49 protein-coding genes (1 of these 49 running past the window's edge) are annotated in these 57,671 nt (G+C 72.3%); 25 read left to right on the plus strand and 24 right to left on the minus strand.

Annotated features, from left to right (window positions below; genetic code table 11):
• Window positions 1–244: 244 nt before the first annotated feature.
• The 3 genes from ABT123_RS31110 to ABT123_RS31120 form a co-directional block, all read right to left on the minus strand.
• A complete protein-coding gene (locus tag ABT123_RS31110) occupies window positions 245–1,810 on the minus strand; it encodes a hypothetical protein (RefSeq protein WP_351320750.1) in 1,566 nt (521 codons plus the stop codon).
• The gene (pelF, locus tag ABT123_RS31115; RefSeq protein ID WP_351320752.1) at window positions 1,807–3,348 is read right to left on the minus strand and encodes a GT4 family glycosyltransferase PelF; all 1,542 of its coding nucleotides are present in this window, start codon (window positions 3,346–3,348) and stop codon (window positions 1,807–1,809) included. Before pelF ends, ABT123_RS31110 begins: the two co-directional genes overlap by 4 nt.
• Window positions 3,349–3,448: 100 nt before the next feature.
• Window positions 3,449–5,485, minus strand: coding sequence for a hypothetical protein (locus ABT123_RS31120; protein WP_351320754.1), 2,037 nt, complete (start codon window positions 5,483–5,485; stop codon window positions 3,449–3,451).
• Between the two features lie 359 nt (window positions 5,486–5,844).
• Between ABT123_RS31120 and ABT123_RS31125 the strand changes: the two genes are divergently transcribed.
• The 8 genes from ABT123_RS31125 (at window position 5,845) to ABT123_RS31160 (ending at window position 21,764) form a co-directional block, all read left to right on the plus strand.
• Window positions 5,845–7,374 carry a leucyl aminopeptidase gene (locus tag ABT123_RS31125; protein ID WP_351320756.1) on the plus strand — a complete coding sequence of 510 codons (1,530 nt, stop codon included), beginning with the start codon at window positions 5,845–5,847 and terminating at the stop codon, window positions 7,372–7,374.
• A 184-nt stretch (window positions 7,375–7,558) separates the two neighbouring features.
• Window positions 7,559–8,947 (plus strand): dihydrolipoyl dehydrogenase, encoded by a 1,389-nt coding sequence (gene lpdA / locus ABT123_RS31130; RefSeq protein ID WP_150210209.1) that lies wholly within the window; start codon window positions 7,559–7,561, stop codon window positions 8,945–8,947.
• A 53-nt stretch (window positions 8,948–9,000) separates the two neighbouring features.
• Window positions 9,001–10,788 carry a 2-oxoglutarate dehydrogenase, E2 component, dihydrolipoamide succinyltransferase gene (sucB, locus tag ABT123_RS31135; RefSeq protein WP_351320758.1) on the plus strand — a complete coding sequence of 596 codons (1,788 nt, stop codon included), beginning with the start codon at window positions 9,001–9,003 and terminating at the stop codon, window positions 10,786–10,788.
• Window positions 10,789–10,922: 134 nt separating this feature from the next.
• Entirely contained in the window at window positions 10,923–12,317 is a 1,395-nt protein-coding gene (locus tag ABT123_RS31140; protein ID WP_351320760.1) for an esterase/lipase family protein, read from the plus strand.
• Complete coding sequence (locus ABT123_RS31145) at window positions 12,310–17,412, plus strand: tetratricopeptide repeat protein (protein ID WP_351320762.1); 5,103 nt, start codon at window positions 12,310–12,312, stop codon at window positions 17,410–17,412. Before ABT123_RS31140 ends, ABT123_RS31145 begins: the two co-directional genes overlap by 8 nt.
• A 129-nt stretch (window positions 17,413–17,541) precedes the next feature.
• Window positions 17,542–18,165, plus strand: coding sequence for a GntR family transcriptional regulator (locus ABT123_RS31150; protein ID WP_351320841.1), 624 nt, complete (start codon window positions 17,542–17,544; stop codon window positions 18,163–18,165).
• Window positions 18,166–18,420: 255 nt separating this feature from the next.
• The gene (gene aceE / locus ABT123_RS31155; protein WP_351320764.1) at window positions 18,421–21,102 is read left to right on the plus strand and encodes a pyruvate dehydrogenase (acetyl-transferring), homodimeric type; all 2,682 of its coding nucleotides are present in this window, start codon (window positions 18,421–18,423) and stop codon (window positions 21,100–21,102) included.
• Window positions 21,103–21,245: 143 nt separating this feature from the next.
• Window positions 21,246–21,764 (plus strand): DUF4240 domain-containing protein, encoded by a 519-nt coding sequence (locus tag ABT123_RS31160; protein ID WP_351320766.1) that lies wholly within the window; start codon window positions 21,246–21,248, stop codon window positions 21,762–21,764.
• A 3-nt stretch (window positions 21,765–21,767) separates the two neighbouring features.
• Here ABT123_RS31160 and ABT123_RS31165 read toward each other — a convergent pair whose 3' ends face one another.
• On the minus strand, window positions 21,768–22,541 hold the full coding sequence (locus ABT123_RS31165; protein WP_351320768.1) for an SDR family NAD(P)-dependent oxidoreductase: 774 nt from the start codon (window positions 22,539–22,541) through the stop codon (window positions 21,768–21,770).
• 89 nt (window positions 22,542–22,630) lie between these two features.
• On the opposite strand from ABT123_RS31165, the gene ABT123_RS31170 reads away from it, so the two are divergent.
• Window positions 22,631–23,284: a TetR/AcrR family transcriptional regulator gene (locus ABT123_RS31170; RefSeq protein ID WP_351320770.1), complete on the plus strand. Its 654-nt coding sequence runs from the start codon at window positions 22,631–22,633 to the stop codon at window positions 23,282–23,284.
• On the opposite strand, the gene ABT123_RS31175 is transcribed toward ABT123_RS31170, so the two are convergent.
• Window positions 23,281–27,186: a wHTH domain-containing protein gene (locus ABT123_RS31175; RefSeq protein WP_351320772.1), complete on the minus strand. Its 3,906-nt coding sequence runs from the start codon at window positions 27,184–27,186 to the stop codon at window positions 23,281–23,283. The two genes, ABT123_RS31170 and ABT123_RS31175, sit on opposite strands and share 4 nt — an antisense overlap.
• Window positions 27,187–27,285: 99 nt before the next feature.
• On the minus strand, window positions 27,286–28,695 hold the full coding sequence (gene glnA / locus ABT123_RS31180) for a type I glutamate--ammonia ligase (protein WP_351320774.1): 1,410 nt from the start codon (window positions 28,693–28,695) through the stop codon (window positions 27,286–27,288).
• A gap of 184 nt (window positions 28,696–28,879) precedes the next feature.
• Between glnA and ABT123_RS31185 the strand changes: the two genes are divergently transcribed.
• Window positions 28,880–29,347, plus strand: coding sequence for an RDD family protein (locus ABT123_RS31185; RefSeq protein ID WP_351320776.1), 468 nt, complete (start codon window positions 28,880–28,882; stop codon window positions 29,345–29,347).
• A gap of 93 nt (window positions 29,348–29,440) precedes the next feature.
• On the opposite strand, the gene ABT123_RS31190 is transcribed toward ABT123_RS31185, so the two are convergent.
• The 5 genes from ABT123_RS31190 to ABT123_RS31210 form a co-directional block, all read right to left on the minus strand.
• Complete coding sequence (locus ABT123_RS31190; RefSeq protein WP_351320778.1) at window positions 29,441–30,139, minus strand: DUF4191 domain-containing protein; 699 nt, start codon at window positions 30,137–30,139, stop codon at window positions 29,441–29,443.
• A 10-nt stretch (window positions 30,140–30,149) separates the two neighbouring features.
• Window positions 30,150–30,347 (minus strand): SCO2195 family GlnR-regulated protein, encoded by a 198-nt coding sequence (locus ABT123_RS31195; RefSeq protein WP_351320779.1) that lies wholly within the window; start codon window positions 30,345–30,347, stop codon window positions 30,150–30,152.
• A 202-nt stretch (window positions 30,348–30,549) separates the two neighbouring features.
• Entirely contained in the window at window positions 30,550–31,500 is a 951-nt protein-coding gene (gene lipA / locus ABT123_RS31200) for a lipoyl synthase (RefSeq protein ID WP_351320780.1), read from the minus strand.
• A 110-nt stretch (window positions 31,501–31,610) separates the two neighbouring features.
• Entirely contained in the window at window positions 31,611–32,411 is an 801-nt protein-coding gene (gene lipB / locus ABT123_RS31205; protein ID WP_351320782.1) for a lipoyl(octanoyl) transferase LipB, read from the minus strand.
• Window positions 32,412–32,467: 56 nt separating this feature from the next.
• Window positions 32,468–32,734 (minus strand): hypothetical protein, encoded by a 267-nt coding sequence (locus ABT123_RS31210; RefSeq protein WP_351320783.1) that lies wholly within the window; start codon window positions 32,732–32,734, stop codon window positions 32,468–32,470.
• 174 nt (window positions 32,735–32,908) lie between these two features.
• On the opposite strand from ABT123_RS31210, the gene ABT123_RS31215 reads away from it, so the two are divergent.
• Complete coding sequence (locus ABT123_RS31215; RefSeq protein ID WP_351320784.1) at window positions 32,909–34,354, plus strand: NsdA family TPR-like regulatory protein; 1,446 nt, start codon at window positions 32,909–32,911, stop codon at window positions 34,352–34,354.
• Window positions 34,355–34,391: 37 nt separating this feature from the next.
• On the opposite strand, the gene ABT123_RS31220 is transcribed toward ABT123_RS31215, so the two are convergent.
• From ABT123_RS31220 to ABT123_RS31230, 3 genes are all read right to left on the minus strand, one after another.
• On the minus strand, window positions 34,392–35,636 hold the full coding sequence (locus ABT123_RS31220; RefSeq protein ID WP_351320786.1) for an FAD-dependent oxidoreductase: 1,245 nt from the start codon (window positions 35,634–35,636) through the stop codon (window positions 34,392–34,394).
• A 476-nt stretch (window positions 35,637–36,112) separates the two neighbouring features.
• Window positions 36,113–37,015 (minus strand): TIGR01777 family oxidoreductase, encoded by a 903-nt coding sequence (locus ABT123_RS31225; protein WP_351320788.1) that lies wholly within the window; start codon window positions 37,013–37,015, stop codon window positions 36,113–36,115.
• Between the two features lie 47 nt (window positions 37,016–37,062).
• Window positions 37,063–37,761 carry a VIT1/CCC1 transporter family protein gene (locus tag ABT123_RS31230; protein WP_351320790.1) on the minus strand — a complete coding sequence of 233 codons (699 nt, stop codon included), beginning with the start codon at window positions 37,759–37,761 and terminating at the stop codon, window positions 37,063–37,065.
• A gap of 107 nt (window positions 37,762–37,868) precedes the next feature.
• On the opposite strand from ABT123_RS31230, the gene ABT123_RS31235 reads away from it, so the two are divergent.
• Window positions 37,869–38,939: a PP2C family protein-serine/threonine phosphatase gene (locus ABT123_RS31235; RefSeq protein WP_351320792.1), complete on the plus strand. Its 1,071-nt coding sequence runs from the start codon at window positions 37,869–37,871 to the stop codon at window positions 38,937–38,939.
• A gap of 44 nt (window positions 38,940–38,983) precedes the next feature.
• On the opposite strand, the gene ABT123_RS31240 is transcribed toward ABT123_RS31235, so the two are convergent.
• Complete coding sequence (locus tag ABT123_RS31240; protein WP_351320794.1) at window positions 38,984–39,238, minus strand: hypothetical protein; 255 nt, start codon at window positions 39,236–39,238, stop codon at window positions 38,984–38,986.
• 107 nt (window positions 39,239–39,345) lie between these two features.
• Here ABT123_RS31240 and ABT123_RS31245 point away from each other — a divergent pair, with 107 nt between their 5' ends.
• The gene (locus ABT123_RS31245) at window positions 39,346–39,717 is read left to right on the plus strand and encodes an ArsC/Spx/MgsR family protein (RefSeq protein WP_351320796.1); all 372 of its coding nucleotides are present in this window, start codon (window positions 39,346–39,348) and stop codon (window positions 39,715–39,717) included.
• Window positions 39,718–39,756: 39 nt separating this feature from the next.
• On the opposite strand, the gene ABT123_RS36800 is transcribed toward ABT123_RS31245, so the two are convergent.
• The 4 genes from ABT123_RS36800 to ABT123_RS31260 form a co-directional block, all read right to left on the minus strand.
• Window positions 39,757–39,981 carry a DUF7848 domain-containing protein gene (locus tag ABT123_RS36800; protein ID WP_502971107.1) on the minus strand — a complete coding sequence of 75 codons (225 nt, stop codon included), beginning with the start codon at window positions 39,979–39,981 and terminating at the stop codon, window positions 39,757–39,759.
• Window positions 39,978–40,421, minus strand: coding sequence for an ATP-binding protein (locus ABT123_RS31250; protein ID WP_351320798.1), 444 nt, complete (start codon window positions 40,419–40,421; stop codon window positions 39,978–39,980). The genes ABT123_RS36800 and ABT123_RS31250 overlap by 4 nt, the downstream gene beginning before the upstream one ends.
• 99 nt (window positions 40,422–40,520) lie before the next feature.
• On the minus strand, window positions 40,521–40,907 hold the full coding sequence (locus ABT123_RS31255) for a hypothetical protein (RefSeq protein WP_351320800.1): 387 nt from the start codon (window positions 40,905–40,907) through the stop codon (window positions 40,521–40,523).
• 198 nt (window positions 40,908–41,105) lie between these two features.
• The gene (locus tag ABT123_RS31260) at window positions 41,106–41,243 is read right to left on the minus strand and encodes a hypothetical protein (protein WP_351320802.1); all 138 of its coding nucleotides are present in this window, start codon (window positions 41,241–41,243) and stop codon (window positions 41,106–41,108) included.
• A 135-nt stretch (window positions 41,244–41,378) separates the two neighbouring features.
• On the opposite strand from ABT123_RS31260, the gene ABT123_RS31265 reads away from it, so the two are divergent.
• The 3 genes from ABT123_RS31265 to ABT123_RS31275 all read left to right on the plus strand — a co-directional run bounded on the left by ABT123_RS31265 (window position 41,379) and on the right by ABT123_RS31275 (window position 42,924).
• Complete coding sequence (locus tag ABT123_RS31265) at window positions 41,379–42,206, plus strand: helix-turn-helix domain-containing protein (RefSeq protein WP_351320804.1); 828 nt, start codon at window positions 41,379–41,381, stop codon at window positions 42,204–42,206.
• Complete coding sequence (locus tag ABT123_RS31270) at window positions 42,203–42,397, plus strand: DUF397 domain-containing protein (RefSeq protein ID WP_351320806.1); 195 nt, start codon at window positions 42,203–42,205, stop codon at window positions 42,395–42,397. The genes ABT123_RS31265 and ABT123_RS31270 overlap by 4 nt, the downstream gene beginning before the upstream one ends.
• Window positions 42,398–42,723: 326 nt before the next feature.
• On the plus strand, window positions 42,724–42,924 hold the full coding sequence (locus ABT123_RS31275) for a DUF397 domain-containing protein (RefSeq protein WP_351320808.1): 201 nt from the start codon (window positions 42,724–42,726) through the stop codon (window positions 42,922–42,924).
• 1,114 nt (window positions 42,925–44,038) lie between these two features.
• Here the strand turns inward: ABT123_RS31275 and ABT123_RS31280 are convergent.
• Window positions 44,039–44,761, minus strand: a complete 723-nt coding sequence (locus tag ABT123_RS31280; RefSeq protein WP_351320809.1) for an SDR family oxidoreductase — start codon at window positions 44,759–44,761, stop codon at window positions 44,039–44,041.
• Window positions 44,762–44,934: 173 nt separating this feature from the next.
• On the opposite strand from ABT123_RS31280, the gene ABT123_RS31285 reads away from it, so the two are divergent.
• Window positions 44,935–45,816 (plus strand): helix-turn-helix domain-containing protein, encoded by an 882-nt coding sequence (locus ABT123_RS31285; protein ID WP_351320811.1) that lies wholly within the window; start codon window positions 44,935–44,937, stop codon window positions 45,814–45,816.
• 86 nt (window positions 45,817–45,902) lie between these two features.
• Window positions 45,903–46,511, plus strand: coding sequence for a hypothetical protein (locus ABT123_RS31290; RefSeq protein ID WP_351320813.1), 609 nt, complete (start codon window positions 45,903–45,905; stop codon window positions 46,509–46,511).
• Here ABT123_RS31290 and ABT123_RS31295 read toward each other — a convergent pair.
• Window positions 46,504–47,475 (minus strand): Gfo/Idh/MocA family protein, encoded by a 972-nt coding sequence (locus tag ABT123_RS31295; RefSeq protein ID WP_351320815.1) that lies wholly within the window; start codon window positions 47,473–47,475, stop codon window positions 46,504–46,506. The genes ABT123_RS31290 and ABT123_RS31295 overlap by 8 nt on opposite strands.
• A 184-nt stretch (window positions 47,476–47,659) precedes the next feature.
• On the opposite strand from ABT123_RS31295, the gene glnII reads away from it, so the two are divergent.
• The gene (glnII, locus tag ABT123_RS31300; RefSeq protein ID WP_351320817.1) at window positions 47,660–48,679 is read left to right on the plus strand and encodes a glutamine synthetase; all 1,020 of its coding nucleotides are present in this window, start codon (window positions 47,660–47,662) and stop codon (window positions 48,677–48,679) included.
• 454 nt (window positions 48,680–49,133) lie between these two features.
• Window positions 49,134–49,772 (plus strand): winged helix-turn-helix domain-containing protein, encoded by a 639-nt coding sequence (locus ABT123_RS31305; protein WP_351320819.1) that lies wholly within the window; start codon window positions 49,134–49,136, stop codon window positions 49,770–49,772.
• A gap of 76 nt (window positions 49,773–49,848) precedes the next feature.
• Here the strand turns inward: ABT123_RS31305 and ABT123_RS31310 are convergent, their stop codons facing one another.
• Both ABT123_RS31310 and ABT123_RS31315 read right to left on the minus strand, forming a co-directional pair.
• Complete coding sequence (locus ABT123_RS31310) at window positions 49,849–51,306, minus strand: PepSY-associated TM helix domain-containing protein (protein ID WP_351320821.1); 1,458 nt, start codon at window positions 51,304–51,306, stop codon at window positions 49,849–49,851.
• A gap of 62 nt (window positions 51,307–51,368) precedes the next feature.
• Complete coding sequence (locus tag ABT123_RS31315) at window positions 51,369–52,115, minus strand: hypothetical protein (protein ID WP_351320823.1); 747 nt, start codon at window positions 52,113–52,115, stop codon at window positions 51,369–51,371.
• Window positions 52,116–52,212: 97 nt separating this feature from the next.
• Here ABT123_RS31315 and ABT123_RS31320 point away from each other — a divergent pair, with 97 nt between their 5' ends.
• The gene (locus ABT123_RS31320; protein ID WP_351320825.1) at window positions 52,213–52,803 is read left to right on the plus strand and encodes a rhomboid-like protein; all 591 of its coding nucleotides are present in this window, start codon (window positions 52,213–52,215) and stop codon (window positions 52,801–52,803) included.
• A gap of 49 nt (window positions 52,804–52,852) precedes the next feature.
• Window positions 52,853–53,653, plus strand: a complete 801-nt coding sequence (locus ABT123_RS31325; protein WP_351320827.1) for a tyrosine-protein phosphatase — start codon at window positions 52,853–52,855, stop codon at window positions 53,651–53,653.
• Between the two features lie 45 nt (window positions 53,654–53,698).
• On the opposite strand, the gene ABT123_RS31330 is transcribed toward ABT123_RS31325, so the two are convergent.
• A complete protein-coding gene (locus ABT123_RS31330) occupies window positions 53,699–54,094 on the minus strand; it encodes a VOC family protein (protein WP_351320829.1) in 396 nt (131 codons plus the stop codon).
• Between the two features lie 182 nt (window positions 54,095–54,276).
• Here ABT123_RS31330 and ABT123_RS31335 point away from each other — a divergent pair, with 182 nt between their 5' ends.
• The 3 genes from ABT123_RS31335 to ABT123_RS31345 all read left to right on the plus strand — a co-directional run.
• Window positions 54,277–56,256, plus strand: coding sequence for a hypothetical protein (locus ABT123_RS31335; RefSeq protein WP_351320831.1), 1,980 nt, complete (start codon window positions 54,277–54,279; stop codon window positions 56,254–56,256).
• A 93-nt stretch (window positions 56,257–56,349) separates the two neighbouring features.
• Complete coding sequence (locus ABT123_RS31340; RefSeq protein WP_351320833.1) at window positions 56,350–57,246, plus strand: metal-dependent hydrolase; 897 nt, start codon at window positions 56,350–56,352, stop codon at window positions 57,244–57,246.
• A protein-coding gene (locus tag ABT123_RS31345) for a PDR/VanB family oxidoreductase (RefSeq protein WP_351320835.1) crosses the window boundary here: on the plus strand, window positions 57,243–57,671 show its 5' end (the start). It continues 618 nt past the right edge of the window; only the first 429 of its 1,047 coding nucleotides appear in the window; the start codon lies at window positions 57,243–57,245; its stop codon lies beyond the right edge, outside the window. Before ABT123_RS31340 ends, ABT123_RS31345 begins: the two co-directional genes overlap by 4 nt.

A 57,671-nucleotide genomic window follows, 5' to 3' on the forward strand; every position in this document is an offset into this window, starting at 1 on the left:
CGGCTTGCTGCCGAACTTCACCGCGGTGGTGCCGGAGAGGTTCAGGGGTGTGGGGCGCAGCCCCACGGGCGGGGTCCGGGGCGGAGCCCCGAATCAGGGTGCGGGCGGAGCCCGTGCACCCCGACGGGGTCCGGGGCGGAGCCCCGGTTTCGGGGAGGGGCGGGGTGGGGGAAGGCTCCGCGCAGCGGACGGCGGGGGCAGCGGTGGAAGGTGGCGCGGCGGCTCCGCGCAGCGGGGCGCGGGGTCAGCGGTGGGAGGTGGCGCGGCCCAGGAGGGTGCAGACCAGGGTGGCCAGGGCCGCAGCCGCAGCCCCGGCCACCACGAGCTGCACCACCCGCGGCTGCCCCAGCCCGAACAGCAGCGCCGCACTCTGCACCACCGCCGCAGCCGCGCACACCGCCGCCGCGATCCGGATCGCCCCGAAGGACTGCAGCAGCAGACCCGTCCACATCACCGTGCCGAGCAGCAGCAGCGTGCCGACCCGGACCCCGTTCAGGCCCGGCGCGCCGGGCCACAGCATGGTGCCCACCACGCCCAGGGCGAGCAGCACCGACAGGTACGCGGCCAGGCAGTGGCCCAGGGTCAGCGCCATGGCCCGCCGGAACGCCCGCGGGGAGCGGGCCGCCCGCAGCCCGGCCAGGCTGCCGCTGCGGAACCGGTGGAGCAGCCATTCGGCCGGGCCCATGCTGAGGGTGAGGGCCACCGCGGACGGTGCGGCCACCGCCTCGGCCGGGCCGCCCGCCAGGACCTCGCCCAGCGCGGCGTACAGCACCAGCAGACCGGTGCCCAGCCCGAACACCCCGAACGGCACCGAGTCCGCGAGCCGCGGCCCGCGCGGGGCGAAGTCGTCCTCGCCGCCCCGCAGCACCCGCCACCGCACCGGGCCCTCGCCGGGCCGCCGGGCCAGCAGGCCCCGGACCCGGCGCACGGCCCTCCGTACGCCCTCGGCCAGCGGGAGTTCCCGGACGGCGAGGGTGCACGCGGCGAGCAGGGACACCAGCAGCAGGCCGATCCGCAGCGGCACCGGGAGGCCGACCGCCAGGGCTGCCGCCGCGCCCGCCGCCATCGGGGCGAGGGCGAAGAACAGCAGCCGCTCCCGGCCGAGGACCAACAGGACGGTGGCGGCGCCGACGTACAGCGCCTGCCCGGCGGCGAAGGCGTAGCTGAAGGGCGGCCCGCCGGGGACGGCGCAGGCGGTGGCGGTTCCCAGCAGGGCGCCGGCCGGGGCGCCCACCAGCAGGGTGCGGCCGGCCGCCGCCCGGTCGCCCAGCCCCAGCCAGGAGTACGCCCGGTGGGACAGGGTCTGGTCCCACACCCAGCCGATCAGCGCGCCCGCGAGCAGGGTCAGGGTCCCGGCGGGCAGGCCGAGCCGGTCCGGCGGGCCTTCCAGCAGGGGCGCGCCCAGCAGGTAGGCGAGCCCGGGCAGGGCGAAGATCACCCCGCGGAGCAGGCAGGCGGTGAGCGAGACCCGCCAGGGGTCGGGGGCGGCGGCCGGTTCCGGGAAGGCCCGCGGGATCCGGGTGTACAGGTCCTCGGCGAGGCCGAAGGAGTCCTGGCGGCCGTAGGTGAGCCGGATGTGTTCGTCCGTCATCCCGTCGGACTCCAGGAGGGCGGCGATCTCGTCCGGGTGAACGGCGGCGGCGACCAACGGGTCGAGGCGGAGGGCCAGTTCCTCCATCGGGTCGGCGGCAACGGGGCCTTCCCGGCGCGGCCGGGGGATGGCCGGCAGGGTGTCCCGGCCGGAGCCTGAGCCGGGGCCACCGCCGCCACCGGGGGCGCCGGGCGGCTTGAGCCAGAGGGATCCGCTCACCACACGCTCCCGTCCGCCGCGAGCTCCTTGTACCAGGGGTCGGCGAGCCGCTGGGTCCAGCTGTCGCCGGGGTGGACGGGCAGCACCGGCTGGCCGGCCAGTTCGCGGTAGATGTGCCGGAAGCCGTCCACCGACTGGTGCAGGGTGAACTTCTCCACCACCCGCTCCCGGGACAGCCGGCCGAGCTCGGCGCGGCGGGCGTCGTCGCGCAGCAGCGCCAGGGTGGCCCTGGCCATCAGTTCGGGTTCGCGGGGCGGGACCACCAGTCCGGTGTCGCCGACGGCCTCGCGGACCCCGCCCACATCGGTGGAGACGGTGGTCCGGCCGCAGGACATGGCCTCGATGATGCTGAAGGGGAAGCCTTCGCTGATGCTGGAGAGCATCACCACGCTGCCCGCCGCGTAGGCCTTCGCCACGTCGTCGATCCGGCCCTCGTACGTGATGCCGTCCGCGACCCCCAGTTCGGCGGCGAGTTTCTCCAGCCGGACACGGTAGTCCTCGCAGCCGGCCGGGACCGGTCCGAACAGGCGCAGCCGCAGCACCGGGAGCTCCCGGCGCATGAACGCATAGGCGCGGATCAGGGTTTCCAGGTCCTTGATCGGGTCGATCCGGCCGCACCAGCTGAGGGTCGGCACCTCGGGTTCGGGACCGGCCTCGGGGAAGCGGAGCGGGTCGACGCCGTTGTAGACGGTGCGGATCCGGTCGGCGGGCGCGCCGCCGCGCTCCTCCCACCGGCGGTTGTACTTGTTGCACGGGGTGATCAGGTCGGCCTGCCGGTAGCCCTCCGAGTTGAGTTCCCGGTAGAAGCCGAGCATCAGGGCCTTGACCGGCCAGCGCTGTTCGGCACTGCGGTAGCCGAGGTAGCGCTCGCGCAGGTAGATGCCGTGCTCGGTGAGGAGGAACGGCACCCCGTCCAGGTAGGCGGCGGCGAGGGCGGGCAGAGTGGCCAGGCCGCTGCTGACGGCGTGCGCGACGCTGTCCGGCGGGATGCGGACGGCGAGCGGGCGCAGCGCGTGTTCCAGCAGGTCGGTGGCGGTGAGCGCGTCGTGGATGGTGGGTGCGGCGCCGGCCGTGGCCAGGCCGGGGCGGGTCCAGACCCGCATCAGGGTGCGCAGGACCGATTCGGAGCGCAGGGCCGGGGCGAGCCGCCCGGACCGGGCGAGCCGGGCGAGGGTGCGCAGGGCTTCGCCGAAGCCGCCGTGGGTGGGGGTACCCCCAGCGGTAGCTGGGGGAGGATCGAGGAGCGAGAGCAGGAAGTGCTCGTAGGTCTCGGTGAAGCGGCGGTGGTCGCGGCCCCGCAGGACGGCGCGCCGGCTGCGGCCGGGCGGCGGACCCCAGAGCGGTACGGCGGTGTGCCGGTAGACATTGCGCGGCAGCTCCCAGGCGACCGGTTCGCGACCGCTGCCGGTCAGCGCTATGACCTGGAAGTCGACCTCCGGCATGCCCCTGACGAGCTGGTCGCACCAGGTGCTGACGCCCCCGTGGACGTGTGGATAGGTGCCTTCGGTGAGCATGGTGACGTGACGCCCATGGCTCATTGCGGTGTGTCCCCCCGGACTGGATGTGTGGGCGTGTGTGCGCAGGACTGCGGCCGAGCGGGGACCAGAGGCCCCGCTCGGCCGCGGAAAGGCGGTTCGGTCAGCTGGGCAGCTTGAGCGTGATGGCCGACTGGAGGACCTCGGGCCCGGTCCAGGCCGAGCGGGTTCCGGCGTAGGCGGCGCCGTACACCGCGGTGCCGAGGAGGAGCTGCTTGCGGGTGCCCTCGGGTGCGGTGAGCGGGGCGAGGACCCCGGTGGGTGCCTTGACGGTGACCGTGGTGCCGATGCGGTAGGCGGTGACCTTGCCCTCGGCCAACGCCTTGTCCCAGGCGGCACGGCGCTGGAGCTCGGTGCCGGTGTCCTTCTGGCTCTGGTTCACGACCGGGGTGTTGGCCGCGTAGAGGGTGCGGTAGGTGTCGAGGACCTGGTCGAGGACGGGGTAGAGGGTGCGGTCCTCGGCCAGATTGGACTGGTGGACGTAGTGCGGGCGGGGGTCGTTGGCCAGGACGTGCCGGAGGGCGGTGCGGGCCTCCTGCGGGACGATGTACGTCAGGTAGCCGGTGGCCGGGTCGAGGGGCTCGGGCAGACAGGTGGAGGTGCCCGGGTTGTCCTCGCAGATCCCGCTGCCGCCGTCGGCCCGGCTGGCGTAGATCCAGTTGTACTCGTCGGCCATCTCGGCGTTGGTGCCGGTGTTGTAGTAGACGTTCATCGGGTGCCGCGGCACGGTGAGTGCGGTGCCGACCCCGCGCTGGGCGGGCTCGCGCGAGTTGTCGCTGGCGATCCAGCGGACCCCGTTGTCGGCGAGGGCACCGGCCAGGTTGGGGTTGTCCTGCGGCTGCTGCGGCAGGGTCTTCAGGCCCGAGTGCTCGCCGGTGACCAGTTCGGTGCGGTCCAGCGAAATGCCCTTGCGGACCGCCCAGTTGTGGTTGTCGCGGATCTGCGCCGCGATCTCGGCGCGGCTCATCCACTGGGTGGCGCCCTGGGTGTTCTTCGCACAGCTCCAGGGGGCGGTGGCGGTGTTCTGGACGCAGCCGAGGAAGGGGTGCTTATAGGTGTGGTTGATCCAGCGGTACTTGGCCCGGTCGGCCAGCAGCTGGGCGGTCATGGCGTCGGTGCCGCCGTTCTCGGTCTTCCACTCCTCCCCCGCGCCGGCGTTGAAGACCATGTCCAGCTTGAAGCCCTTGGCCTGCTGCCACTGGGCGGCGTACTGGGCGTCGGCCGCGGTCATCCGGATGGTGCTCTCCTTGCCCTCGCCGCCCGCGCAGGCGTAGTCGCCCGGGGTGCAGTTGAGCTCGGAGTTCCAGCGGGCGTCGGGCGCGAAGACGTCGTCCACGTGCACGGCGAAGTAGTTGCGGCCCTGGCCGAGGTGGACGCCCTGGGTGAGCCAGTCCACGATGCCGCGGGCCAGCAGCCGGTACTGCCGCTGGTACTGGTTGTAGCCGAAGGTGACGACCAGCTCGCTGCGCCCGTCGTGGACGTACTCGCCGAGCAGCGAGGCCCGGCCGGCGCCGACCGGGGCGTCGAGGTAGCTGGTGTAGCCGGGGCGCGGCTGTCCCATGAAGCCGAAGCTCTCCGGGATCAGGGCGGAGTTGTCCTCGAAGGTGACCTCGCCGCCGAGGTAGCCGAAGGGGCCGGCCTTGCCCGCCGGGGTGATCGCGGCGCGGGTGCCGTCGAGCTGGCCGGCGTATCCGCCGTTGTCGGTGTATTCGAGTCCGACCCCGGGGTGGGCCCAGGTGTAGGCGTCGACCTGGCGGATTCCGTACGCGGTCTCGTACGCGGCCAGCGCGGCCATTTCGGCGGAGCCCTCGCCGAACGGGTTCTCGCTGGGCAGTACCACCCCCTGGAACTTCGCCCGCGGCCGTCCGTCGACGGTGTCGCTGAGGAACCCCGCGTTGATCACCGGGCGGTTGCCGCTGCCCAGTTCGATGCGGGTGTACGGAACCCCGGTGTCCCGGAGTTCGGCGGTGATTGCATCGATCGAGCTGCCGCCGTCGTCGACGACGAGCACCTTCAGGTCGATGCGCGGTACCGCGGCCGTCTCGGCGGCTGCGGCAGCCGAGGCGGGAACCGCCACGGACACCAGCGCTGCCACGGCCCATGCGGCGGCAGCCCTGTTCATCCGATTCTTGTTGACCATTTCGGCCTTTCCCCCCGCAGGCATCCCTCGGCAACGGCCCTTGGCGGTTGTGCCGGGCCGGGGAGGCTCTGTGGAAATCATGCAAAGGAACCCCGCGTCCCCTTGCGAGAGTGGCTCGAGTCTGTCGGACCCCGTCAGGCCTAAAAGGCAAACGTTGAACAGTCGCCACAGATGGGTGAACCTGAAGGTCTGTTGATCGAACAACCTGCCAAACCTTCGAGTGCCGTACGGACGACAGCGTGCGCGTACGCTCATTTCTGGCGGCTGCCCAGCCGGAATACGATCGCTGCGGACGGCCGGCGATCCCGGCATGGGCCACGTGCCCCACATCACACATACGGAAGCGAGACCTCACCACCGTGACTGCTCTGACTCTCAGCACTGCCGGCGCGGCGACGCTGCGCGCCGACGCCCTCGTGGTCGGCGTGGCGAAGGGCCCCAAGGGCCCCGTCGTGGCCGCCGGCGCCGAGGCCGTGGACAAGGCGTTCGACGGAAAGCTCGCCACCGTGCTCGACGCCCTCGGTGCCTCGGGCGCCGAAGGCGAGATCACCAAGCTGCCGGCTCCGGACGGCCTGAAGGCCCCGGTCGTGCTGGCGGTCGGACTCGGCTCCGTCCCGGAGAAGGACGAGTCCTACGACGAGGAGGCGCTGCGCCGTGCCGCCGGTGCCGCCTCCCGTGCGCTGACCGGCACCAAGAAGGCCGCGTTCGCGCTGCCGCTGGAGGACGCCTCGGCCGTGACCGCGGTCGCCGAGGGCGCGCTGCTCGGCGCGTACGCCTTCACCGCCTACCAGGGCGGCGAGAAGAAGAACGGCAAGGGCGACGCCCCGAAGGGCCCGCTCACCGAGGTGACCCTGCTGGGTGCCAAGCCGCGGGACAAGGACCACAAGGCCGCCGCCGAGCGCGCGAAGATCGTCGCGAGCGAGGTCAACATCGCTCGCGACCTGGTCAACACCCCGCCGAACGACCTCACCCCCGAGGCCTTCGCCGCCGTGGCCCAGACCACCGCGAAGGAACTCGGCATCAAGGTCCAGGTGCTGGACGAGAAGGCGCTGGTCAAGGGCGGCTTCGGCGGCATCATGGGTGTCGGCAAGGGCTCCGAGAACCCGCCGCGGCTGGTCAAGATCGCCTACACCCACGCCAAGGCGGCGAAGACCCTCGCCTTCGTCGGCAAGGGCATCACCTACGACTCGGGCGGCATCTCCCTCAAGCCGGCCGGCCACAACGAGACGATGAAGTGCGACATGTCCGGCGCCGCCGCCGTGTTCGCCGCCGTCGTGGCCATCGCCAAGCTGGGCCTGGAGGTCAACGTCACCGGCTGGCTGGCGCTCGCCGAGAACATGCCCTCCGGCTCCGCCACCCGCCCCGGCGACGTGCTCCGCATGTACAGCGGCAAGACCGTCGAGGTGCTGAACACCGACGCCGAGGGCCGGCTGGTCCTGGGTGACGCGCTGACCCGCGCCTCCGAGGAGAACCCGGACGCGATCATCGACGTCGCGACCCTGACCGGCGCCATGGTGATGGCCCTGGGCGACCGCACCTTCGGCATCATGGCCAACGACGACGCCTTCCGCACCTCCATCCACGAGATCGCGGAGGAGGTCGGCGAGGCCTCCTGGCCGATGCCGCTCCCGGCGGACCTGCGCAAGTCCATGGACTCCCCCACCGCCGACATCGCCAACATGGGTGTCCGGATGGGCGGCGGCCTGGTGGCCGGCCTGTTCCTGCAGGAGTTCGTGGGCGAGGGCATCACCTGGGCCCACCTGGACATCGCCGGCCCGGCCTTCCACGAGGGTGCCCCGTACGGCTACACCCCCAAGGGCGGCACCGGCTCCGCGGTCCGCACCCTGGTCCGGCTGGCCGAGCGTACGGCCACCGGCGACCTGGGGTAGTCACCCGGTCACCGCGGCCCCGGGCTGGGAAGCCCGGGGCCGCGCTGTTTGTTCGGTCATGCGAAGATGGGTCCTCGGCAGGACAGGGCCCCCACCACAGGGCCGAAAGACAAGCGGCCGATTACCAGCCGCCGCCCGGTCACCCAAGGACCGGTGCCCGGCGCACATGCATGGAGGACGTGACGTGGCGAACGACGCCAGCACCGTTTTCGACCTAGTGATCCTCGGCGGTGGCAGTGGCGGTTACGCCGCGGCGCTGCGCGCTTCCCAGCTGGGTCTGGACGTTGCCCTGATCGAGAAGAACAAGCTCGGTGGCACCTGCCTGCACAACGGCTGCATTCCCACTAAGGCTCTGCTGCACGCGGGTGAGGTCGCGGACCAGGCTCGCGAAGCCGCCCAGTTCGGTGTCAAGGCCGCCTTCGAGGGCATCGACATCGCCGGCGTGCACAAGTACAAGGACGAGGTCATCTCGGGCCTGTACAAGGGCCTGCAGGGCCTGGTCGCCTCCCGCAAGGTGACCTACATCGAGGGTGAGGGCCGCCTCTCCTCGCCGACGTCCGTCGACGTCAACGGGCAGCGCATCCAGGGCCGCCACGTCCTGCTGGCGACCGGCTCGGTGCCGAAGTCCCTGCCGGGTCTGACCATCGACGGCAACCGCATCATCTCCTCGGACCACGCGCTGGTCCTGGACCGCGTCCCGCAGTCCGCGATCGTCCTGGGCGGCGGCGTCATCGGCGTCGAGTTCGCCTCGGCGTGGAAGTCCTTCGGCTCCGACGTCACCGTCATCGAGGGCCTCAAGCACCTCGTCCCGGTCGAGGACGAGAACAGCTCGAAGCTGCTGGAGCGCGCGTTCCGCAAGCGCGGCATCAAGTTCAACCTGGGCACCTTCTTCGACAAGGCCGAGTACACCGAGAACGGTGTGCGCGTGACCCTGGCCGACGGGAAGACCTTCGAGGCCGAGGTGCTGCTGGTCGCCGTCGGCCGCGGCCCCGTCTCCCAGGGCCTGGGCTACGAGGAGCAGGGCGTCGCGATGGACCGCGGCTACGTCCTGGTCGACGAGTACATGCAGACCAACGTGCCGACCATCTCGGCCGTCGGCGACCTCGTCCCGACCCTGCAGCTGGCGCACGTCGGCTTCGCCGAGGGCATCCTCGTCGCGGAGCGCCTGGCCGGCCTCAAGCCCGTCCCGATCGACTACGACGGTGTGCCGCGCGTGACGTACTGCCACCCCGAGGTCGCCTCCGTCGGTATCACCGAGGCCAAGGCCAAGGAGATCTACGGTGCGGACAAGGTCGTCGCCCTCAAGTACAACCTGGCGGGCAACGGCAAGAGCAAGATCCTGAAGACCGCGGGCGAGATCAAGCTCGTCCAGGTCAAGGACGGTGCCGTGGTCGGCGTCCACATGGTCGGTGACCGGATGGGCGAGCAGGTCGGCGAAGCCCAGCTGATCTACAACTGGGAAGCCCTGCCGGCCGAGGTCGCGCAGCTCATCCACGCGCACCCGACCCAGAACGAGGCTCTCGGCGAGGCCCACCTGGCCCTGGCCGGCAAGCCGCTGCACTCCCACGACTAGCAGTCACGGGCGCGACGACCACTTCCGCACTTTCGTAAGGAGCAACTGAAACCATGGCGGTTTCCGTAACCCTTCCGGCGCTCGGTGAGAGCGTCACAGAGGGCACTGTCACCCGATGGCTGAAGGCCGAGGGCGAGCGCGTCGAGGCCGACGAGCCGCTGCTCGAGGTCTCGACCGACAAGGTCGACACCGAGATCCCCTCGCCCGTGTCCGGCATTCTGGCCTCCATCAAGGTCGCCGAGGACGAGACCGTCGAGGTCGGCGCCGAGCTGGCCGTCATCGACGACGGCTCCGGCGCCCCGGTCCCGGCCGCGGCTCCGGCCGTCGAGACGGTCGTTGCCGAGGTCCCCGCGGCCCCGGTCGCCGAGGCCCCGGCCGCTCCGGCCCCGGTCGCCGAGGCTCCCGCCGCGGCTGCTGCAACTGCCGGGGGCCATGCTGCCTCCGGCACCGATGTCGTACTCCCCGCCCTGGGCGAGTCCGTCACCGAGGGCACCGTCACCCGCTGGCTGAAGTCGGTCGGCGAGACGGTCGAGGCCGACGAGCCGCTGCTCGAGGTCTCCACCGACAAGGTCGACACCGAGATCCCGGCGCCGGTCTCCGGCACCCTGCTGGAGATCGTGGTGGGCGAGGACGAGACCGCCGAGGTCGGCGCCCGTCTCGCCGTGATCGGTGTTGCCGGTGCGGCTCCCGCCGCGCCTGCCGCCCCGGCCGCTCCGGCTCCGGCCGCCGCTCCGGCTCCGGCCCCCGTGGCCGCGCCGGTCGCCCCGGCCGCGCCCGCCCCGGCTCCGGCTCCGGCCGCTCCGGCCGCTCCGGTCGCGGCTCCCGCCGTCCCGGCCGCTCCGGCCCCGGCTCCCGCTCCGGCCGCTCCGGTCGCCGCCCCGGCTCCGGTCACCCCGGCCGTCTCGGGCGACGAGGGCGCGTACGTGACCCCGCTGGTGCGCAAGCTCGCCTCGGAGTCCGGCGTCAACCTGAGCACCGTCACGGGCTCCGGCGTCGGTGGCCGTATCCGCAAGCAGGACGTCCTGGCCGCCGCCGAGGCCGCCAAGGCCGCCGCCGCTGCCCCGGCTCCGGCCGCCGCTGCCGCTCCCGCCGCCAAGGCTCCGGCCGCCGCGGTGTCCGAGCTGCGCGGTCAGACGGTCAAGATGACCCGCATGCGCAAGGTCATCGGCGACAACATGATGAAGGCCCTGCACTCGCAGGCGCAGCTCAGCTCCGTGGTCGAGGTGGACGTCACCAAGATCATGAAGCTGCGCGAGAAGGCCAAGGCCGGCTTCCTCGCCCGCGAGGGCGTCAAGCTGTCCCCGATGCCGTTCTTCGTCAAGGCCGCGGCCCAGGCGCTGAAGGCCCACGCGGTCGTCAACGCCCGGATCAACGAGGACGAGGGCACCATCACCTACTTCGACTCGGAGAACATCGGCATCGCCGTGGACTCCGAGAAGGGCCTGATGACCCCGGTCATCAAGGGTGCCGGTGACCTCAACCTGGCGGGCATCTCCAAGGCGACCGCCGACCTGGCCGCCAAGGTCCGCGGCAACAAGATCACTCCGGACGAGCTGTCCGGCGCGACCTTCACCATCAGCAACACCGGCTCGCGCGGTGCGCTGTTCGACACGGTCATCGTGCCCCCGAACCAGGTCGCCATCCTGGGCATCGGTGCCACGGTCAAGCGCCCGGTGGTCATGGAGACCGCCGAGGGCACCGTCATCGGCGCCCGCGACATGACGTACCTGACGCTGTCCTACGACCACCGTCTGGTGGACGGCGCGGACGCCGCCCGGTACCTCTCGGCCGTCAAGGCGATCCTGGAAGCCGGCGAGTTCGAGGTCGAGCTCGGCCTGTAAGGCCCCCCGCCCAAGGCACACCGCCCCAGGGCTCGTACGGCGCCCCCGCCCGGATTTCCTCCGGACGGGGGCGCCGTCGTCGTACCGGCCCTACTGTGGTGCTCCGCACAACGGACAGAGCACTGGGGGGCGTTGTGGAGGACCTGGTCGTCGTCGTGCCCGGCATCATGGGCAGCCGGCTCGCGGACGCGCAGGGACGGCCGGTCTGGGACCTGTCGGGCGGCACGCTCCTGCGGGCCGTCCGCACCCTGGGCGGCTCCCTCAAGAACCTCCGGCTGCCGGCCGGCACCGGCGACGACCATCCCGGGGACGGCGTCCGGCCCGTCGGGCTGATGCCGGACCTGCACGTGGTCCCCGGCCTGTGGGAGCCCATCGACGGCTACACCGGCCTGATGTCCTGGCTGTCCCGGACCTTCGGGCTGACCCCGGGCGACAACCTGCTGGACTTCCCGTACGACTGGCGGCTGTCCTGCCGCTACAACGCCGGGCTGCTGAAGCGGCGGGTGGAGGAGGCCCTGGAACGCCGGCGCGCCGCCCGCCCCGGGCAGGCCGGTGCCCGTGTGGTGTTCATCTGCCACTCCATGGGCGGACTGGTCGCCCGCCATTACGTCGAATGCCTCGGCGGCCACGCGGTCACCCGGCGCGTGATCACCCTGGGCACCCCGCACCGCGGCTCCCTGGATGCGCTCGGCCACCTGGTCAACGGGCTGCACAAGGGCTGGGGCCCGCTCGGCCTGGACCTCACCGCCTTCGCCCGGAGCCTTCCCTCGCTGCACCAGCTGGCCCCCGACTACGCCTGTCTGGCGGGCCCGGACGGCGGCCTGGAGTACGCCCGTGACCTGCCGGGGCTGCCCGGGGTCGATCCGGAGCTGCTGGCGGACGCGGCCCGGTTCCATGCCGCGCTGCGCTCCGCCGCGGACCGGCAGGACCGTACGGAGCTGCACGCCGTCGTCGGAGTCCACCAGCCGACCGCCACCACCGCCCGGTACGCCGAGGCCGAGGGCCGGCTGGTGCTGCTGGAGACCATCGGGGGCACGGACGAGGGCGGCGACGGCACGGTGCCCCGCCTCGCCGCCCGCCCGGCCAACGCCGACCGCACCGGGCACCTGGTGGCCGAGTCCCACACCGCCTGCGAACAGCACGGCTCGCTCCAGAACAACCCGGGCGTACGGGACACCCTGATCCGCCTGCTGGGTCAGGAGCCGCCGTTCCACCGGGGCGGGGAGGGGGCCGGCCCGCCACTGGGCGTCCACGCCCCCGGCCTGCTGGAGCCGGGCGACCCGTACGAGGTCACGGTGACCGTCCCGGTGGCGGCCGACGGCCACGACAGGCTCGCCCTGACGGCGGAACTGCATCCGGCCGCGGGCGGCCGGCCCGTCCTGCGCTCCCTGCGCAACCTCGGCGGCGGCCGGTACGCGGCGACGTACCCGGCGCCGGCTCCGGGCGGGTACCGGCTGGTGGTGCGGCCGGACCGGACCGACGAGGGCGCGGTGACGGCCCTGACCCTGGTGGGTGGCCCCGATGACTGAGCAGGGCATGTCCTCGGTGCCGGCCGCAGCGGGCGGACAGGGGACGCCGGACACAGTCCACAGCACAGCCCAGGGCACCGTCCGTGGCACCGCCTTGGGTGTGGTGGTCGAGAACTACGCGGACCCCCGCGCCTTCCCGGCCCTGACCGGTGCCGCCGAGCAGATGCGCGCGCTGTGCACCCTGCTGGAGGGCTACGGCTACACCCCGACCGTCCTCGCCGACCCCGGCCGCGACACCCTCAAGGCCCGGGTCCGGGACTGGCGGACGCACTGGGCGGCGGAGGGCGGGAACGGACCGGCCGTCGTCCTGTGGTCCGGGCACGGCCTGCTCGGGGCCGACGCCGAGCTCCGCCTGATCGTGGGCGATACGCGGGACCCGGAGGACGAGGAGGAGACGTACGCCGCCCGCCTGCTGACGGCCGCCGCCCTGGCCGGCCGGGCCGATCAGGTGCTGATGCTGATCGACACCTGCTACGCGGGTGCCGGGGTGATGGAGGCGCTGAACAAGGCGCTGGGCAGTCTGTCGGGCGGCAGCCTGCCGCCCGACCGGGCGGCCTGGCTCGGAGTGATCGCGAGCTGCCGGCCCCGGGAGCAGGCCGAGGGCCGGGGGGTGCTGCTGGACACCGTGGCCGAGGTGCTGCGCGAGGGGCCGCGGGCGACGGAGTACCGCCACCAGTGGAGCCGCCGCAACGCCCGGGTCAGCGGGGCGGCGGTGATCCAGGCCGTGGGGGCCCAGTGGCCCGGGGAGACGGGCCAGCGGCCGGTCATCGCCACCCTGGGCGAGGAGCGGGCGATGTTCGCCAACCCGCGCTGGCAGGGCGCCCGGGCCGGCCGGGAGCCGGAGCTGGTGGAGCATCTGGTGCGGGCCGCACGGGGGGCCGACCGGGTCGACGAGGGCTGGTTCTTCAGCGGCCGGCGGCGGGTGCTCGGCGAGATCGTGGGCTGGCTGCAGGCGGGCGAGCCGGGGCTGTTCCTGGTCACGGGCAGCGCGGGCTGCGGCAAATCGGCCGTACTGGGGCGGATCTCGACCCTGTCCAGTGCTCCGCACCGGGCGGACATCCGGGCGCACGACGCCCTTGCCCCCGAGGACCCGGACCCGGGTGAGGGCTCCGTGGATGTGTCCCTGCACTTGCGCGGGTCGACGGTGCAGCAGCTCGCCGAGGCTCTGGCGGAGGCCCTGCGGCTGCCGGTGCCGGCGACCCCGGCGGCGTTGATCGCCGAGGTCGAGCAGGAGTGGCCGGAGTCGGCCGGCCGGCGCCCGGTGCTGGTCCTGGACGGCCTCGACGAGGCGGCCCCGGACCAGGCGGGCCGGATCGTCGAACAGCTGCTGGCCCCGCTGAGCCGGCTGACCTGCGTCCTGCTCGGCTCCCGCGACCGGCCGTTCAACCCCGGGTCGGCGCCGGGCGAGCCGCTGGACCGGGCGGTGAGCCGGCTGCTGGACACCCGGGCGCGGGCGGCGAGCCTGGACGAGGAGACGGACACCGCGGCGGACATCGAGGAGTACGGCCGACGCCGGCTGACCGGCTCGGGCGGCCTCCCGGCCGAGGGCGCCGCGGCGGCGGCCCGGCTGATCGCGGGCCGGGCATCGGTGGGGCACGGGGGGTTCCTGTTCGCCCGGATGGCGACGGACTCGGTGATCCGACGGTTCCGGTCGGCCGACGCGGAGGACGGGGGTGCGACGAACTGGGAGCGCTTCCTCCCGGCCTCCATCAGCGCCGCGTTCACCGAGGACCTGGCGGAGGGCCCGCAGCGGTACCGGAACGGCGAGCTGCTGCCGGGCGCGGCCGGGGATCTGCTCACCGCGCTGGCGTGGAGTGCCGGAGGCGGCATGCCGGCCTCGGGTGTCTGGGAGGCGGCGGCGTCCGCGCTCGGCCCGGAGGGTACGGAGTACACCGCGGCGGACGTGGACTGGCTGCTCAACACGTACGGCCGGTACGTGGTGGAGGACGACGACGGCACGCAGGCGGTGTACCGGCTCTACCACCGGGAGTTCGCCGAGCACCTGCTGGCGGACGGCTCGCCCGAGGCGGCGTACCGGATCATGCGGGCGATGGTGGGGCTGCTGGGGCCGCTGGCGGAGGCGGAGGAATCCGCCGCGTTGGCGCTCACGAACCCGTACGTCCCCCGGTCCCTCGCCCATCACGCCGTGATGGCGGAAGCCGAGGGCATCGCGCTGATCCGCGAGCTGGCCGACCTCCGACCCGGGCTGTTCCTCCCGCATCTCGCGCTGGCTCTCGACGACCTCGCCTACGCACGGAACCAGCGCGGCAAGCGGGCCGAGGTCGTGCCACTGGCCCTGGAGGCCGCCGCCATCCACCGCTCCCTGGCCGAGGCCGACCCCGTCGGCCGCACCCCCCTCCTGGCCTCCTCGCTCAACAACCTGGCCGTGTTCCAGTCGGCCATCGGCGACCGGCCGAGCGCCGTGACCACGAGCGCCGAGGCCGCCCGGATCCACTGGAAGCTAGCCGAAGCGGATCCGGCCGCCTACCTGCCCCAGCTCGCCAGTTCGCTCAACAACCTAGGCAAATTCCGGAACGAAAGCGGAGACCGGCACGGGGCGCTCGTCACTCTCACCGAAGCCACCCGGATTGACCGGTCCCTCGCCGAGGTCAACCCCGCCGCCTACCTCCGCAGCCTCGCCGGCTCACTGCACAATCTCGCCACCGCCCAGCGTGAGAACGGCGATCGGGAAGGCGGCCTGGCCACGGCCCTCGAAGCCACCGACCTGTACCGGACCCTGGCCGAGGCCGATCCCGCCGCTCATCTTCCCAACCTCGCCCTGGTCCTCAACACCCTCGCCACCCTCCAGGGCGAGAACGGCGACCGAGCCCGTGCGTTGGCCACCGGCATCGAAGCCACCCGGCTCCACCAGGCCCTCGCGCAGGTGAACCCGTCTCTTTACCTGTCCGACTTCGCGATGGCCCTCAACAACCTGGCCATGGTCCAGGGGGACAACGGCGACCGGCAGGAGGCGCTCGTCACCATCACCAAAGCCACCCGGCTCCACCGGACCCTCGCCGGGGACGATCCCGCCGTGCACATCCCCAGCCTTGCGGCCTCGCTCAACAACCTGGCCACGATCCAGGGAGACAACGGCGACTGGCAGGGGGCGCTCGTCACCATCGCCGAAGCCACCCGGATCAACCGGTCCCTCGCCGAGGTCAACCCCGCCGCCTACCTCCGCAGCCTCGCCGGCTCACTGCACAATCTCGCCACCGCCCGGCATGAGAACGGCGATCGGGAGGGCGGACTGGCGGCGGCCATCGAAGTGACCGGGCTGTACCGGACCCTGGCCGAGGCCGATCCCGCTGCTCATCTACCCGACCTCGCCCGGGCCCTCAACAACCTGTCCAGTCACCAGCCCTTGACCGGAGACACGGAGAACGATCTCGCCGCCATCACAGAAGCGGTCGCCATCCGCCGCACGCTCGCCCTGGCCAACCCTGCCGCCCACACCCCCGACCTGGCCGCGTCGCTCATCAACCTCGCCACCCGCCAACGCGAAAGCGAGGACTGGCCGGGCTCGCTGGTCACGAGCACCGAGGCCACTGGCATCTACCGGGTCCTCGTCCGGGCCAATCCCGCCGCTCACACCGCCCAGCTGGCGAGTTCACTCGGCACGCTGGCCTGCGCCCAGCTCGAGACCGGGGACAGGCCGGGGGCGCTGGCCACCGGCACCGAAGCCGTTGCGCTCTACCGGGCCCTCGTCGAGGACAATCCCGCAGCCCATCTGCCCGGCCTGGCCGCACTCCTCAACAATTTCTCGTCCGTCTTCCGTAAGACCGGGGACCGGCCGGGGGCGCTGGCCCTCATCACCGAGGCCACCGGGCTCTACCGGACGCTCGCCGAGGACAATCCCGCAGCCCACCTGCCCGACCTCGCCCTGGCCCTCGGCAACCTGGCAGCCATCCGGCACGACAGCGGTGACGGGCCGGAGGCATGCGCCGCCGCCACCGAATCCGTCGCGCTGTACCGGGCCCTGGCCCAGGCCGCCCCCGTCCGCTACTCCTCGGGCCTCCTCACAGCCCTCAACACCCTTGCTCTCCTGGCCCCGGCAGAGCAGGCCCTCGCCGCGTTCGAGGAGGCCGAGCGGTCCCTGGCCGCGCATCCGGAGGCAGCCCGCGAGCTGGCGGTCGGCCGCGCGGTCCACCAGCTGACTCTGCCGGACGCCGGGCCCGGTGTACGCACCCTGATCGAGCTCGCCACCTCACCGCCCGCGGGCACCGCCGCCGTACTGGCCAGGATTCGGCTCCGCGCTTACAGCCAGTCCGACAGCACGTGTACGGACCGGGTGACGGCGATGTGGCGGGAGCAGACCGGGAGTGAGCCCCCTGCTTGGTTGGCCGTGCCCGAGGCCATGATCCATCTGTCGCTTGAATGGATCCGATGTCCCGGCTGGGCTGCCGCGCGAACGTTCTGGGAGGAACACCAGGAGGAGCTCAGTTCGGCCGATGCAATGACGGCGCTGGAGGAAATCGCGCTGACCAGCCGGCTGGGCCGACAGCTGCTCGCCATCGCGCGTGCGGCATCGACAGTCGGTCCGGAGGCTGCCTTCCGCCCGTACATCACCGCCGACCTCCTCCACGCGTGGATGGCCACCCTCGACTGGGAGGAATCGCAGCACCATCTCGCCGAGCACGCGGAGGTCCTCCTCTCGGACCTGGCACTCCAGCTGCTGGCCTCCGGGTCCCACACCCCCGTGCGAGCCGTGCACGTCGCCCTGGTGTCCCTCGCCCACACCGACGGGATCCCGGCTGCCTATGCGTACATCGGCGACCGTGCGGCCCTGCAGGACCGGCTGCGGGAGCTGTTTGCCGCACCACAGCCCCCCTCCGCTGCGATCGCAGCCGCGGTCACGCTCGAACTCATCGTCCACAAAGAGGAGTTCACCGCTCGCATCCACTCCGCCCTCGCCTCGGCCCTGGACGTCACCCACTCCTTGGACGGCCTCGCCGCCGAGGACTGGCCCCCCGCCACCCCTGCCGAACGCGACCGCGCGCTCGACGAGATCGCCGGCCTGATCGGCCGGCACCCGCAGCACGCGGCGGCCCTGGGCGCGCTCATGCAGCGCGTCCTGGCCGCGGCGGTCCTGTAACCAGCCTCACCCGCGGTACCTGCTCGCGGACGCTTCGCACAGGGCGGGGGCGCCGTATTGTCTACGCATCAGTACCCTCATCAGGCATCAGGACCCCTGCGCGACCTCCCAGGAGATGAAACCCCGATGATCACGCCACCCGTGGTGCATTCGCTCCGCGAGCAGATCCGCGAGCACATCGTGGAGGGCATCGTCAGCGGGCGCTGGAAGCCCGGTGAGCGCATCGTGGAGCGCCGGATCGCCGTGGAGCTGGAGGTCAGCCAGACGCCCGTACGGGAAGCCCTGCGCGAGCTGGAGACGCTCCGGCTGATCGAGTCGGCGCCCAACAAGGGCGTCAGGGTGCGGAACCTGTCCGCGGCCGATCTGGAGGAGATCTATCCGGTCCGGGCCGGCCTGGAGCAGATCGCGGCCGAGCTGGCCGCCCCGCGGCTGGCGACGGACTGCAGTGCCCTGGAGCCGCACGTGGCGGCCCTGTGGGAGGCCGACCGGGCGGGGGACGGTACCGCGCAGGTGCGGCACACGGTGGGCTTCCACCGGGAGATGGTGCGGGCGGCCGGGAACAGCGTGCTGCTGCACACCTGGGAGAGTCTGGGGATCGAGGTGTTCACGGCCCTGTCGATCCGCTGGCTGGGGACCGTGCAGAAGTCCTACGCCGAGGAGCACGAGGCCCTGATCGAGGCGTTCCGCCGGCAGGATCCCGAGATCGGTCTGCTGGTGAAGCGGCACGTACTGGGCTGCGCACCCCGAGCCTGACGGGCTCCGACGGGCGCAGACCGGGTCTCGGGGCGCACCCATTTGCCCCGTTTTGCCCGGCACTGCGTGCCTCTTTCCACGGCACGCAGTGCCGACTTTCGCCCCACGGCCATTTTTTGGACACTTTTCTTTGATCGATCATCGATCAGCGCCTTACAGTCGTCGACGGACCCCAACCGGGTCCATCGACCCTGTCCTGCCAGTCAGGGTTCCTTTCTTCACCACCCTCCTTAGTCCGGAAGGCGGCGCACACCGATGTCCGACCCCGTAGGAAAGCTTCCGAGCGAGCTCGACCAGCTCCCGGACCGCGACACCGAGGAGACCGCCGAATGGGCGGCCTCCCTGGATGCCGTTGCCAAGGCCGCCGGTACGCGCCGCGCCGAGTACCTGCTCCGCCGTACCCTCCAGCACGCCGAGGCCGCCGGGCTCGCGCTGCCCAAGCTGCTGGAGACGGACTACGTCAACACCATCCCGACCGCCGCGGAGCCCGAGTTCCCCGGTGACGAGGCGATGGAAGCCAAGATCACCGCCTGGAACCGCTGGAACGCGGCGGCGATGGTGACCCGCGGCTCCAAGTACGGCGTCGGCGGCCACATCGCCACCTTCGCCTCGGCGGCCTGGCTCTACGAGACCGGCTTCCAGCACTTCTTCCGCGGCAAGGAGGCCGACGGCTCGGGCGACCAGCTCTACATCCAGGGCCACGCCTCCCCCGGTATCTACGCCCGCGCCTTCCTCGACGGGCGCATCTCCGAGCAGCAGCTCGACAACTTCCGGCAGGAGTCGGGCGGCAACGGCCTCCCCTCCTACCCGCACCCGCGGCGCCTGCCCTGGCTGTGGGAGTTCCCCACGGTCTCCATGGGCCTCGGCCCGCTCTCCGCGATCTACCAGGCGCGCTTCAACCGCTACCTGCAGAACCGGAACATCAAGGACACCGCCAACTCGCACGTCTGGGCCTTCCTGGGCGACGGCGAGATGGACGAGCCCGAGTCGACCGCCGCCCTGGCCCTGGCCTCGCGCGAGCAGCTCGACAACCTGACCTTCGTCATCAACTGCAACCTGCAGCGCCTCGACGGCCCGGTCCGCGCCAACTTCCGCGTGGTCCAGGAGCTGGAGGCGCAGTTCCGCGGCGCCGGCTGGAACGTCATCAAGACCCTGTGGGGTTCCGCCTGGGACGAGCTGTTCCAGCTCGACACCACCGGCGCCCTGGTCCGCCGCATCCGCGAGGTCCCGGACGCGCAGTTCCAGACGTACGCGACCCGCGACGTGGCCTACATCCGCCAGCACTTCTTCGGCGCCAACGCCGAGCTGGTGCAGCTGGCGGGCGTGCTGTCGGACGCGAAGATCGCCGAGTGTTTCCACAGCTCCCGCGGCGGCCACGAGCCCCGCAAGGTCTACGCCGCGTACAAGGCCGCCCTGGCCCACAAGGGCGCGCCGACGGTCATCCTCGCGCAGACCGTCAAGGGCCACACCCTGGGTGCCGGGTTCGAGTCGAAGAACGCGAACCACCAGATGAAGAAGCTGACGATCGACGAGTTCAAGGACATGCGCGACCTCCTTGGCCTCCCGATCCCGGACAGCGCCTTCGCCGACGGCGTCGTTCCGTACGGCCACCCGGGCGCGAACAGCCCCGAGGTGCAGTACCTGCACGAGCGCCGCGCGGCCCTCGGCGGCCCGGCCCCGGCCCGCAAGGTCCACCACGTGGCCCTGCCGGCTCCGGCGGACCGTTCCTTCGCCCCGCTGCTCAAGGGCTCCGGCAAGCAGGAGATGGCCACCACCATGGCCTTCGTCCGCCTCGTCAAGGACCTGATGCGGGACAAGGAGACCGGCAAGCGCTGGGTGCCGATCGTCCCCGACGAGGCCCGCACCTTCGGCATGGAGTCGCTGTTCCCGTCGGCCGGCATCTACTCGCCGCTGGGCCAGACGTACGAGCCGGTCGACCGCGACCAGCTGATGTACTACAAGGAAGCCAAGGACGGCCAGATCCTCAACGAGGGGATCACCGAGGCCGGCGCCATGGCCGACTTCATCGCCGCCTGCACGTCGTACGCGACGCACGGCGAGCCGATGATCCCCTTCTACATCTTCTACTCGATGTTCGGCTGGCAGCGCACCGCCGACCAGATGTGGCAGCTCGCCGACCAGCTCGGCAAGGGCTTCATCGTCGGCGCCACGGCCGGTCGTACCACCCTGACCGGTGAGGGCCTGCAGCACGCGGACGGCCACTCGCACCTGATCGCGTCCACGAACCCGGCGTCGCTGAACTACGACCCGGCCTTCGCGTACGAGATCGCGGTGATCGTCAAGGACGGTCTGCGCCGCATGTACGGCGAGCAGCCGGAAGACGTCTTCTACTACCTGACGGTCTACAACGAGCCGAAGGTCCAGCCGGCCATGCCGGAGGGCGTGGAAGAGGGCATCCTCAAGGGCCTCTACCGCTTCAACCAGGCCTCCGGCCTGGAGAACGCCCCGGCCGCGGACGCGGCGAAGATCCAGCTGATGGCCTCGGGCACCGCGATCCACTGGATCCTGGAGGCACAGAAGCTGCTCGCCGCCGACTGGAACGTGGCCGCCGACGTGTGGTCCGCCACCTCCTGGGGCGAGCTGCGCCGGGACGCACTGGAGTGCGACGAGGCGCTGCTGCGCGGCGAGGAGCGCACCCCGTACGTCACCCGCGTACTGGAGGGTGCTCCGGGCCCGGTGCTGGCCGTCTCCGACTGGATGCGTCAGGTCCCGGACCAGATCAGCCAGTGGGTGCCGCAGGACTACACCTCGCTGGGCACGGACGGCTTCGGCCTGTCCGACACCCGCGAGGGCGCCCGCCGCCACTTCGGCGTCGACGCCCAGTCCATCGTGGTCGCCGCGCTGGCGCAGCTGGCCCGCCGCGGCGAGGTCCCGGCCTCGGCCGTGAAGGAGGCCCGGGAGCGCTACGGCCTGTAGGCCGCGCCGCCGAAGCCGCCGAACTGCACCGAAGGCCGGTGTCCTTCCCCCACGGGGCGGGCACCGGCCTTCGGCCTGTTCGTCGTCTATTGGCCGTATGAGCAGTGGCGGTGCGCGGGCGGACCCAGGATGCTGGACCAGTGATGGACGAGACGGAGTTCTGGGAGATCGTGGACCGCACCCGCGAGGCCGCCGAGGGCGACCCCGAGGAACATGCCGAGCTGCTCGTCGAGCGGCTGACCCAGCTCGACCCGGACTCCGTGCTCGACTTCGCCCGGCACTTCGAGTCCCGGTACAACCGGGCGTACACCTGGGACCTGTGGGGTGCGGCCTGGGTGCTGCTCGACGGGGCCAGCGACGACGCCTTCGACTACTTCCGGTGCTGGCTGATCGGCCAGGGCCGGGAGGTCTTCGAGGGCGGGGTGCACGACCCCGACCATTTGGCGGAGCTCCTGGGCGAGTTCGACGAGGAGATCGACGGGGACGGCGAGGAGCTGGGGTACGCGGCGGACGAGGCGTACGAGCAGCTGACCGGGGTGGTCGCGCCGGACCTGGGCATCCCGGTGCAGGCGGCAGAGCCGGAGGGCGCTCCGCTGGACTTCGAGAACGAAGCCGTACTGGCGGAACGGTTCCCCCGGCTCTGGGACCGCTTTCGCGGCTGACTGTTAGTAGTGGGTTCCGCCGTCGATGCGGATCTCGGTGCCGGTGATGAAGGCCCCGTCCTCGGAGCCCAGCATGGCGACCACGCCGGCGACGGTCTGCGGGCCGGCGAAGCCCTGGCCGAGGGCCGGGGCCAGCTTGGCGAACAGCGACCAGTCGGTGTCCTCGGGCAGCCCCGGGCCGTTCCCGGTGGTCATTCCGCTCTCGATCGACCCGGGTGCCACGCAGACGACCCGCAGCCCCTGCTTGCTGTACTCGGCGGCGAGCCCGTGGCTCATGGACTGGATGCCGCCCTTGCTGGCCGCGTACGCGGACATGTAGGGGTGGGCGAAGGCGGCCGAGGTCGAGCTGAAGTTGACGACGACCGGCTTGTCGCCGGCCAGCAGCGCCGGGAGCGACTCGCGGATCATCAGGAAGGTGCCGGTCAGGTTGACCGCGATGACCTTGTTCCACAGGTCGAGGGTGGTCTTGTGGGTGTGCTCAGACCGGAGGATGCCGGCCGCGTTGACCAGTACGTCGATGCCGCCGAGCGCGTCCACGGCCGCGGCCACGCCCTCCTTCACCGCGCCCTCGTCCGATATGTCGAGCAGCGCGGTGGTCAGCCGGCCGGCCGCGACGCCGTCGGCCGCGGCCTGCTCCATGGTGGCCTTCAGCCCGGCCTCGTTCACGTCGACGGTGTGGACCCGGCCGCCCTCGGCGAGGATGCGGTGGACGGTGGCCTGGCCGATGCCGGAGCCGCCGCCGGTGATCAGGACGCGTCGGTCTATGTAACGGTTCATGGGGCCGAGCGTACCGAGTGCATGACACGCTTTGCCAGACTGTCAAAGAATGCAGTTGTGTTCGAGAACGCGGAGTACCCTTTCCCCTCGTGAGATCCCCTCGTCCGTACTCCCTCCAGGCCGGCCCCGGCGTCCCGTCGCTGACCGAGCGGCGCAAGGCCGCGACCCAGCTCGACATCGCCCGCGCCGCCTGCGAACTGTTCGCCACCCACGGCCCCGACGGCACCACTGCCGAGGACATCGCGCACCGCGCGGGCGTGGCACTGCGTACGTTCTACCGCTACTTCCGCAACAAGCAGGAGGCCGTGGCCCCGTTGCTCGCGGGCGGCGGCGCCGAATGGCGGAACCGGCTCGCCGAGGAATCCCCCGGCACCCCGCTGGCCGAGGCCCTGGAACGCGCGGTCACCCGCTCCCTCACCGGCCCGGTGGCCCTGTCCGAGGGCCTGAACTGGACCCGCTCCCTGCTGCGCGCCGCCGAGGACGACCCGGCCCTGCGCGCGGTCTGGTACCGGGTCAACCAGGACTCCGAGGAGGGCCTGGTCCCGATCCTCACCCACCTGGCCGGCCCGGCTGCCAGCCCCCTCCAGATCCGCCTCCTGGCGGCGGCGGCCACGGACGCGATCCGCGTCTCCCTGGAGGTCTGGTCCACCACGGACACCCCGCCCTCGGGCCCCGACTCCCCGGCCGACCTGGCGGTCCGCTCCCTGCGCGAACTGACCCGCGGGATGGCGATCCTGGCTTAGCCGCGGGGTACGCGGGCAAGGGCGGCCCGGATCGTGTCGGCGGGGTCGGGGACGGGGATCCCGAGCTGCCGGATCAGCGAGGCGACCTCGGTGATCGTCCGCCGGGTCCGGCGGGCGACCCGGTGGAGGTAGTGGAGCGAGAAGTCCTCCGCAGTCGGCTTCTCCTCAGTGGCCAGCTCGTCGGACCCGATGAGCCGCAGGGCCACGCTCACCGGCAGTCCCTGTGGAAGGGCCATGGGGACGACCGTTAGTCCGTACGAGCGCAGGCGGCGGGCCAGGGCTGCCGGCGTCACCTGCAAACGCTGGGCGGCGGTCAGCACATGAGCGAACGGCACCAGAGCATCGACCGCCTGAGCCGTCCAGCGGAACGGGCTGTCGCGTCCCAGCACCTCCTCGTCCCGCAGGGTCGGCCGAGCAGGCACCTGAAGCGGAACCGAGAAGCCGTAGGCGCGCAGCCTGGCGACCCGATGGCGGACATCCTGCAGGCTCGTTGCCTCGTTGAGGATCTCTCCGTACCGCAGGGGTTCCTCCCGGCGCAGGGTCGACGGGGACCGGCCCAGGATCTCGAGATCCCGCACCGAGGCGTCTGCCGGAAACGGTTCGGGTACGGCCACGCCAAGGGCCGCCAGCCGTACGAGCACCTGCGCCGGCTCCAGCCCGAGGCGCTCCGCGAGCGTCAGGATGTGCCCCGGCGGCGGCTGAACGTCGCGCTCCAGCCAGGGCCACTCCCCGTCCGCGTCCCTGCTCAGGAACAGCGTGACCTCCTTCGAAGGACGATCGGGCAGCGCCCGCTCGTCCACCGCGAGTCCATGGGAAGCGAGCCTCCGCCGCACTTCCGGCACCGGAAGGTCACAGGCCCGGCTGACCATGGCCAGGTGGCCCAGCGGCACCGTGGCGCCAGCCGAGAGGCAGCCCATCCACGGCCGGGCGGGGTCCAGCAGCAGCACCGGTTCCTTCCGGGCCGCCTCGCAGAGCCGGACGGAGTCCTCCGGGACTTGGAACCCGAAGCTGCGGAGCTGCTCGGCGGTCGCACGGATCTCGCGCCTGCCCGCCGCCTCCATGAGCCGGCCCGCCGTCACGGGGCCGCCCTTCGCCAGACCTCGGCCGAGCGAAAGGAACACCCCGGCGTTCTCCCGTGTCAACCGGGCGTCGGGCGCCCAGTCTTCGGGGCCGATCTCGTGGAAACCGAGTGCGGACAGCCGCCGAGCCAGGTCACGCGGATCGGTCCGAAAATCGTCCGCCAGCTGCGCCACGTCATGGAGGTCGTCGGGCCTGGCAGGGCCGATGAGGAATTCCTGGTCGGACAGCACGGCCACGCGCACCGGACCGAACTCCGCCAGTTCCGGGCAGACTTCGCCGAGTTCACGCAGCGCCAGCTCCGGGCGGCGGGCCAAGACCCGCCAGAGATAGACGTGGTCCGGAATCCTCGTGACCCGAGCCATGGCGAGGTGGTCCTCGTACCAATCGAAACCCGAAAGCTCCCGCGAGAAGAGCGACACGTCCGCGGGGAAGAACCCCGCTCTCCCCGTGCCGAAGCGCATACCCCGATAGACCACTTCCCGTCCGGCCGGAAGACCGGAGCCGGCAACCAGGTCACCCAACGGCATGCTCTCGTCGGCCACGTCGCAGAGCCACTCGAACGACGGCCGTTCCTGGTCGAGGACACATGCCGCCTGCTCCAGCAGCCCTGCCACGGTCGGCGCCACGGAATCCAGGACGTGCCTGCGGTCCACCGAGAGTTTCGCCGGCGACCACGGGCCGGAGAGGTTCACCACGGCGCCCCGCAAACCGCCGCGGCTGCGGTTGGAGCTGAAGACCCCCACCCGCTGTTTCGGTTCCACGACCAGACCGTCCACCAACAGCGCACCGCCCCGCTCGCACCAGACCACCTGCACCCCGTCGGGGGCGTCAGGCCAGGGACGCAGCCAGCCGTCCGCGGTGTAGCCGACCCCGACGCGGACGTCCTTCCTCGCCCTCAGCTCCTTAGCCGGCCACCGGCTGGGCTCGCCACCGTGCTCCACGGCGATGGTCTCGAACTCGGCGATCGCCAGGATCCGCTCCAGCGCCTGCACCGAGGACCACTCCTCCGGCACCACGTCCGGCCGCAGCCGCAGTCGGATCTTCGTGCCCGGTTCCCTCCCCCGCGGGGCGATCTTCCGGATCCGGAAGAGGTGCCCCGGACCGCAGATCGACACCTGGTATACGGGCCCCAGGCCGCCGTCCGGGGCCATCCGGCAGGTGGTGACCTCGATCTCGTCGGCCAGCATGAAGTAGCTCAGCACGCCGATCCCGAACCGGCTGTTCGGGTGGAGGGTCACCGGTGGACTGACCGTCTCCCATGCCGTGCGCTCCAGTTTGAACTCGAGCTGCTCGGCGAAGCGCGCGCCGGCCTGGGCGAAGACCCCGCGGAGCTCGGACTCGCCCATCCCGACGCCGTTGTCCGTGCACTCCAGGTAGGCGCCGGCCTCGTCGGTGCCCTGCACGAAGGAGATCAGGCCCGTGTACGGGACGCCGCCGAGCGCCGGCTGGGTCAGGTCGAGGTAGCGGCTGCGGGCCTGCCGGTAGCGGCAGGCGTCGAGGGCGTTCTGGTAGAGCTCCCGGACCGCGAGGTCGCGGTCCTTGTACAGCTCGATGCCCATGGCCAGGTCGCGGAACCGGCGGCCGTCGCTGCGGAAGCGCGCATAGCCGTCGAAGGCACGGCCCGTCGGCACCACACCGTCGGCCGACAGCCGGGCCGGCAGTGGCGGCAGCGGGTGGGTGATCCTTTCCCGGCCGGTACGGCGGACGGCGTCCAGCAGTTCGTCGGCCCGGGCGACATGGGCGCGGATGCCCTCCACCACCGCCTCGTGCCGGCATTCCGCCTTCAGGACGCGCAGGTCCGGCGGGCCTCCCCAGCGGGCACCGTCCAAGGTGGTGCGGAGCTCGTCGAGGTCCACGGCGTGCGGGGTGGCGAGGTGCTCGGCGACGATGCCGGGCAGCGTCTGCATCTCGATCGCCATGCCGTAGCCGAGTGCCGCGATCAGCATCAGGCGCTGCTCGCGGACCTGCTCGTGGCCGGAGCCGGTCCGGACGCCGTCGTCGGCGGCGAGCTGGTCCAGGAACTCCGCGTGGCAGACATCCGGGCCGCGCCAGAGCCCCTGGAGCAGGGTGGTCACGCGGCGGGTCGTGAGGGTTCCGCCGAGGAGGGCGGTGGACTCCGCCAGCTCGCCCAGCAGCTCGCCCACCGGGACGGGGTCCGCGAACTCGCGCTGCTGGATCAGCCAGCGGTGGAACAGCCACCAGCCGACCTTCGCCGCTTCCTCCTCCGGGTTGCGCAGGGCGCGCTGCACCAGGCTCTCGTCTTCGTCGACGAAGATCTCGTACGCCCTCCGGCCGGGTCCGGCACCCTCCTCGGGCCGCAGCCGCCAGGGCCGGACCTCCTCGCGGAGCCGGGCCGCGAGGCGCAGGTAGTGGATCCGGTGCAGGAAGGGCAGCAGGACGAGGAGCGCGGCCTCGGCCGGATAGAGGTCCAGCGGGTCCGGGCAGCCGGCGGGCTCGCCGAGGAGGAGTTCGATCCGGTCCAGGAAGCGGATCGGGATACCGGGGTCGTTCCACGGGTCGTCGGCCAGGGCGGGCTCGAGGAGGTCGCGCAACCGCGCCAGCTCGGCCGCGACCGCGGTGGCCCGCTGCCGGTGCGCGCCGGTGTCCCGGCCGGCCGGTACGTGCCGCCACACCGGGGAGTCCGCGGCCCGGCGCACCCAGGGGTCCCGGCTGCCCGCGGTGCCCTCGTCCTGCTGGGGCGCCGCCGACGGCTGCGGGCCGAAGTGCACGCCGTTGACGGTCTGCGCCTGGATGACGACCTGGGCCGAGGCATCGCCGCCGAAAGTGTTGCCCACCGTGTCGCCCACTGGCCCGCGGTCCACGCCACCCACCCTTCGCCTGGTGGGCAAAACCTTAGACACGCGGAAGGGCCGCCGTCCCGGATACCGGAACGGCGGCCCTTCGCTCAAAGCGTCAGCGGCTTAGATGTCGAAGTAGAGCTCGAACTCGTGCGGGTGCGGGCGCAGCTGGATCGGGGCGATCTCGTGCGTGCGCTTGTAGTCGATCCAGGTCTGGATCAGGTCGGGGGTGAAGACACCGCCGGCCAGGAGGTACTCGTGGTCCTCCTCCAGGGCCTTGAGGACGTCCTCCAGGCTGGTCGGGACCTGCGGGACGCTCGCGTGCTCGTCGGGCGAGAGCTCGTAGAGGTCCTTGTCGATCGGCTCCATCGGCTCGATCTTGTTCTTGATGCCGTCGAGGCCCGCGAGCAGCAGCGCCGAGAAGGCCAGGTACGGGTTGGACGACGGGTCCGGCGCGCGGAACTCGACGCGCTTGGCCTTCGGGTTCGAGCCGGTGATCGGGATGCGCATGGCCGCGGAGCGGTTGCGCTGCGAGTACACCATGTTGACCGGGGCCTCGAAGCCCGGGACCAGACGGTGGTACGAGTTCACCGTCGGGTTGGTGAAGGCGAGCAGCGACGGGGCGTGCTTGAGGATGCCGCCGATGTAGTAGCGGGCGGTGTCCGACAGGCCCGCGTAGCCGGCCTCGTCGTAGAAGAGGGGCTCGCCGCCGGCCCACAGGGACTGGTGGACGTGCATGCCCGAGCCGTTGTCACCGAAGATCGGCTTCGGCATGAAGGTCGCGGTCTTGCCGTTGCGCCAGGCGACGTTCTTCACGATGTACTTGAAGAGCATCAGGTCGTCGGCCGCGGCCAGCAGCGTGTTGAACTTGTAGTTGATCTCGGCCTGGCCGCCGGTGCCCACCTCGTGGTGCTGGCGCTCGACCTGGAGGCCCTGGGCGTCGAGCTCCAGGGAGATCTCGGCGCGCAGGTCGGCGAAGTGGTCGACCGGGGCGACCGGGAAGTAGCCGCCCTTGTAGCGGACCTTGTAGCCGCGGTTGTTCTCCTCGGAGCCGGTGTTCCAGGCGCCGGCCTCGGAGTCGATGTGGTAGAAGCCCTCGTTCGCGGAGGTCGCGAAGCGCACGCTGTCGAACACGTAGAACTCGGCCTCGGGGCCGAAGAACGCGGTGTCGGCGATGCCGGTGGAGGCGAGGTACGCCTCGGCCTTCTTCGCGATGTTGCGCGGGTCGCGGCTGTAGGCCTCGCCCGTGATCGGGTCGTGGATGAAGAAGTTGATGTTCAGCGTCTTGTCGCGGCGGAACGGGTCCAGGCGCGCGGTGCTGATGTCGGCACGCAGCGCCATGTCGGACTCGTGGATCGCCTGGAAGCCGCGGATCGACGAGCCGTCGAAGGCGAGCTCCTCCGCCGGGTCGAATGCCCGAGCCGGGATGGTGAAGTGCTGCATCACACCAGGCAGGTCGCAGAAGCGGACGTCGACGAACTTGACGTCGTTCTCCTCGATGTACTGCTTCACTTCGTCGGCGTTCTGGAACATCCAACTCCTCCTACTCCCGGCCCCGGGGCAGGGCGGGCTTTATAGCTCGTGGTGCGTCAGTGCGGTGCCGCACGCTGACCCGACCATAAGCAGACGGGATTTCTCAAGCATGACCCATTTGTTTCGCACAAGTTAACCGGGGTCCGGGCGAGAGTGCCGGGAACGCCACGGGTACCGTGTTCGGGTGGACAAGAGGCAAGCAATCGGATCCTGGCTCTCCGGCCCCCGCGCGGCAGCGGAGGAGATGGGCGTCGACTTCGGTTACCCGGGCCAGCGGCTCGGTCTGCCGCAGCAGGGCCCCGGCTCGGTGGCCCGGTTCGGGCGCCGGCTCGGCGCGGTGGCCATCGACTGGATGGCCTGCCAGCTGATCGCATTCGGCCTGATCACAGGGGGTGAATGGACCGCGGCGGGCAACTGGACGCTGGCGGTTTTCGCCACCCTGGCGGTCCTGACGGTGGGCACCGTGGGCTTCACCCCGGGCAAGCGCACCCTGGGCCTGCGGGTGGTCGCGGAGGACGGCGGCCGGCTGAGCTTCCCGCGGGTGCTGCTCCGTACGGCGCTGCTGCTGCTCTTCGTCCCGGCGCTGATCTGGGACCGGGACGGGCGCGGTCTCCACGACCGGCTCGCCCGCGCCGTCCAGGTGCGCATCTGAACACACTCTTAACGCACACTCTGAACACAAAGGGGCGCCCCCGGAGCCGTCGGCTCCGGGGGCGCCCTTTGTGTGTCGTATACGAAAAGCGGGTCAGCGCATCTTTCCGCCGCGCGGCATCCGCATGCCCTTGGGCATCGGGCCCTTCGGCAGCGGCATGTTGCTCATCAGGTCGCCCATGGCCCGCAGCTTGTCGTTGACCTGGGTCACCTGGGGGCCGGCCAGCACGCGCGGGTACTTCAGGAGGGTGGTCCGCACCTTCTTGAGCGGCACCTCGCCCTCGCCGGTGCCGACGATGATGTCGTGGACCGGGATGTCCGGCATGATCCGGGCCAGCTTCTTCTTCTCGGCCGCGAGCAGCGGCTTCAGCCGGTTGGGGTTGCCCTCGGCGACCAGCACCACGCCGGCCTTGCCGACCGCGCGGTGGACGATGTCCTGGCTGCGGTTCATCGCCACGGCCGGGGTGGTGGTCCAGCCACGCCCCACGTTGTCCAGTACGGCCGCGGCTGCTCCCGGCTGGCCCTCCATCTGCCCGAAGGCAGCCCGCTCGGCGCGCCGTCCGAAGACGATCGCCATCGCGAGGAACGCCACCAGGAAGCCCAGGATGCCCAGATAGACCGGATGGCCGATCAGGAAGCCGATCGCAAGGAAGACGCCGATGGTGACGATTCCCACGCCCGCGAGAATGAGACCGATCTTGGAATCGGCCTTACGGGTCATCTTGTACGTCAGGGCGATCTGCTTCAGTCGCCCGGGGTTCGCAGCAGTCTCTGCGTTTGACTTCCTCGCCATAGAGCGAAGTTTACGTGGCCTGCGGCGTCCGGGTGGCCACGGCCTCGAGTACATGCTCGGTTTCGACCCGGTCCTGGGCCCGGCGACGGTCCTCCAGGACGGCGGTCCAGGCATTGCGGCGGGCGCCGCGGATGAGCAGCGACTCGATGCCACGGATGGCGTCGCCAAGGGTCGGAACGGCGATGGCGCGAACGGGCGCGGCCTGCATGGGGAACCCTCTCTCGGTGCTCTGGTTGCTGTGCGTGGATCCAGCATCACTGTTGGGTGTTACCAGGGAGTGACCGGGCGGTCAAACACCTATGAAACATTGATGCGGCCCGCCGGGCTCGTCCTGGAACGAGCCTAGGGGCCGCATCGATGCGGTGTTACCGCTTAGTAATAGTTTGTGCGCGAGTTCACACAGCCTTCGTTCAGGCCGTCGCTCCGCGCTTCTCCATCGCCTGGCCGTACAGACGACCTGCCCGGTAGGACGAGCGGACCAGCGGGCCGGACATGACGCCCGAGAAGCCGATCTCCTCGGCCTCCTTCGCCAGCTCCACGAACTCGGCCGGCTTCACCCAGCGCTCCACGGGGTGGTGCCGCGGCGAGGGCCGCAGGTACTGGGTGATCGTGATGAGTTCGCAACCCGCCGCGTGCAGATCGCGCAGCGCCTCGCTGACCTCCGCCCGCTCCTCGCCCATGCCGAGGATCAGGTTGGACTTGGTCACCAGGCCGTACTCGCGGGCCTTGGTGATCACGTCCAGCGAGCGCTCGTAGCGGAAGCCGGGGCGGATCCGCTTGAAGATCCGCGGCACCGTCTCGACGTTGTGCGCGAAGACCTCGGGCCGGGAGGCGAAGACCTCCTCCAGCAGCTCCGGGACCGCGTTGAAGTCGGGGGCCAGCAGCTCGACCTTGGTGTGCCCGCCCTCGCGGCCGGCCGTCTGCTGGTGGATCTGGCGCACGGTCTCCGCGTACAGCCAGGCGCCGCCGTCCGCCAGGTCGTCGCGGGCGACGCCGGTGATGGTGGCGTAGTTCAGGTCCATGGTGACCACGGACTCGCCGACCCGGCGGGGCTCGTCCCGGTCCAGCGCCTCGGGCTTGCCGGTGTCGATCTGGCAGAAGTCACAGCGCCGGGTGCACTGGTCGCCGCCGATGAGGAAGGTGGCCTCGCGGTCCTCCCAGCATTCGTAGATGTTCGGACAACCGGCTTCCTGGCACACGGTGTGCAGCCCCTCGCCCTTCACGAGGTTCTGCATCTTCGTGTACTCGGGACCCATCTTCGCCCGGGTCTTGATCCACTCGGGCTTGCGCTCGATGGGGGTCTGGGCGTTACGGACCTCCAGGCGCAGCATCTTGCGTCCGTCGGGTGCGACTGCGGACACGACCGGCTCCCTGTGACTTTTGATTCCTCGGCGCCCACCAGGGTACGCCCGTAATTTCGTACGCTCTTACGTCGGCCAACCTGTGGGCGGCCGAACACATTCCCCGGACGCTAGGCGCCGGCGGCCGGCTCGATCTCGCGGGGCCGCAGCTCGGCGTTCTCCAGCACGTCCGTCAGGTGCCGTTCGATGACCGGCAGGACCTCCGCGATGGTGATCTCGCGGCCCAGCTCGTACGAGAGCGAGGTCACACCGGCGTCCCGGATCCCGCAGGGGATGATCCGGTCGAACCAGGTGCTGTCCGGGTTCACGTTGAGGGCGAAGCCGTGCATGGTGACGCCCTTGGCGACGCGGATGCCGATGGCGGCGAGCTTGCGGTCCTCGCGGCGCTGGCCGGCGTTGGACGGGGCGTACTCCGGGCCGTTCAGGCGGGGGTCGAATTCCTCGTCCTGGAGCCGCGGGTCGAAGTCCAGGGACAGCCCGCCGATCTTCGGCCGCTCCGCTATCGGGTCGCCCAGCACCCAGACCCCCGACCGGCCCTCGACCCGGGTGGTCTCCAGGCCGAAATCGGCGGCGGTGCGGATCAGCGCCTCCTCCAGGCGGCGGACATGGGCCACCACGTCGACCGGGCGGGGCAGCTTCATGATCGGATACCCGACCAGCTGGCCCGGGCCATGCCAGGTGATCTTGCCGCCGCGGTCCACGTCGATGACGGGGGTGCCGTCCAGCGGGCGCTCGTTCTCGGCGGTGCGCCGGCCGGCCGTGTAGACCGGCGGGTGCTCCAGCAGCAGGCAGGTGTCGTCGATCTCGTCCGCGAAGCGGGCGGCGTGGACGCGCCGCTGCTCCTCCCAGGCCTCGGTGTACTCCACCGATTCCGGCCCGAAGCCCAGACGGACAAACCGGAGCTCAGTCACCGCGGCGCCTCCTCGTTGAAACCAGCCGTAGAACCTGCCGTATGCATGTATCGCACTCAGCAAGAGTACGGCGGCGGTTGTTTCCGCTTCCTGCGGCCCCGGGGCAGGTCCGGGTCCTCGTCCGCCCGCGGCAGCCGCCGGTGGCCCTCGGAGTGGTCGTTGACCCAGCCGCACACCCCGCAGGCGTACCGCCCGTCCAGCCCGGCGATCAGCGTGCCGCAACGACGGCACTCGGCCTCGGTCAGCTCGGGGGCGGGCAGCAGGGCCGTGGACTCCGGGGTGGGGTTCTGGGTGGGTTCCAGCTCGGGGGGCCGGCGGGTCATGAGGCGCAGCGTACGCGGATGGAGGGGGGCAGTCCGTAAAGGGCCGTGCAGATTCTGCACACGATCGGATGAATGTGGGGCAGAGAGGACGGCAGAAGCGAGGTTCGCCGCTACATTCACGCCGTTCACAGGGCCGGGTGACCGGCCCGTCACGTCAGGAGACCGTGGAAGCTGATGACGGAACGACCTGCGCAGCGCGTCCCCAACCGGCAGCTCGCGGCGCTGATCGCCGAAGCGGGATTCTCCAACGCCGGGCTGGCCCGGCGGGTCGATCAGCTCGGCCTGGAGCACGGTCTGGACCTCCGGTACGACAAGACCTCGGTGACCCGCTGGCTGCGCGGGCAGCAGCCGCGCGGCACCACGCCCGCGCTGATCGCAGAGGTGTTCACCCGGCGGCTGGGCCGCCGCCTGTCGGCCCAGGACCTGGGCCTGGACGCGTGCGCCCCGGTCTATGCCGGGCTGGAGTTCGCGGCCACCCCGGAAGAGGCGGTGGACATTGCGAGCGGGCTGTGGCGCAAGGATTCCGGCTCCCACGCGGAACTCCGGAAGATCGCGTTCACCCCTGCCGGGCTGGTGGTTCCGAGCCGGGACTGGCTGATCGGGCGGGCCGACGAGCGGGTCGGGCGCGGAGTGGACCCGGCTGCCGCCGCCCGGGTCCCGGTCCAGGGCAGCCGTACGTCGGTGCCTCGGCAGCGGCAGGTCGACCGGGGGCCGGGGCAGCGGGTCACCGGCGGGGACATCGCGGCCCTGCGGTCGGTGGGCGAGCTGTTCCGGGCGCTGGACCACGCGTACGGCGGCGGGCACGCGCGGCAGGCCCTGGTCCGGTACCTGGAGCACGAGGCGGAGCCGATGCTGCGGGGCACCTACGGGGAGAACACCGGGCGGCGCCTGTTCGCCGCCGCGGCGGACCTGACCCGGCTGGCGGGCTGGACCTCGTACGACATCGCCGCGCACGGCCTGGCGCAGCGGTACTTCGTCCAGGCCCTGCGGCTGGCACAGGCGGCGGGCGACCGGCCGTACGGCAGCTATGTCCTGATCACCATGAGCCGGCAGGCGGTGTACCTCGGGCACGGCCGGGAGGCGGTGCAGCTGGCCCGGGTCGCCCAGCAGGGGGTCGGTTCCGGGCCGCCGCCGGTGCTGCAGGCGCTGTTGCACGCGGCGGAGGCGCGCGGGCACGCGGTGCTCGGCGAGGTCCGGGCGGCGACGGCCTCGCTGGTCCGGGCGGAACGCTCGCTGGGGGCGGCCCGGCCCGGGGACGATGCGCCGCACTGGATGCGGTTCTTCGACGAGGCGCAGCTGGCGGACGAGTTCGGGCACTGCCACCGGGACCTCCAGCAGTACCGGGCCTCGGCCCAGCACGCGGAGCGCTCGCTCCAGCTCCGCGCCCCCGGGTACGCCCGGTCCCGGCTGTTCTGCCGGGTGGTGCTCGCCACGGCGCGGCTGGGGCTGGGCGAGCTGGACCAGGCGTGTGCGCTGGGGGCGGAGGCGGCGCAGCAGGCGATGGAGATGCGGTCGGCGCGGGCGGTGGAGTACGTACGGGACTTCGAGCGGCGGCTGGAGCCGTACCGGGACGCGGCGGCGGTCCGGCAGTACCGCGACCGGGTCGCCGCCTTGCACTGACCGGCGGGGGCTGCGGGCGCCGCAGCCCCCGCCGGGGTCAGGCCGCGGCCGGGAGGGGCTGGGCCGGGGTGGGGGCCGGGATGCCGAAGTCGCGCAGCACCGCCGCCGTCGCCCGCCGGGCGGACTGCAGGGCCCCCTGCACCGTGTTCGTGTCCCGATGGTCCCCGCACACGTAGAGGCCCGCCAGCACCCGCACCGGCCGCCGCATGTCGTGCGGGGGCGGCATGGCCGGCACCGCCTCCGGGGTGTGGTGCACCGCGAGGAGTTCCCAGTCCCGGGTGGTGGTGTCGTACAGCCGGGCCAGCCGGGAGGCCACGGTCCGGGGCGGGGGCGGTGGGCCGAGGACCGTCGTGGTGACCAGGGAGCGACCGGCCGGCGCCCGGGTCGGGTCCACCGCGCTCATCACCGCGGTGTGGGCCACCGGCCAGCGCGGGTCCCCGTCGAGGAGCAGCGAACCGTCCGAGGGCAGCACCGTCGGCGAGGCGTGGTGGAGCACCGTCATCTCGTGGAAGGCCGGGACCCGCAGGCCCGGCAGCAGGCCCGCGGCGGCCCGCGCTCCGGTGGCCAGCAGGACCGCCCGGCAGCGGAAGGCGCCGTGGTCCTCCGTGGTGACCACGTTGACGGACACCGACCGGACCCGTACCCCGGTCAGGACGGTGCCTGGCGGGAGCCCGGCGGCCAGCAGCCGCGGCAGGGCCGCCGCGCCGCCCTCCGGCACGGCCAGCCGGCCCCGGGCGAATCTGCGCAGCGCCAGGTCGGCGACCCGGCTGGAGGTGCCCAGCTGGGTGTCGCAGAGCAGGGTGGAGAGCAGGGGCCGGAGCAGCATCGCGCCGCGGGCTCGGAGCGCTGCGGCGGCGGTGCGTTCGGGGCGGGCCAGCACCCGCTCCACCGGCAGCCCGGCGAGCCGGCCGAGGGCCGCGCCGAGCCGCGCCTGGTCCAGGGACCGGCCGGCCAGCGCGCGCACCGGGGTGAGCGCCCCGGCGCGCAGCTGCTTGCCGTCCTCGGTGTGGACCAGCGCGCCGGGCGCGAAGGGCCGCAGCACCAGGTCCTCCAGGCCGGGTGTGCGGTCGAGCTCCGGATAGGAGGTGTTGAGGAGCTGGCCGATCCGGTCGAGCCGGAATCCGTCGGCCGTGCTGTCCGTGGCCATCCGGCCGCCTGGGCCGTCCGCGGCTTCCAGGATCGCTACCGAAACCCCCGCTGCAATGAGGTGGTGTGCCGCCGCGAGTCCAGAGACTCCGGCTCCCACAATGACAACGTCTGCGTGGTGTGCGCTGCTGAGCACGTGCCCCTCCCCGAGGTCGGCGCGGCTTTGTCTCGTCCTCTTTCCCCAACGGGCTCCAGGAATACCCGAGTCGAGCCCACTATTTCCGAGCAACTCCGGTCGCACGTCGGTCGCATGTGAGCACAAACGGTCGCACGGCGGTCACGCGGGCGCGGTGCCGCGGGCGCGGCGGTCGTGCGGGGGCGGGGCGCGGCGAGCGCGGGGCACGACGAGCGCGGGGCCCGAGGGGCGCGGGGCACGACGAGCCCGGGGCACGACGGGCGCAGAGCGCAGCTGCCGTGCGGACGCGGCGAGCGTGCGGACGCGGCGAGCGCAGAGCGCAATGCGCAGCCCACGTGCAGGCACGACGGGCGCAGAGCGCGCCCGAGGTGCGGGCGCGGGGCGCGGCGGCCAGGCGGGCGCGCCGGGCGCAGCCAGCGTGCGGGCGCAGCCGCCGTGCGGGCGCGGCGAGTGCGGGGCGCGGTGGAGGGGGCGGTCTATGGCCGGTCGGCGGCCAGTGCCGCCCGGATCGCTGCCTCGATGCCGGGGTACCGGAAGACGAAGCCGGACTCCGACAGCCGGGACGGCCGCACCCGCTGACTGCCCAGCACGTCCTGCGAGAACTCCCCGAGCGCGATCCGCATGGCCCAGGCCGGCACCGGGAACGGGGTGGGCCGCCGCAGCACCCGCCCCATCGCCGCCGTGACCTCACGGTTGGTCAGCGGTTCGGGCCCGCACAGGTTCACCGGCCCGGCCAGCGAAGGGGTGTCGATCAGGTGGCGCAGCGCCGCGACCTCGTCGTGCAGGGCGATGTAGGACCAGTACTGGCGGCCGTTGCCGAGCCGGCCGCCCAGGCCCGCCCGGAAGAGGGGGAACAGCCTCCCCCAGGCCCCGCCCTCCCGGGCGACGACCAGGCCGTTACGGGCGAAGACCGTCCGTACGCCGGCCTGGTGGGCGGGGGCGGCTGCCGCCTCCCACTCCACGCACAGCGCGGCCAGGAAGCCCTCCCCGGCCGGAGCGTCCTCGTCCACCACCCGGTCTCCGGTGTCCCCGTAGTAGCCGATGGCGGAGGCGCCGACGAACACCTGCGGCGGCTCGTCGAGGGCGGCGGCGGCCCGGGCCAGTGCGGCCGTACCGAGCACCCGGCTGTCCCGGATCTCCTTCTTGTACGCCTCGGTCCACCGGTGGTCGCCCAGGCCCGCGCCGGCCAGGTTCACCACGGCCGCACAGCCGGCCAGCCCGGCCCGGTCCACGGAGCCGCGGTGCGGATCCCAGCGCGCCTCGTCGGCCGCGGCGGGCGGGCGGCGCACGAAGCGGACCACCTCGTGCCCGTCGGCCCGCAGCGAACGGACGAGTGCCTTGCCGATGAGCCCGGTCGAGCCGGTAACCGCGATCCGCATGCGCCCATTGTGGCGGCCTGACCGGCAAGACACCCCCCAACCGTCCCCTAAGCGGATCCCATCCAGGTCCCGACCGCGTAGGTGACGGCCATGGCCAGGGCGCCGCCCGTCACATTGCGCAGGATCGCGCGGGGTGCCGGCGCCTCGCCCAGCCGGGCGCTCACCCAGCCGCACAGGGTGAGGGCGAGGAGGACCGCGGCCACCGTGACCGGCACCCGCCGGGAGGGTTCGGGCAGCACGATGGCCAGCAGCGGCAGCAGCGCCCCGACGGTGAAGGCGACCAGGCTGGCCAGGGCCGCATGCCAGGGGTTGGCCAGCTCGTCCGGGTTGATGCCGAGCTCGACCCGGGCGTGGGCGCGCAGCGCATCGCGTTCGGTGAGCTGGACGGCGGCCTCGCGGGCCACCTCCTGGGAGAGGCCGCGGGCGGCGAGCAGCCCGGTCAGCTCCTGGAGTTCCGCCTCCGGATCCTCGGCGAGCTCGCGGCGCTCCTCTTCCAGGGCGGCCCGCTCGGAGTCCCGCTGGGAGCTGACCGAGACGTACTCCCCGGCCGCCATGGACATCGAGCCGGCCAGCAGCCCGGCCACGCCGGCGGCCAGGATCGCGGGCCGGTCGGTGGTGGTTCCGGCCACGCCGACCACCAGTCCGGCGGTGGAGATGATCCCGTCGTTGGCACCCAGCACACCCGCGCGCAGCCAGTTCAGGCGGGTGCTGATGGCGGCGCTCTGCGCCTGCCCGTCGTCTGCCACGGGACCACTGTCCCGGCCCGGCGGGTCCCGGGCCAGCCGGAACACCCCGGCGGAGCGTCCGGGGTGCGCGGGCCCCGCCGGGGTACCAGGGTGGAGGAGTGAGACGCGTGCGCGATGAGCCGGGCTGGCTGCGCGGGGCGCCGCCGCCGCGCTGGGCCCGGCTCGCGCCCGTGGTGGCCCTGGTGGTGCTGGTTCTCGCCCAGCAGGCCATCCCGGGCACGATGGAGCTCGGCTATTTCCTGGCCGCGCTGCCGGCGGTCGCCGCTTTCTCGTATGGGGCGACCGGGACGGCGGTGTTCGCCGGGGTGGTGCTGCTCCTGCTCGGGGTGCGCGAGCTGGGGGTGGGGCGGGCCCAGGGCACGGATCTGGCGACCGTGGCGGTGGTGTGCGTCCTGAGCGTGGTCATCGCCTGGGTCCGGCGGCGCCGGGACGCGCAGCTGGTCAGCGTACGGACGGTGGCGGAGGCGGCACAGCTGGCGGTGCTGCCGCCGGTCCCGGAGCAGGTGGGTCCGGTGCGCTGCTCGGGCCTGTACCGGGCGGCACAGCGCGGCACCCTGGTGGGCGGCGACCTGTTCGACGTGCGGGCCGGGCCGTACGGGGTGCGGGCCGTGGTCGGGGACGTGCAGGGGCACGGCCTGGCCGCGGTGGGGACGGTGGCCTCGCTGCTGGGCTCCTTCCGGGAAGGGGTGCTGGACGACGCGGAGCTGGGCGCGGTGGCGGCCCGGCTGGACCGGCGCCTGGTGGAGGACTCGGCCGGGGTGGAGCATGCGGAGCTGTTCGCGACGGCCCTGCTGCTGGAGTTCCCGCCGGGTCTGGGCCTCGTACGGATCGTCTCCTGCGGGCATCCGCCGGCACTGCTGCTGCGCGGGCCGAAGGTGGAAGAGATCAAGGCGGAGCCGGCTGCGCCGCTGGGGCTGGGGCTCGCCGAGGTGGCCCCGCCGGCCGTGCTGGACGTGGCGATGCGGGCGGGCGACCGGCTGCTGGTACACACGGACGGGGTGACGGAGGCGCGGGACGCGTCCGGCGTCTTCTACCCGCTGAGCGACCGGGTGCCGGAGCTGTCCGACCCCGCCGATCCGCCGGCCGCCCTGGTGGCCGCGGTCTGGCAGGACCTGGTGGACTTCACCGACGGTGGCCCGCCGGACGACGTGGCGGTGCTGGTGCTGTCGCTCCCCTGAGCCCGGCCACCCGGCCGCCGGGCTCAGGGGAGTCGTACGCACGGTCAGCGGCCGTCGCGGAGGAGCGAGCGGACCATCCGGCAGGTGAGGTTGGACGGGCGCCGGATGCCGGTGCGGACGGCCATGGTGCGGATCTTCCGGTTGGTCGCCCGCTCGGCGTCGTACGTCCCGGAGTCGAGCAGGGATATGGCCAGGCGCATGGCCTTGAGGCGGCGGTTGTGGGACTCGTACCACTCGCGTGGCAGACCCGCCGGCAGCGGCTTCTTCTTCGGCGCAACAATGATCGCGGCAGCGGCCATCTACAGCCTCCCAAACGGTAGTTGGCGTTCTGTCGTTCTGCATTCGATTCTACGGCGGGGCACTGACAAAGGCCCTGGCCAGGCCGGTTGCCGATAGGGTCGGTGCCATGGAGATCTGGATCAATCCCGCGTGTTCGAAATGCCGGAGCGCGCTGAGCCTGCTGGACGCGGAAGGCGCCGAGTACACCGTCCGGCGGTATCTGGAGGACGTGCCCGGCGAGGACGAGATCCGCGAGGTGCTGGGGCGGCTGGGCCTGGAGCCGTGGGACATCACGCGCACCTCGGACCCGCTCGCCCGGGAGACCGGGGTACCGGACCTGCCGCGCGAGGAGACGGCGGCGGCGCGGGACCGCTGGATCGCCCACCTCGCCGCCCACCCCAAGCTGATCCAGCGCCCGATCATCACGGCGGACGACGGCACGGCCCTGGTGGCCCGCTCGGAGGACGCGGTCCGCGAGGCCATGTCCCGCAAGGCCTGACCTGACGGGCCCCGCGGTGGGGGCGCGCGTTCCCGTCGGTCACCGCGCGCGCTCCACCACCGCAACGTCGCTGTACGAGCGACCGAAGAACGCGTGCTGCGTGCGGCCCGTGTGCTGCATGCACGCCACCTCACACGCCTTCGCCGACGCACCCGGCGGGTGTTCCCACGTACAGCCTGGTACGAGACAGCGAGCGGCGACGGTGATCGCAGTTCCCGGCGCGCGGGTGATCGTGTGGTTCACGTACCGCAGGGATGCCCTCATGCCCGGCCCCTCTCCGGCTGAGGGGCCACGCGGCGCTTTGCGATCTCCGCCCACACCACCTTGCCGATCGAGCGGGCGGACACGCCCCAGGCAACGGACAGCGCAACAACGATGCGCATGCCGTACCCGTGATCACCCAAGTGCTCCGGCTGGACCGTGGGCTGGGCCTCGGCTCGTGCGTCGGCGACTTCCACGCGCAGCACGTGCTCCAGCTCCGTGATTCGGAGTTCAAAGTCCCGGCCCGGGACGCATCCGTGACACACGGCATTCGACACCAGCTCGGCCACCACCTGCGCCACACGTTCGGACTCGTCCCCGCCCAGGGGAAAGCCCCAGTCGACCAACTCAAGCAGAGCCAAATGCCGGGCCAGACGGGCACCGCGCCGAGTGCTGCTGAATCTCTGCCGCCATACGGGCGGGGCCATGTCCACCATGGGCATGCCTTTTTCTGTGAGTGAAGGGTGCATGCCCCTGCCAGGAGCTTTGCGCCGTGGGGGCGCGAATTGGTCAACCCGGCAGGGGCGGAATCCAGGGGGCGCTTACCGTGCCGTCAGGGTGGCGCCGAGGAAAAGGCCGATGGAACCGCTGATCACGATGACCATGAGCGCGCCGGCGAAGGACGCCACACGGTCATACGCTTGGCGTGCTGCCGACCGGCCCTTACGCATTCGGCGCACGGGACTGCGCACGGCCGAATTGCTTCTGACGCCGGTACGCGCCGGGTGATCGGCACTGCGGTCATACATGCGCTCCCTTTCCGGCGCCTTGTCCACGCACACGACAAGAAGGCCGGATAGGGCGTCCTCTACGGCGCGGGCTTCCCGGTCGGCAAGGATCTGCGCGAACCCGGCGTCAAGTTCGGCGCGCTGGTTCGCCGTGAATCGGAACACTTCCTCCGGCCTCACTTCCGCGTCCTTTCCTGCCACGCTGCGATCACGTCGTCATCGCTGGCAAAGGTCACCTTGGTGGGGTCGGCGTCCCAGTTCTGCCCACCCCCGACCGGCCGAAGGCGGAGTATGCCGCTCACGGGCCCCAGCACACGCCCCAGACGCCCCGTAGCGCCGTCAATGACCACGTCGCCCCTTCGGGTGCCTGCGGGTGCTGGCGGGCTGCCTCAGGGGTGTTCATGGCAGCCGCCTGCGGGTGCGGGCGGTACGGGCCAGCCAGTCCGGCGTCAGCGGGTGGGAACTGCGCCGCGCTATGGCGTCGGCCAGCTCCGCCGTGCCGTCCTTGGTGCTGATGGTCCTGGTGGTGCTGGCCATGGTCGGGTGCCGTGCCCTTCGGTCGGAGGGTCGTTCGCTTGCATGACTTGCTACCCCCACAATGGCCCCTGAGGCGTACGCTCAACACCAGCTCAGCCCATGCCAATGCAGATGGAATATTGGGGAGTTGAACACGTGAGCGAGAGCGTTGATCAGTCGTCGGGTCCCTCAAGCGCCGCCGAGTTCTTCGGTGAGGAGGTTCGGTTACTGCGTGAGTCGCTGGGGTTCTCTCAGGACGGCTTTGCCGAAAAGATCCGCTACAGCCAGCCGCAGATCAGCAAGGTAGAAAGTGGGGCGGTCTTGGCGTCTGCCGCCTTTGCTGAGGCCCTAGACAATGCTGCGGGAACGCCCGGGGTCTACACCCGCCTTCGGGCCCGTCTGAGCAAGGGCGGACACCCGAGTTGGTTCGAGCCGTACGTCAGCCTTGAGGAGTCGGCCAGCGGCGTAACGGATTACTCCTGCACCTTCCTCATGGGTCTGCTTCAGACCCATGACTACGCCGCAGCGATCATCAGGGCCGCCTTCCCCCGCGAGACCGAAGAACAGATCCGCGCGCGTGTCGAACTGCGCATACAGCGGCAGGCCGTCTTGGAGCGCGCGAACCCTCCCCTGCTGTGGGTGATCGTTCACGAAGCGGTCCTGAGGGCCCGGGTAGGCGGTGCCGCCGTCATGCAGGCGCAGTTGGAACACCTCACTGCGCTCATGCAGTCGCCTCACGTGACGGTGCAAGTCCTGCCGTACAAAGCGGGTGCCGCGCCGAGCCACCTGCCCTTTACGCTGCTCGCGTCGGACCACACGCCCAGCGCCGTCTACACCGAGACGCCAACTCATGGCGGGCAGGTGGACGACTCGGCTGGCGTGGTCGCGGGAGCCGTAGCCATGTTCGACCGGCTACGCATGGCGGCAGCGTCAGAAGACGAATCGCTTGAGCTGATTTGCAACATCATCAAGGAGTGCGTGTGAACAGCAGCCTGAAGTGGGTCAAGTCCTCTTACAGCGGGGGCGAGGGGCAGTGCGTCGAGTGGGCGCCGAAACATGCGGCGGCTACCGGCGTGGTCCCCGTGCGGGACAGCAAGCAGCAGGACGGCCCGGTCCTCAACCTGTCTGCTGGCGCGTGGGGGTCCTTCGTCGCCCTGGTCCGCGCGGACGGCTGACGCTGCCCTACTTCCTACCTGAGCCCCGCCGCTCCACCATCCTCGGAGGGGCGGGGCCTCGCCGTGTCGGGCGGCCAACGACCCGGCCGAGAGGCCGGCCGACGAAGCCGGTCGGGCGCGCGGCCAGTCAGTACACCACGCGGGGCGGAGCATGTCGGTGATGGCTGCGTCCGTCGCCCGATCGGCACTGCCGCAGAGTGGGACACTTACAGCGTGACGGGAAGTTTCGTCGCCTCCATAGCTGGGGACCTACTACCGGTTGCAGGCTGACTCGTTGTCGCAGCCGACTCCTTGGACGTGGTCAATAAGCTACGGAAGGGCACACCGTGACGACCGACTCCCCCCGTTGGTTCAAGTCCTCGTACAGCAACAACGGCGGCAACTGCATGGCGGTCGCGGCCAACCTCGCCGCCTCGCGCGGTCTGGTCCCCGTCCGGGACTCCAAGAACCCGGGCGGCCCGGTCCTAGCCTTCTCTACCGGCGCGTTCGCCACCTTCGTCACCGGCATCAAGTCAAGCGCTATCTGACTGCTCGCGCGCGACGAACAGCCGAGAAGGCCCCGCCACTCCAACTCTTCCGGAGCGGCGGGCAACCCTGACGGAGGCAACTGCCTTGAGTGGGACCGTGCGCACGCTGCCGCCGTCGGCGTGGCGCCCAGCACTGCGAGCCCACTCGCACATGCCCCATGAGGGCACCTCACCGGCCACGACCGGCCCGTGTGTCGCCCGACGGCAGAAGCTCGTAGCGATCGGTGGCGGCCAGCCCAGCCACGGACGGCCTTGGGCCGCCAAACCGGCCGGAGCGCGTAGCGATCTGCTGCGCCAGGAGGCTCCGCCGGGCCAAATGGGCTCGGGCTTCGAGGAAACGGAGCTCTCCGCCCGACAGGGCGGCCGGTCGGGCGGCAGCCGCTGCTCAGGCACCCTCGCGGGCCCGTATCTGGGACACGTTCCCCATGCCGGCCCTCCCCCCGGGGGCTTCCCGGCAGTCCTTGTCTTTCCGGGGCGGACGGCGGGGTCAAGGGTGAAGCGAAGCGGAATCGCGAAGCGACGCGAGCGCAGCGAGCGCCCTTGAGGCCGACGGCCGACACGGAACGACACTGGGACTGACGGGCAGCCCCTGGACACCACTCCGACCCCGCCCAGGCGAAACCCCCACCCCCCGACCCCGCCCCGCAACCGGACGAGGCCACAGCCCGGGCAGGCCGTCCCCCCGTCCCGCCCCTTCCCAATACGCGGCTCCGCCCCAGCGGGCCAAGGCGGGCATCGCTCAACCGGCCTTGCAGGCCCGCGCTGCGGGCCCCGGAGCTGCGGCTCCGGCTCTGGACTCCGCCCAACGGAGGCAAAGCACCCCGCCCCGCCACCGGACCCGCCCGGCCAAAGCCCGCAGGGGGCGGGCGGAACACCCCGCCACACCCCGGCCCCGAGAGGGGGGCAAAGAAGCGGGCCCGCGCCGGGCACCCCGACGCCCCAGCGGACCAAGGCGGGCTCCACCCCAGCGGGCCGGCCGGCCCGCGCTGCGGGCCCCGGAGCCGCGGCTCCGGCTCTGGACTCCGCCCAACGGAGGCAAAACACCCCGGCCCCGAGAAGGGGGCGAAGAAGCGGGGCCTCGCCGTGCCAGGCGGCCAACGACCCGCTGGTCTGGTCAGCCTTCCTGGCCCGTGGCGGCGAGGACGATCTCGCGAATGGTGACGTTCTGCGGCTGCTGGTAGGCGTAAGCGATGGCCTCGGCCACGGCCTGCGGGTCCAACGCGCCGCCGGCCGACCTCTTCCACGCCTCGTAGTCCTGCTTGATCTGCTCGTCGCTGGTGTGAGACAGCAATTCGGTCTCCACAGCGCCGGGCGCGATGGTCACCACGCGCACGCCCGAGGACGCGACCTCCTCGCGCAGGTTCTCCGACATGGCGTGGACGGCGAACTTGGTGCCCACATAGGCGGTGTGGTTCGGGAAGGTCTTGCGGCCGGCGATGGAGCTGACATTGATGATCGTGCCAGTGCCACGGGCGAGCATGCCAGGCAGGACGGCACGGATGCCGTAGAGCACGCCCTTGATGTTCAAGTCGATCATCCGGTCCCATTCCTCGGCGCTCTGGTCCGAGATCCGGCCCAGGAGCATGGCCCCGGCGTTGTTGACCACCGCGTCCACCGGCCCGAACCGCTCCTCGGCCTCGCGCACCGCGGCCTGGAGCGCGTCCCGATCGGTGACGTCGACCTTGCGGCACAGGGTGTCGGGCAGAGCGAGCTCCTGAAGCTTCTCCAGCCGCCGGGCCAGGAGGAGCAGCGGGTGTCCCTGGGCGGACAGGAGGCGGGCAGTGGCCGCCCCGATGCCGGAGCTGGCGCCGGTGATGACGATCAGGGGCTTGGACAAGGCGATCCCTCTTCAAACAGGTGCACAGGTGCGAACGGAAACGACGTACGCAATCCAGCAGACCACCCGCCGGGGCACGCCGCCCACCGCTAGCAGGGGCAGGGTGTACGGGGGGTACGCCAGACCCCCCTTCCGGCGCGCAGCCGCGCCGCGGACCGTCCTAGCCTGGATGGATGAGCACGTCAGCGGGGCGAGAGCCCAATCTCGAACTGCGCGACTTCCTGCGCTCGCGCCGGGCCCGGACCAGCCCCGACGAAACCGGTCTGGGCCCCGTCACCAGCCGCCGCCGGGTACCGGGGCTGCGCCGCGAGGAGGTGGCCCGGCTGGCCGGCATCAGCGTCGACTACTACGTACGGCTGGAACGCGGGCGCAACCCGAACGCCTCCGCGTCGGTGCTGGAGGCCGTGGCCCGGGCGCTGCGCCTGGACGCCGCCGAGCGCGCCCACCTCTTCGACCTCGCACGCCCCAAACCGGCCTCGGCCCGGCGCCGCACCGTGGCACCCCAACGGGTACGCCCCGGACTGCTCAGGCTCCTCGACTCCCTGACCGGCACTCCCGCGATGATCATGGGTCACCGCCTGGACGTGCTGGCCGCCAACCCCCTCGCCAAGGCCCTGTACACCGACTTCGACGCGCTGCCGCACCGCGACCGCAACCTCGCCCGGTTCATCTTCCTCGACCCCACCGCCCGCGACCTGCTCACCGACTGGGAAACCGCGGCGTGCGGCACGGTCGCGGCCCTGCGCCTGTACGCGGGACGCCACCCCCACGACCCCCGCCTGGCCGAACTGGTCGGCGAGCTGTCCGTCCACGACGAAGACTTCAGCCAATGGTGGGCCGACCACGACGTCCTCGAGTACACCCACGGCACCAAGCAGTACCGCCATCCCCTCGTCGGAGAACTGACCCTCGACTACGAATCCCTCACCCTGCCCGACGACCCGGACCAGGCCCTCTACCTCTACACCGCCGAACCCGACAGCCCCTCCGCACACGCACTGCACCTGCTGGACAGCTGGTTGGCGACCGGGGCGACCGGGCGGGCAACCTCGTAGGCTGGCACAGGTCGAAACGGTCAAACCGCCGGAAAGCCGTACGCGCAAGGGCAGACGGTGGCGGCCGACCGACCGGAGAGGAAGCCGTGACGACCGATCAGCCCACCCCGCACCCCGACGCGGACCCGGACCGGGACCGGGATCCGGACCGGGACCTGGCTGCGCGCCCGGCCCCGCGCCCGGCCGTGCAGCCGGATCCGATGCCGCTGCCGCCGCCCCGCCGTGGCGCGGACTGGATGTTCGGCGGGGTGTACGGCACGGTCCTGGCGAGCGGCCTGCTGGCCGCGCTGGACCAGAAGGGCGGCGAGCACACGCCGTTCCACGACGCCAGCTGGGTACTGGTCACGGCGGTTGCCGCCGGCCTGGCGCACGGCTACGCGCACCATATGGCCACCCACCGGGAGGGCTCGGCCGGACACCGCTGGCGGGCACTCGGTCAGGCCCTCTGGCACGAGTGGCCGATGGTGGCGGCCACCCTGCCGACCGTGCTGCTGCTGGTCATCGCGGGGGTCACCGGCTGGGACGAGCCCGCCACCACCGCCGTCGGGCTCGGGGTGAACACGGCGCTGCTGTTCGGCTGGGGGACGTTCACGGCCCTGCGGGTGGGGTACCGGGTGCGCACGTCACTGGCGATCGGGGCCCTGGACGCCACCCTCGGCCTGTTGATCATCGTGGCGAACGCCGTCATCAAGTAGCGGCGGCCGTCAGGCTGCCCTCCGCCTCCGCCAGGATCTCGGTGAGCCGGAGTCCGAAGGCGGCACCGCGCGGGTCGGGCACCCCGGTGCGGGCCGCGGTGAGCAGGGCGTCCAGGGCCCGCCCGTACGCACCCGGGACATCGCCCCAGTCGGGCAGCGTGAACACGCCCTCGGAACCGCGCAGTTCCAGGCCGACGCCGGCGGCGGCGCGCGGCGCGGCCAGGGTGAGGGCGGCGGTGCTGACGGCTCCCGAGTCGTGCCGGAGCAGCAGGTGCACGGTGTCGGCAGAGCCGCGGGCCGCGGTGACGGCCGTGACCTCGCCGAGGACCGGAATGAGGACGGAGAGCGCGTGCGGGCCGACGTCCCACAGGCCGCCCTTGGCGCGCCGCCAGGGCGAATCGGCGTAGGCGCTGGGCGCGCCCTCGGCGGTGCCGGCGGGGCTGCCGTCGGCGGCGAAGACGGAGCCGAGCCAGTGCGCGGAGGCGGTGAACCAGCCGCTCCGGGCGGCCTGTTCCTCGACCCAGCCGGCCGCGGGTTCGGCGAACCTCAGGGTCAGGAAGACGACGGAGGCGACACCGTGCCGGGCGGCGGCCTCGGCTACGGCGCGGGCGTCCGCGACGGTGGTGGCGACCGGCTTGTCGAGCAGCAGGTGGCAGCCGGCCGCGGCGGCGCGGACGGCGAGCGGCGCCTGCACGTCCGGCGGCAGGGCGAAGGCCACGGCGTCACAGTCCGCAAACAGCGCGTCGGGGTCTTCGTACACCTTCACCCCGTACTTCTGCGCCAGCTCGGCGGCGGCCTCGGGGCGGCGGCCCCAGACTCCGGCGAACTCCGAGCCCGGGTGGGCGGCGAGGGCGGGTGCGTGGGTGCGGTGGGCCCAGGGCCCGGTGCCGAGCAGCCCGATCCGGGGCGGCGGCGTGCGGCGGTCCGGTCCGGTGGAGGAGTTCAAATCGTACGAAATGCTCACCTGCTCAGTCTGCCCTACCCGGACGGCGGCACCCGCACCGAACCGCTCAAGGCGCCCGACCTGGACCGGAAGCTCCGGTAACACGGGGTTCACACACGGGCAACGGACGGGAAATCGGGACCGGGCACGCTGCGGTCATCACCGCAGCGACCCGCAACACCCGCAGAGTCTGAGGATGGGCCCCGTGACCTTCAAGGCTGAGTACATCTGGATCGACGGCACCGCGCCGACCGCGAAGCTTCGTTCCAAGACGAAGATCCTGGAGGACGGCGCCGCCCTCCCCATCTGGGGCTTCGACGGATCGAGCACCAACCAGGCCGAGGGCCACGCCTCCGACCGGGTGCTCCAGCCGGTGTTCTCCTGCCCGGACCCGATCCGCGGCGGCGACAACCTCCTCGTCCTGTGCGAGGTCCTGAACATCGACATGACCCCGCACTCCTCCAACACGCGTGCGCTGCTGCGGCCGATCGCGGAGAAGTTCGCCGCTCAGGAGCCGATCTTCGGCATCGAGCAGGAGTACACCTTCTTCGACGGCATCCGCCCGCTCGGCTTCCCGGTCGGCGGCTTCCCGGCGGCGCAGGGCGGCTACTACTGCGGTGTCGGCTCGGACGAGATCTTCGGCCGCGAGATCGTCGAGAAGCACCTGGACCACTGCCTGGCGGCGGGCCTGAGCATCTCCGGCATCAACGCCGAGGTCATGCCCGGCCAGTGGGAGTTCCAGGTCGGCCCGGTCGGCCCGCTGGAGGTCTCCGACCAGCTGTGGATCGCGCGCTGGCTGCTCTACCGCACGGCCGAGGACTTCAACGTCTCCGCCACCCTGAACCCGAAGCCGGTCAAGGGCGACTGGAACGGCGCCGGCGCGCACACCAACTTCTCCACCAAGGCGATGCGCGAGGACTACCGCGCCATCATCTCGGCCTGTGAGGCGCTGGGCGAGGGCAGCAAGCCGCTGGACCACGTGAAGAACTACGGCGCGGGCATCGACGAGCGCCTGACGGGTCTGCACGAGACCGCCCCGTGGGACGAGTTCAGCTACGGCGTCTCCGACCGCGGCGCCTCGGTCCGCATCCCGTGGCAGGTGAAGGAGGACGGCAAGGGCTACATCGAGGACCGCCGCCCGAACGCGAACGTGGACCCGTACGTGGTGACCCGCCTGATCGTGGACACCTGCTGCACCGGCCTGGAAAAGGACAACCTGGTCTGACCGACCCCTCCCGGCCCGGCCCCCTCGGCCCGGCCCCCCGACGCCCGCCCCGCCGCTCCCGGCGCGGCGGGCGTTGTCGTCACGACGGCCGGGACGAACTGGCGGAAGAGGCTCGGGACTTGAGGGTTTGTCGGGCGCGGCTGGCGGAATATGAGATTCCGATCCAGCAGGTGAGACGGGGTCTGCCCCGGCGGTCCGGCATCTGCTTCAATGAGCCCATGGCCAGCCATTCGCACTCCTCGACCGGTCGCAGCGACCTCGAGCCGTTCTGGCCGTCCCGTCAGGATCACGACTTCGACCGGGTGTGTTGCCGCGCGACGAACGCGCCGGCCCTCTAACGCCTTCCGGATCCTCGAAACCCGACCTTCCCGAAGGCCTTCGGTCTGCGCGGCACGACCACGACGTACTCCCGTCACCGTCTCCTGCCGACTCCGCGTGAAAGAGCTGACCACTCATGGCGAACACCCGTACCCTGTCCTCCGCTGCGACCGCCACCGCCTCCGTCTCCCCCGCTTCCGCCGGCCCGGCCCCGTATCCGTTCCCGGCCGGCCCACGGCATCGGCTGCGGGCCGTCGACCGGGACGAGGTCGCCCGGGTGGTGGACCTCCTGCCGCCCGGCGCGACCTGGCTCCCCGCGCCCCAGCACGCGCTGCCGGCGCTTCCCGGCCAGCCGCCGATGATCGGCTACCTGGTGCTCGTACCGGCCGACCAGCAGCCGCCGATCGCCCTGGCACCGCAGCCGGCCGCCGCCCCGGTGCGGCAGCCGCGGCCGTCCCAGCCGGCCGTGGCCGGCGGCGAGGGCGATGCGCTCGTCCGGATCGACCCGGCCCGGCGCACCGCCGAGGTCGACGGGCAGATTCTGGACCTCACCTACCTGGAGTTCGAGCTGCTGGCGCACCTGGTGGCACACCCGCACCGGGTGCACAGCCGGGACCAGCTGGTGACCACCGTCTGGGGCTACGGCCACGTCGGCGACGGCCGCACGGTCGACGTCCATGTCGCGCGCCTGCGCCGCAAGCTGGGGGCCCAGCACCGCGGCGCGATCCAGACGGTCCGCCGGGTGGGCTACAAATACGCCCCCCGAGCCACCTGACAGACGGCAGGGCCCGTACCCCGCGAAGTCTCTCGCGGAGTACGGGCCCTGTCCTGTTGTGCCGTTGCTGCCGTCGTTACGCAGCGACCCGGCCGCGGCGCCGGGACACCACGCCCAGCACCCCGTCGATCACCAGGAACGCCAGCAGGCTCAGCCCCAGCATCGGGATGAACCAGCCGACCAGCGCCACCACCGCAGCCAGCGGCAGCAGTACGGTCACCGGCAGCCGCCGCCATGCGCCGCGCGGCTGCGCCCGCCCGACGGACAGGGTCCGGTCCTTGGTCGGGCGGCGCAGCCACCACATCCGGTAGCCCCAGAACACCAGGAACATCACGGCGACCGCGAGCCCCGCCAGCGCCAGCTGGTTGACCAGGCCGAAGGTCGTGCCCATGTGGAGGTCGATGCCGAAGCGGGTGAGCTTGGCCAGCAGCGGGTAGTCCGCGAACCGGAGCTCGTCCATGACCCGCCCGTCCGCCGGATCCACGGCGACGGCATCGAAGTGGACCGGGACCTGCTTGTCCCGCTCCTTGATCACATAGCCCTTGCCACCGGCCGGCAGGGTGATCTGCAGGCTCTCGGTGACACCCGCCGCGCGGGCCGCCTCGACGGCCCGGTCGATGCCGACGTCCGCGCGCGGCGGCATCACCATCTTGCCGTCGGCACCGATCTGGTGCCCCGCGTGCTCGTCGGCGCCGGCCTCGCCGCCGTCGACGGAGGCGGACACCGACGGGGTGGCCCCGCCGAGCCGGTCCTGGAGCTGCCCGATGTTCTCACCGGCGTACTTCGACCAGGTCAGCCCGGTTGCGGACAGGACGACCAGACCGGCGACGGCCCACAGGCCGACCGTGCCGTGCCAGGACAGCGTGCGGCGGCGGCCCTTCGGTGCCTTCCGGTCGGGCAGCACCAGCTGCGCCTTCCGGGTGCGCCGGCGGCCGATCCACAGCGCGAGCCCGCCCAGCGCGACCACCCACATCCAGCTGGCGGCGAGTTCGCTGTAGTTCCGGCCGAAGTCCCCCAGCTGGAGGTTGGCGTGGAACTCGCTCAGCCAGGCGCGCAGCGGCAGCGCGTCCCCGGCGGTGGCCAGGGTGCCGCGCACCTCGGCGGTGTACGGGTCGACGAACACGGTCAGCATGCGGTCGGCGCCGGCCTCGGGGCTCTCCAGCAGCACCCGGGTGGTGGCCTCCGCGTCGGGGGCCGGCCACACCGCGGCGAGCTCCCCCTCCGGCGCAGCCGCCTGGGCCGCCTTGACCTGTTCGCTCAGCGGCCGGACGGTCTCGCCGACGGTGGCGACGGTCAGCTCGTCCGCGTAGACGATCTTCTCGGCCTGGTAGGAGAGGGCGTAGAGCAGGCCGGTGGTGGCGGCCACGAACAGCAGCGGGGCGATCAGGACGCCCGCGTAGAAGTGGAGCCGCAGCAGCAGGGGCCGTACGGCCGGCCACACGGCCTCCCGGCTCCGTCTTCCGGGCGCGGGGTCCTGCTCTCGGTCCTGGTCCTGGTCCGGGACATGGGTGTCCTGGATTTCGTCAATGGCCATGATGGTCCTAGGTGTTGGCGAAGACATGGGGAAATCGGCCCCAGGTCACGCCGGTTCGCCGGTCAGGCGCAGGCAGGACGGCCGGGGGCCGTGGCGCGGGTGGTCAGCCACCCGGGCGGTCCCCGCCGGACCACGGCATGGGCGTGCACGGCGCCGCGCAGCCGGCGCGGCCGTTCGTCCGTACCCGAGGGGGCGGCGGCCGGGGGCTCCGGAAGGGCCGGCAGGTGCGCCCGGACCAGGGCCGGGAGCCGCCGCAGCGGTTCGGCGGCGGCTGCCGCCCGTACCCGCAGGGCGCGCAGCAGCCGGAACAGGGCGGCCTCGCCCCAGGCCAGCCACGCCGCGCAGAACAGCCCGGCCAGCACATGCGCGGCGGTCATGGCGAAGCCGCCATGACCGGCCATGCCGGCCACGTCGGCCATGTCCGTCATGCCGGGGGTCTCGGCCCCCATGCCGCTCATGTCGGCCATGCCGCTCATGTCCATGCCGGGGGTGTGGCCCCCGGGCATGTGGTGAGGCGTACTTCCCGCGGCCACATGCGGCGCCGGGTGCCGGTGCGCCTGGCTCGCGGAGAACACCAGGTGGAGCGCGCCCTGTACGGCCAGCAGCGAGCCGGCGATGCCCAGCGGTCCGCGCCGCCGCCCGGCGGCCAGCCAGGCCAGCCCGCCGGTCACCCCGAAGGCGGCCAGAAGCCCGCCAAGCGGAATATCACTACCGGACATGGACGAATGCCCCACCGCAGCCAAGGCCACACACACCGCCGCGAATATCGCGGCCCGCGGGGTGCGCATCGGCGCGGGGTTCTCGAGCATGGCTGGAAACATGCTCCCACCTGGCCTTCCGACAACGGAAGGGGGGTACCCGGATACCGGCTGCACGCCCCCGGCGCACATATCGGATCATGATCGGATGACCACTCTGCTACTCGCACCGGTGTACGCGGGCGGCGTCCAGCTGGGCGCCTACGTCCTGGAGCGCCTGGATCCGGAGGAGCGGGAGCGGATCCTCCGGACCTGCTCGACGAATGTCGACAATCTGGCCGCCGGGCGCTGGGAGACGCTGCTGAGCAGCTCCCTGGTGGTCGAGGAACCGATGCCCCTGGCGTACGCCCTGCTGCTGCTCGCCGTTCTCGGGTACGCCGAGTACGCGTACGGCGCCTGGTGGACCGCCGGGGTGTTCGCGCTCGGGCACGCCGGGGCCACCCTGCTCGTGTACGGGGCGCTGCGCGCCGGGTCGCCCCGGCCCGAGACCCGGCGGGCCCTGGACGTCGGAACCAGCTACGGGTTCAACGCGGTGCTCGGGGCGCTGACCTCGGCGCTGCCCCGCGGCCCGGTCCGGCATGCGGCCCGCGCGGGGCTGCTGGCGGTTGCGGCGTGCCCGCTGCTCCGGCGCGGCCGGACCTTCACCGACCTCGGCCATCTGGCGGCGCTGGGGCTCGGCATCGGACTGTCGGTCGGCCTCGATTACCTTTCCACAGCAAAGCATCGGAAAATCACATAACTGGCCAGATTTCGACTTACCGTCGCCCGTACCCGCTGGAGCCGCCACGATGACCGCCACTCCGTCTCCGTCCACCACCGTCGCCAACCTCCGCGACCTCGGCGGCACCCCGCTCTCCGGCGGCCGTACCGTCCGTACCGGCCTGGTGTTCCGCTCGGGCCAGCTGGACCGGCTGGACCTGGACGCGGACCCGGCGGTGGCCGCGCTGGGGCTCCGGACGGTCATCGACTTCCGCACCGACGCCGAGCGCGGCGACCACCCGGACCGGGTGCCGGACGGCGCCCGGCTGCTGGTGCAGGACGTGCTCGCCGACAAGGTCAGCTCCGGCCGGGTGCCGGTTGCCGCGCAGCTCAAGGACATCCTGGCGGACCCGATCCTGGCGGAGGAGCACCTGGGCGGGGGCAAGGCGGTGGCGCTGTTCGGCGACATCTACCGGTCCTTCGTCGGCTCGGCCTCCGGCCAGGCCGCCTACCGCACCCTGCTCACCGAGCTCGCCGACCCGGAGTCCGGGCCGCTGCTGTTCCACTGCACGGCGGGCAAGGACCGGACGGGCTGGGGGGCGACAGTGATCCTGGCCCTGCTCGGCGCGGACGAGGAGACCCTGATGGCCGAGTACCTGTCGGTCAACCCGGCGGTCCGGCAGGCGTTCGCCCCGATGATCGAGGGATTCACGGCGGCCGGCGGCAACCCGGACATCGCGCTGGCGCTGATCGGCGTGGTCCCGGAGTACCTGCGGGCCGCGCTGGACGAGGTGAGCACGCGCTACGGCTCGATGGAGAAGTACGTCCGCGAAGGCCTCGGCGTCCCGGACGAGACGGTGGACGCACTCCGCGCCCGGCTCATCGCATAGCGGCCGGACGCGGCGGGGCCGGGCCGGCCCCGCCGCCGGGACCGGCTAGCCGGCCGCCTCGGTGAAGGTGTACGGGTGGGTGATGATCTCCATCCCGTGTCCGGACGGGTCGAGGAAGTACAGGCCCCGCCCGCCGTGGTGCTGGTTGATCTCGTTCGCCAGCTTCATCGCCGGATCGGCGTAGTACGTGATCCCGCCCGCCCGGAGCCGCTCGAAGGCCGCGTCGAACTCGTCGTCGGAGATCAGGAACGCGTAGTGCTGCGGGACGATCGAATCGGCGGGGACGGACGCGAAGTCCAGCTGTACGCCGTTGGCCGTGTCGACCGGGACGAACGGACCCCACTCGGTGCCGACCTCGAGGCCGAGGATGTGCGCCAGGAAGGCGGCGGACTCCCGGTTGTCACGGGAGTGGACGATGGTGTGGTTGAGCTCGACTGCCATGGGTGAGTGCCTCCAGAAGGCATCTCGCGGTCACCTCCATGCCTCACCCGGTCGGTGACCGGCACGCGATGCCGCCGCCTGTGATCGTAAGCAGCAGGCACGTTTCCGTCGAGTGGATTCCACGGATCCGGCCGGACCCGGCCGGGTGGTGACCATCCGCGGATTCGCTCGTTCTGCTGAACGTGACTCCTCCGGATACCGCCACCCGCCCCGCCTCCGCCGAGGCCGACACCCTGGTCGCCGTCGATCTCGGCCGGGCCGAGGCCGCGCTCGTCGAGCACTACCCGCGGCTGGTGCGGATGGCCTATCTGGTACTGCCGCCCGCCCTCGGGCGGAACCGCCGGGTGCTGGGCGCGCACGCCCTGACCCAGCGGGCGCTGCCCCGCGGCCGGGCGGCCTCCGGGCCGACCCGGGTTCCGGCGCAGCGGGGTGCGGCGGGGCGCGGGGCGGTGGCCGACCCCGGGTACGCGTACCTGCGGCTGCGGGTGCTGCGGGCCGCGCTGGAGGCCGGGCTGCCGCTGACCTTCCGCAGGCGGCCCCGGCGCGCCCAGCTGCCGCCGCTGCTGCCCCAGGTGTGGGGGCTGCGGCTGTTCCCGCGCTCGGGCGGGGCCGAGGAGCTGGCACTGGACCAGTGGCTGGCCACCCTGAGCGGGCCGGCCCGGGCCGCCTGTGTGCTGCGCGTGCTGGAGGGGCTGCCCGAGCCGGAGGTGCTGCGGGTGCTGGCCGAGGCGGGGGCCGAGGACCCGGCGGGGGCCGTTGCGGAGTCCCGTACGACGGGAACGGAAGGGCCTTCCGGCCGCACCAGCGGCGGGGCGGCCGAGGCGCTGCTCACCTCCCCCGAGTTCGACCCGTGCGTGCTCCAGGCCCGGCCCACCGACCTGCTGCGCCGCCGCCGGTACGGACGCGCCGGGCTCGCCGCCGGTGCCGCGCTGCTGGTCTGCGGTGCGCTGCTGGCCCTGCCGGGCGGCGGCTGGGGGGCGGACGGGGCCGCGGCCCCGCCGTACGCCCGAAACGCCGCGGCCGAACAGGCCCTCGATCCCGCCCTGTTGACCCGGGTCGCGGCCATGGCCTGGCGTGCGTCCTCCCGTACGGACTTCTCCGCCTGGCCCGCCCGCGGCTCCCGGACCGGGGACACCGCCCTGCTCCGCCGCGCCCTCGCCGTCTGGGCCCGGCCAGGCGCGAGCGTGGTCGTCTCGGCCACCCCCGGGACGCCATCCGGCCCGCCGATGGGGCCGGCGCAGCTGCTGTACGCGGGCGAGGTCGACCAGGCCGTGGTGGTGCTGCTGTACGACGGCCTGCGCGTGGTCCGGTACGCCGAGCCGCGCACCGGCACGGCCGGCGCGGCACTGGACTTCGCCCGGACCGACGGCGCCTCCGCGGAGACCTCCGGCGCGCTGGTGCTCAGCCGGGTCGACGGCAACGTCCGCTACCTGACCGCGCCGTGGGTGACCTCGGCCACCGCCCGGGACCTCCTGAAGCCGGGCGGTCCCCCCACCGGACTGGAGCTGACCCCGGAGGGCGTCACCCCGCCGGTCCCCTCCCCCGCCCCGTCCGACGCCTGCACCTCCTGGACCGCGCTGGCGCTGACCGCCGGCGACTCCACCGCCCTGGTCACCGACCTCGGCGAACTCACCCCGGCCCGGCTCACCTCGGGCGCGCCGGGGACCACCCCGGCCGCCGCCCCAGCGCAGGCGGTGGCGGCGGATTGGGCCAAGCTGGCCTGCCTCCTCCCCTCCGCCCGCTCGCACGGCGTCCGGTCGGTCAACGCCTGGGCGTACGCGAAGCAGCCGCTGCCGGAGGGCAACGGTACGGCGGGGTGGCTGTGCACCCGGGCGGAGACCTGGCGGGGCACGGCGGACCGGGTGCAGGCGCAGTTCCTGGCCCCGGGCGCGGCGGCGGCCACGGCGGCGGCCCAGGCGGAGGGCTCGCCGGCATGCGGGGAGCGGCAGCCGCGGGTGCTGGCGGGGGTGCTGTGGAAGTCGCGGGCGGGGCAGTGGTACGTCCTGGCGGCCGGCAGCGACCGGTTCACCGCGCTGGAGGTCTCGGGCGGTGTGAAGGGCCGGGCGCAGGGCAGCCAGCTGGCGGTGAAGGCTCCGGCGGGCGCCATGGTGGAGCTGACCGGCCGACTGGCGGACGGCACGAAGGCGGGCGTGCTGCGCTGACCCGGCCACGCGGTTCGCTGCCAACAGCCCTGTGCACCAAGATTCGGTGCACAGGGCTGTTGCAGTGCAGCTACCCATCAGTACATTGACGCCATGTCTAATACGCCGCTCGCCCCCGCCCCCGTAGCGTCGGAACACATGGAACTCCGGGCCCGGAACGTCTCCTTCAACTGGGAGGACTCGCCCCTCCACTGGCTGCCGAACGACCCGTTCGCCACCCACACCATCAATGTGCTCCACCTCCTCCTCCCGGCGGGCGAGCGGTGGTTCGTGCACGTCTACAAGCAGGTGCTGCCGCTGATCAAGGACGAGCGGCTGCGGGCGGACGTGGTCGGCTTCATCGGGCAGGAGGCCATGCACGCGGCGGCCCACGACGAGGTACTGCCGCACCTGAAGCGCCTGGGCCTGGACCCGACCCCGTACACGGCGCAGGTGGACTGGATGTTCGAGAAAATGCTGGGCGACCGCACCCTCCCGCCGGGCCGGGCGCAGCGCTGGTGGCTGCTGGAGCGGGTCGCGATGATCGCGGCGATCGAGCACTACACGGCGTTCCTCGGCAACTGGATACTCAACGCGGAGGAACTGGACCGCCGGGGCGCCGACCCCATGATGCTGGACCTCCTGCGGTGGCACGGCGCGGAGGAGGTGGAGCACCGGTCCGTCGCCTTCGACCTGTTCATGCACGTGGACGGCAGCTACCGCCGCCGCGCCCGCACCTGGGCCTCCGCCTTCGCCGCTCTGGTCTTCCTGTGGCAGCGCGGCGCCCGGTTCTTCATGGAGAACGACCCCACGCTGACCAACGGCCGTGCCTCGCTGGGGCAGTTCGTACGGGCGGGCCGGCAGGGCACCCTCCCCTCCACCCCCGACATGCTGCGCTCCATCCCCACCTACCTGGCGCGCACCTACCACCCCTCCCAGGAAGGGTCCACGGCCCAGGCGGTCGCCTACCTGGCGAGCTCCCCCGGCGCGAACGGCGGTGCCGCCCGATGAACCGGACGGTGCAGGCCGCCGCGGTGGCGGGCGCGGCCTACCTGGCCAGGCGCGCCCTCCGCGCCCGTATCGGCCGCTCCCCGCTGTGGCCGCTGCCCGCCCTCGCCACCCCGGTCTCGGGCTATTCCCCGCGCCGCTGGATCCCGGCCCGGATCGTCTCCCGTACGGAGCCGGCCGAGGGCGTGCTGCTCCTGCGGATCGAGTCCCCGGAGTTCCCGGAGTGGGTCCCGGGCGCGCATGTGGACATCCGGCTGCCCTCGGGTCTGATCCGCCAGTACAGCCTGTGCGGGGACCCGGCGGACGCGGGCGCGTACACCATCGGGATCCGCCTGATCGAGGACGGCCGGGGCGGCTCCCGGGAGGCCCACGCGCAGCTGTCCGAGGGCGCCGGGCTCGCCGTCCGGCCGCCCCGCAACCGCTTCGCC

The sequence above is a fragment of the Streptomyces sp. NPDC002054 genome (assembly GCF_040296685.1).
Classification (GTDB): domain Bacteria; phylum Actinomycetota; class Actinomycetes; order Streptomycetales; family Streptomycetaceae; genus Streptomyces.

Excerpts from the sequence above, each read along its gene's own strand:
- pelF (WP_351320752.1), bottom strand. The coding sequence starts at position 3,348 with ATGAGCCATGGGCGTCACGTCACCATGCTCACCGAAGGCACCTATCCA.
- ABT123_RS31120 (WP_351320754.1), bottom strand. The coding sequence starts at position 5,485 with ATGGTCAACAAGAATCGGATGAACAGGGCTGCCGCCGCATGGGCCGTG.
- sucB (WP_351320758.1), top strand. The coding sequence starts at position 9,001 with ATGGCGGTTTCCGTAACCCTTCCGGCGCTCGGTGAGAGCGTCACAGAG.
- ABT123_RS31145 (WP_351320762.1), top strand. The coding sequence starts at position 12,310 with ATGACTGAGCAGGGCATGTCCTCGGTGCCGGCCGCAGCGGGCGGACAG.
- aceE (WP_351320764.1), top strand. The coding sequence starts at position 18,421 with ATGTCCGACCCCGTAGGAAAGCTTCCGAGCGAGCTCGACCAGCTCCCG.
- ABT123_RS31160 (WP_351320766.1), top strand. The coding sequence starts at position 21,246 with ATGGACGAGACGGAGTTCTGGGAGATCGTGGACCGCACCCGCGAGGCC.
- ABT123_RS31165 (WP_351320768.1), bottom strand. The coding sequence starts at position 22,541 with ATGAACCGTTACATAGACCGACGCGTCCTGATCACCGGCGGCGGCTCC.
- glnA (WP_351320774.1), bottom strand. The coding sequence starts at position 28,695 with ATGTTCCAGAACGCCGACGAAGTGAAGCAGTACATCGAGGAGAACGAC.
- ABT123_RS31190 (WP_351320778.1), bottom strand. The coding sequence starts at position 30,139 with ATGGCGAGGAAGTCAAACGCAGAGACTGCTGCGAACCCCGGGCGACTG.
- ABT123_RS31195 (WP_351320779.1), bottom strand. The coding sequence starts at position 30,347 with ATGCAGGCCGCGCCCGTTCGCGCCATCGCCGTTCCGACCCTTGGCGAC.
- ABT123_RS31210 (WP_351320783.1), bottom strand. The coding sequence starts at position 32,734 with ATGACCCGCCGGCCCCCCGAGCTGGAACCCACCCAGAACCCCACCCCG.
- ABT123_RS31215 (WP_351320784.1), top strand. The coding sequence starts at position 32,909 with ATGACGGAACGACCTGCGCAGCGCGTCCCCAACCGGCAGCTCGCGGCG.
- ABT123_RS31225 (WP_351320788.1), bottom strand. The coding sequence starts at position 37,015 with ATGCGGATCGCGGTTACCGGCTCGACCGGGCTCATCGGCAAGGCACTC.
- ABT123_RS31240 (WP_351320794.1), bottom strand. The coding sequence starts at position 39,238 with ATGGCCGCTGCCGCGATCATTGTTGCGCCGAAGAAGAAGCCGCTGCCG.
- ABT123_RS31245 (WP_351320796.1), top strand. The coding sequence starts at position 39,346 with ATGGAGATCTGGATCAATCCCGCGTGTTCGAAATGCCGGAGCGCGCTG.
- ABT123_RS36800 (WP_502971107.1), bottom strand. The coding sequence starts at position 39,981 with ATGAGGGCATCCCTGCGGTACGTGAACCACACGATCACCCGCGCGCCG.
- ABT123_RS31250 (WP_351320798.1), bottom strand. The coding sequence starts at position 40,421 with ATGCCCATGGTGGACATGGCCCCGCCCGTATGGCGGCAGAGATTCAGC.
- ABT123_RS31260 (WP_351320802.1), bottom strand. The coding sequence starts at position 41,243 with ATGGCCAGCACCACCAGGACCATCAGCACCAAGGACGGCACGGCGGAG.
- ABT123_RS31285 (WP_351320811.1), top strand. The coding sequence starts at position 44,935 with ATGAGCACGTCAGCGGGGCGAGAGCCCAATCTCGAACTGCGCGACTTC.
- ABT123_RS31305 (WP_351320819.1), top strand. The coding sequence starts at position 49,134 with ATGGCGAACACCCGTACCCTGTCCTCCGCTGCGACCGCCACCGCCTCC.
- ABT123_RS31310 (WP_351320821.1), bottom strand. The coding sequence starts at position 51,306 with ATGGCCATTGACGAAATCCAGGACACCCATGTCCCGGACCAGGACCAG.
- ABT123_RS31315 (WP_351320823.1), bottom strand. The coding sequence starts at position 52,115 with ATGCTCGAGAACCCCGCGCCGATGCGCACCCCGCGGGCCGCGATATTC.
- ABT123_RS31320 (WP_351320825.1), top strand. The coding sequence starts at position 52,213 with ATGACCACTCTGCTACTCGCACCGGTGTACGCGGGCGGCGTCCAGCTG.
- ABT123_RS31325 (WP_351320827.1), top strand. The coding sequence starts at position 52,853 with ATGACCGCCACTCCGTCTCCGTCCACCACCGTCGCCAACCTCCGCGAC.
- ABT123_RS31330 (WP_351320829.1), bottom strand. The coding sequence starts at position 54,094 with ATGGCAGTCGAGCTCAACCACACCATCGTCCACTCCCGTGACAACCGG.
- ABT123_RS31340 (WP_351320833.1), top strand. The coding sequence starts at position 56,350 with ATGTCTAATACGCCGCTCGCCCCCGCCCCCGTAGCGTCGGAACACATG.